This is a genomic window from Streptomyces sp. NPDC102462, from assembly GCF_044765425.1.
In the GTDB taxonomy this organism is placed as follows: Bacteria; Actinomycetota; Actinomycetes; order Streptomycetales; family Streptomycetaceae; genus Streptomyces.
This window is the reverse complement of the sequence record NZ_JBIWKB010000059.1, coordinates 1-55,462: the sequence shown is the minus strand read 5'-3', so window position 1 is coordinate 55,462 and position 55,462 is coordinate 1. Positions and strand designations below refer to the sequence as shown.

40 protein-coding genes and 1 pseudogene are annotated in these 55,462 nt (G+C 70.0%); 25 read left to right on the top strand and 16 right to left on the bottom strand.

The genetic code is table 11. The features are described 5' to 3' along the window. Window positions 1-3,051, top strand: a 3,051-nt coding sequence (locus ACIRFL_RS35200) for an acyltransferase domain-containing protein (RefSeq protein ID WP_404036949.1), incomplete at its 5' end; no start/stop codon positions are given. After that, on the top strand, window positions 3,014-4,234 hold the full coding sequence (fabV, locus tag ACIRFL_RS35195; protein ID WP_404036955.1) for an enoyl-[acyl-carrier-protein] reductase FabV: 1,221 nt from the start codon (window positions 3,014-3,016) through the stop codon (window positions 4,232-4,234). The genes ACIRFL_RS35200 and fabV, both read left to right, overlap by 38 nt. A gap of 150 nt (window positions 4,235-4,384) precedes the next feature. Here the strand turns inward: fabV and ACIRFL_RS35190 are convergent, their stop codons facing one another. Continuing rightward, window positions 4,385-5,224, bottom strand: a complete 840-nt coding sequence (locus ACIRFL_RS35190) for an NAD(P)H-binding protein (RefSeq protein ID WP_404036947.1) — start codon at window positions 5,222-5,224, stop codon at window positions 4,385-4,387. Window positions 5,225-5,526: 302 nt separating this feature from the next. On the opposite strand from ACIRFL_RS35190, the gene ACIRFL_RS35185 reads away from it, so the two are divergent. Further along, window positions 5,527-7,221 (top strand): ABC transporter ATP-binding protein, encoded by a 1,695-nt coding sequence (locus ACIRFL_RS35185; protein WP_404036944.1) that lies wholly within the window; start codon window positions 5,527-5,529, stop codon window positions 7,219-7,221. Further along, window positions 7,218-9,134 carry an ABC transporter ATP-binding protein gene (locus ACIRFL_RS35180; protein WP_404036941.1) on the top strand — a complete coding sequence of 639 codons (1,917 nt, stop codon included), beginning with the start codon at window positions 7,218-7,220 and terminating at the stop codon, window positions 9,132-9,134. The genes ACIRFL_RS35185 and ACIRFL_RS35180 overlap by 4 nt, the downstream gene beginning before the upstream one ends. Window positions 9,135-9,730: 596 nt before the next feature. Here the strand turns inward: ACIRFL_RS35180 and ACIRFL_RS35175 are convergent. Continuing rightward, window positions 9,731-10,015: a hypothetical protein gene (locus tag ACIRFL_RS35175; protein ID WP_404036938.1), complete on the bottom strand. Its 285-nt coding sequence runs from the start codon at window positions 10,013-10,015 to the stop codon at window positions 9,731-9,733. Window positions 10,016-11,909: 1,894 nt separating this feature from the next. Here ACIRFL_RS35175 and ACIRFL_RS35170 point away from each other — a divergent pair. Beyond that, window positions 11,910-12,788, top strand: a complete 879-nt coding sequence (locus ACIRFL_RS35170) for a 3-hydroxyacyl-CoA dehydrogenase family protein (protein ID WP_404036935.1) — start codon at window positions 11,910-11,912, stop codon at window positions 12,786-12,788. A gap of 271 nt (window positions 12,789-13,059) precedes the next feature. Here the strand turns inward: ACIRFL_RS35170 and ACIRFL_RS35165 are convergent. From ACIRFL_RS35165 to ACIRFL_RS35155, 3 genes and pseudogenes are all read right to left on the bottom strand, one after another. Beyond that, window positions 13,060-13,422, bottom strand: a pseudogene (locus ACIRFL_RS35165) (transposase); the annotation flags it as partial. 58 nt (window positions 13,423-13,480) lie between these two features. After that, complete coding sequence (locus ACIRFL_RS35160; protein ID WP_404036932.1) at window positions 13,481-14,314, bottom strand: MurR/RpiR family transcriptional regulator; 834 nt, start codon at window positions 14,312-14,314, stop codon at window positions 13,481-13,483. A 31-nt stretch (window positions 14,315-14,345) separates the two neighbouring features. Then, window positions 14,346-14,645: an antibiotic biosynthesis monooxygenase gene (locus ACIRFL_RS35155; protein WP_404036929.1), complete on the bottom strand. Its 300-nt coding sequence runs from the start codon at window positions 14,643-14,645 to the stop codon at window positions 14,346-14,348. A gap of 76 nt (window positions 14,646-14,721) precedes the next feature. Between ACIRFL_RS35155 and ACIRFL_RS35150 the strand changes: the two genes are divergently transcribed. Together ACIRFL_RS35150 and ACIRFL_RS35145 are read left to right on the top strand one after the other, a co-directional pair. Then, window positions 14,722-16,167 carry an MFS transporter gene (locus ACIRFL_RS35150; RefSeq protein WP_404036926.1) on the top strand — a complete coding sequence of 482 codons (1,446 nt, stop codon included), beginning with the start codon at window positions 14,722-14,724 and terminating at the stop codon, window positions 16,165-16,167. Further along, window positions 16,164-17,402 carry an amidohydrolase family protein gene (locus ACIRFL_RS35145; protein WP_404036923.1) on the top strand — a complete coding sequence of 413 codons (1,239 nt, stop codon included), beginning with the start codon at window positions 16,164-16,166 and terminating at the stop codon, window positions 17,400-17,402. The genes ACIRFL_RS35150 and ACIRFL_RS35145 overlap by 4 nt, the downstream gene beginning before the upstream one ends. Before the next feature lie 702 nt (window positions 17,403-18,104). Here the strand turns inward: ACIRFL_RS35145 and ACIRFL_RS35140 are convergent. Next, window positions 18,105-18,308: a hypothetical protein gene (locus tag ACIRFL_RS35140; protein ID WP_404036920.1), complete on the bottom strand. Its 204-nt coding sequence runs from the start codon at window positions 18,306-18,308 to the stop codon at window positions 18,105-18,107. A gap of 304 nt (window positions 18,309-18,612) precedes the next feature. Between ACIRFL_RS35140 and ACIRFL_RS35135 the strand changes: the two genes are divergently transcribed. The 13 genes from ACIRFL_RS35135 to ACIRFL_RS35075 all read left to right on the top strand — a co-directional run bounded on the left by ACIRFL_RS35135 (window position 18,613) and on the right by ACIRFL_RS35075 (window position 36,797). Next, window positions 18,613-18,741, top strand: a complete 129-nt coding sequence (locus ACIRFL_RS35135; RefSeq protein WP_404036918.1) for a hypothetical protein — start codon at window positions 18,613-18,615, stop codon at window positions 18,739-18,741. 12 nt (window positions 18,742-18,753) lie between these two features. Continuing rightward, window positions 18,754-19,128 carry a hypothetical protein gene (locus tag ACIRFL_RS35130; protein WP_404036915.1) on the top strand — a complete coding sequence of 125 codons (375 nt, stop codon included), beginning with the start codon at window positions 18,754-18,756 and terminating at the stop codon, window positions 19,126-19,128. 40 nt (window positions 19,129-19,168) lie between these two features. Continuing rightward, window positions 19,169-20,155: a LacI family DNA-binding transcriptional regulator gene (locus ACIRFL_RS35125; RefSeq protein ID WP_404036912.1), complete on the top strand. Its 987-nt coding sequence runs from the start codon at window positions 19,169-19,171 to the stop codon at window positions 20,153-20,155. Between the two features lie 1,142 nt (window positions 20,156-21,297). Beyond that, a complete protein-coding gene (locus ACIRFL_RS35120; protein WP_404036910.1) occupies window positions 21,298-22,830 on the top strand; it encodes an ABC transporter substrate-binding protein in 1,533 nt (510 codons plus the stop codon). After that, window positions 22,830-23,780, top strand: coding sequence for an ABC transporter permease (locus ACIRFL_RS35115; protein WP_404036907.1), 951 nt, complete (start codon window positions 22,830-22,832; stop codon window positions 23,778-23,780). The genes ACIRFL_RS35120 and ACIRFL_RS35115 overlap by 1 nt, the downstream gene beginning before the upstream one ends. Beyond that, a complete protein-coding gene (locus ACIRFL_RS35110) occupies window positions 23,777-25,672 on the top strand; it encodes a dipeptide/oligopeptide/nickel ABC transporter permease/ATP-binding protein (RefSeq protein ID WP_404036904.1) in 1,896 nt (631 codons plus the stop codon). Before ACIRFL_RS35115 ends, ACIRFL_RS35110 begins: the two co-directional genes overlap by 4 nt. Beyond that, a complete protein-coding gene (locus ACIRFL_RS35105; RefSeq protein ID WP_404036901.1) occupies window positions 25,669-26,694 on the top strand; it encodes an oligopeptide/dipeptide ABC transporter ATP-binding protein in 1,026 nt (341 codons plus the stop codon). The genes ACIRFL_RS35110 and ACIRFL_RS35105 overlap by 4 nt, the downstream gene beginning before the upstream one ends. Next, a complete protein-coding gene (locus ACIRFL_RS35100) occupies window positions 26,691-27,845 on the top strand; it encodes a serine hydrolase domain-containing protein (RefSeq protein ID WP_404036898.1) in 1,155 nt (384 codons plus the stop codon). Before ACIRFL_RS35105 ends, ACIRFL_RS35100 begins: the two co-directional genes overlap by 4 nt. 47 nt (window positions 27,846-27,892) lie before the next feature. After that, window positions 27,893-28,900, top strand: a complete 1,008-nt coding sequence (locus ACIRFL_RS35095; protein WP_404036895.1) for an alpha/beta hydrolase — start codon at window positions 27,893-27,895, stop codon at window positions 28,898-28,900. A gap of 111 nt (window positions 28,901-29,011) precedes the next feature. Then, window positions 29,012-29,995: an alpha/beta hydrolase gene (locus ACIRFL_RS35090; RefSeq protein WP_404036893.1), complete on the top strand. Its 984-nt coding sequence runs from the start codon at window positions 29,012-29,014 to the stop codon at window positions 29,993-29,995. Continuing rightward, window positions 29,992-32,652: a family 78 glycoside hydrolase catalytic domain gene (locus tag ACIRFL_RS35085; RefSeq protein ID WP_404036890.1), complete on the top strand. Its 2,661-nt coding sequence runs from the start codon at window positions 29,992-29,994 to the stop codon at window positions 32,650-32,652. Before ACIRFL_RS35090 ends, ACIRFL_RS35085 begins: the two co-directional genes overlap by 4 nt. Beyond that, complete coding sequence (locus ACIRFL_RS35080) at window positions 32,649-35,024, top strand: glycoside hydrolase family 3 C-terminal domain-containing protein (RefSeq protein WP_404036887.1); 2,376 nt, start codon at window positions 32,649-32,651, stop codon at window positions 35,022-35,024. The genes ACIRFL_RS35085 and ACIRFL_RS35080 overlap by 4 nt, the downstream gene beginning before the upstream one ends. Window positions 35,025-35,150: 126 nt before the next feature. Further along, the gene (locus ACIRFL_RS35075; protein WP_404036884.1) at window positions 35,151-36,797 is read left to right on the top strand and encodes a carboxylesterase/lipase family protein; all 1,647 of its coding nucleotides are present in this window, start codon (window positions 35,151-35,153) and stop codon (window positions 36,795-36,797) included. 93 nt (window positions 36,798-36,890) lie between these two features. On the opposite strand, the gene ACIRFL_RS35070 is transcribed toward ACIRFL_RS35075, so the two are convergent. Continuing rightward, window positions 36,891-37,373: a MarR family winged helix-turn-helix transcriptional regulator gene (locus tag ACIRFL_RS35070; RefSeq protein WP_404036881.1), complete on the bottom strand. Its 483-nt coding sequence runs from the start codon at window positions 37,371-37,373 to the stop codon at window positions 36,891-36,893. A gap of 135 nt (window positions 37,374-37,508) precedes the next feature. On the opposite strand from ACIRFL_RS35070, the gene ACIRFL_RS35065 reads away from it, so the two are divergent. Then, entirely contained in the window at window positions 37,509-38,276 is a 768-nt protein-coding gene (locus ACIRFL_RS35065; protein WP_404036879.1) for an SDR family NAD(P)-dependent oxidoreductase, read from the top strand. Between the two features lie 45 nt (window positions 38,277-38,321). Then, the gene (locus ACIRFL_RS35060) at window positions 38,322-38,891 is read left to right on the top strand and encodes a carboxymuconolactone decarboxylase family protein (RefSeq protein WP_404036877.1); all 570 of its coding nucleotides are present in this window, start codon (window positions 38,322-38,324) and stop codon (window positions 38,889-38,891) included. Window positions 38,892-38,957: 66 nt separating this feature from the next. On the opposite strand, the gene ACIRFL_RS35055 is transcribed toward ACIRFL_RS35060, so the two are convergent. Genes ACIRFL_RS35055 through ACIRFL_RS35045 form a run of 3 tightly spaced genes read right to left on the bottom strand, consistent with a single transcriptional unit; the run spans window position 38,958 to window position 42,612 of the window. Next, a complete protein-coding gene (locus ACIRFL_RS35055) occupies window positions 38,958-39,707 on the bottom strand; it encodes an SDR family NAD(P)-dependent oxidoreductase (protein ID WP_404036875.1) in 750 nt (249 codons plus the stop codon). 29 nt (window positions 39,708-39,736) lie between these two features. Next, window positions 39,737-41,269 (bottom strand): class I adenylate-forming enzyme family protein, encoded by a 1,533-nt coding sequence (locus ACIRFL_RS35050; protein ID WP_404036873.1) that lies wholly within the window; start codon window positions 41,267-41,269, stop codon window positions 39,737-39,739. Continuing rightward, window positions 41,266-42,612 carry an MFS transporter gene (locus tag ACIRFL_RS35045; protein WP_404036870.1) on the bottom strand — a complete coding sequence of 449 codons (1,347 nt, stop codon included), beginning with the start codon at window positions 42,610-42,612 and terminating at the stop codon, window positions 41,266-41,268. The genes ACIRFL_RS35050 and ACIRFL_RS35045 overlap by 4 nt, the downstream gene beginning before the upstream one ends. A 141-nt stretch (window positions 42,613-42,753) precedes the next feature. Between ACIRFL_RS35045 and ACIRFL_RS35040 the strand changes: the two genes are divergently transcribed. The 3 genes from ACIRFL_RS35040 (at window position 42,754) to ACIRFL_RS35030 (ending at window position 47,086) form a co-directional block, all read left to right on the top strand. Beyond that, complete coding sequence (locus ACIRFL_RS35040) at window positions 42,754-43,713, top strand: LysR family transcriptional regulator (protein WP_404036867.1); 960 nt, start codon at window positions 42,754-42,756, stop codon at window positions 43,711-43,713. A 257-nt stretch (window positions 43,714-43,970) separates the two neighbouring features. Further along, a complete protein-coding gene (locus tag ACIRFL_RS35035) occupies window positions 43,971-45,617 on the top strand; it encodes a tannase/feruloyl esterase family alpha/beta hydrolase (RefSeq protein WP_404036864.1) in 1,647 nt (548 codons plus the stop codon). Between the two features lie 113 nt (window positions 45,618-45,730). Continuing rightward, the gene (locus ACIRFL_RS35030; protein ID WP_404036861.1) at window positions 45,731-47,086 is read left to right on the top strand and encodes a hypothetical protein; all 1,356 of its coding nucleotides are present in this window, start codon (window positions 45,731-45,733) and stop codon (window positions 47,084-47,086) included. Between the two features lie 166 nt (window positions 47,087-47,252). Here ACIRFL_RS35030 and ACIRFL_RS35025 read toward each other — a convergent pair whose 3' ends face one another. The 6 genes from ACIRFL_RS35025 to ACIRFL_RS35000 form a co-directional block, all read right to left on the bottom strand. Continuing rightward, on the bottom strand, window positions 47,253-48,404 hold the full coding sequence (locus tag ACIRFL_RS35025; protein ID WP_404036858.1) for a serine hydrolase domain-containing protein: 1,152 nt from the start codon (window positions 48,402-48,404) through the stop codon (window positions 47,253-47,255). Window positions 48,405-48,466: 62 nt separating this feature from the next. Beyond that, window positions 48,467-50,194, bottom strand: coding sequence for an AMP-dependent synthetase/ligase (locus tag ACIRFL_RS35020; protein ID WP_404036952.1), 1,728 nt, complete (start codon window positions 50,192-50,194; stop codon window positions 48,467-48,469). A gap of 328 nt (window positions 50,195-50,522) precedes the next feature. Continuing rightward, complete coding sequence (locus ACIRFL_RS35015; RefSeq protein WP_404036855.1) at window positions 50,523-51,131, bottom strand: TetR/AcrR family transcriptional regulator; 609 nt, start codon at window positions 51,129-51,131, stop codon at window positions 50,523-50,525. Window positions 51,132-51,247: 116 nt separating this feature from the next. Next, window positions 51,248-52,444 carry a family 1 glycosylhydrolase gene (locus ACIRFL_RS35010; RefSeq protein ID WP_404036853.1) on the bottom strand — a complete coding sequence of 399 codons (1,197 nt, stop codon included), beginning with the start codon at window positions 52,442-52,444 and terminating at the stop codon, window positions 51,248-51,250. Further along, on the bottom strand, window positions 52,441-55,113 hold the full coding sequence (locus ACIRFL_RS35005) for a family 78 glycoside hydrolase catalytic domain (RefSeq protein WP_404036850.1): 2,673 nt from the start codon (window positions 55,111-55,113) through the stop codon (window positions 52,441-52,443). Before ACIRFL_RS35005 ends, ACIRFL_RS35010 begins: the two co-directional genes overlap by 4 nt. Before the next feature lie 45 nt (window positions 55,114-55,158). Further along, complete coding sequence (locus ACIRFL_RS35000; protein ID WP_404036847.1) at window positions 55,159-55,338, bottom strand: hypothetical protein; 180 nt, start codon at window positions 55,336-55,338, stop codon at window positions 55,159-55,161. Window positions 55,339-55,462: the final 124 nt, after the last annotated feature.

The following is a 55,462-nucleotide window of genomic DNA, read 5'->3' as shown; positions in this document are numbered from 1 at the left end:
GAGGCCGATGGTGTGCGCACCTGGCGCATCCCGGTCGACTACGCCTCCCACTCCCGGCACGTCGACGAGATCCGTGACCAGGTGCTGGATCTGCTCGAGCCGGTCCGGCCCAGGTCCGGTGAGGTCGCCTTCTACTCCACCGTCACCGGGCAGCGGGTCGACACCCTGGAACTGGATGCCGACTACTGGTTCCGTAATCTCCGGGGGACCGTCGAGTTCGAGGCCGTCGTCCGGTTGTTGCTGGCGGACGGTTTCGACACGTTCATCGAGTGCAGTGCGCACCCGGTGCTGGTCGCCGGTGTGCAGGAGACGATTGACAGTGCGGGGGTGTCCGCCCGCGGTTTCGGGACGCTGCGCCGGCACCAGGGCGGCTTGGACAGTTTCCTGCGGTCGGTGGGGGAGGCTTTCACCGCGGGGGCTGTCGACCGCTGGAGTCTGGCGGATCAGGGGGCTGGTGGTCATGTCACCCTGCCGACCTATCCCTTCCAGCGGACCCGGTACTGGCTGACTGCCGACCGTCGGCGTCGGGATGTCGGTGCGGTCGGGCTGACCGCGGCGGGGCATCCGCTGCTGGGTGCTGTCGTGGAGGGAGCGGCCAGCACGGTCTTCACCGGCCGGGTGTCGTCGGCCACTCATCCGTGGCTGGCTGATCACGAGGTCGCCGGCACCGTCGTGTTCCCCGGTGCCGCGTTCGTGGAGCTGGCGGTGCATGCCGCCGACCGGGTCGGCTGCGGCAGCATCCGTGAGCTGACCGTGCAGTGCCCGCTGGTTCTGCCCGAGCACGGTGCCGTTCGGTTGCGGGTGGAGGTGGGTGAGCCGGCCGGCGGTGATGGTGGGCGTGCGGTGCGGATCGACGCCCGCCCGGACACGGCCACTTCCGCGTCCTGGACGTGTCATGCGACGGGTGTGCTGGATGTCGAGGCGCCGTCTGCGGACTGGGATCTGACCGCCTGGCCTCCTGCCGGGGCGCGGCCGGTGGACGTCTCCTACGAGACCCTGGCCGGCCACGGCTACCACTACGGCCACGTGTTCCAGGGGTTGCAGCGGATGTGGCGTCACAACGACCACGTCTACGCCGAGGTCGCCCTCCCCACCGACCCGGACACCTACACCATCCACCCCGCCCTCCTCGACGCCACCCTCCACGCCGCGTGCACCGAGGGCCCCCGGATGGCGACGTCGTGGCGCGGAGTCGCCGTGCACGCGGTCGGCGCGTCCGCCCTGCGGGTGCGGATCGGCCCGGACCGCGCCGGCTCGGTGTCGATCACGCTGGCCGACACCGTGGGCGATGCGGTCGCCGAGTTCACGGTCGGTACCACGCCCGTCGATCCCGCCGAGCTGCAGGCCGCCAGAGTGGTGCAACTCGGCGCGCTCTACCGAGAGACGTGGGTCGACCACCTCGCGAAGTCGTCGCCGCGCAGGGCGAACTGGGCGGTCGTGGGCGAGGATCCGCTCCGCGCCGCCGTGGGACTGACGGCCGCGGGCGTGAACGCCCAGGCATACCCGGGACTGGACGCCCTGGTCGAAGCCGACGGGGAGGTGCGGGACTACGTGCTGCTCACCGTGCCGACGGGAGCGGAGGTCGCCGACACCGCGCGGGAGACACTGCGCCGGCTGAACGCCCTGTCGGCAACCGAGAAACTCGCCACGTCGACCGTGGTGTTCCTGACCACCGCCGCGGTGGCGGCCTTCGACCCTGCCGACGCCGACCTCGCCGGCGCCGCGGCGTGGGGGCTGATCCGGTCGGCGCAGGCGGAGCACCCCGGACGGTTCGTACTCGCCGACGTGGATGCCGACGAGGCTTCCTGGCGTGCGCTGCCGAGGGCCGTCATGTCCGGCGAGCCGCAGATGGCCCTGCGCGAGGGCCGGGTCAGGGTGCCACGGCTCGAACCGGGCGTACCGGCGGGTGTGACGGAGCGGTTCGCCGGCCACGAGGGCACCACGCTGATCACCGGCGGGACCACGCCCATGGGTGAGCGACTGGCGCGGCACCTGGTCGCCGTGCACGGAGTGCGGCATCTGGTGCTCACCGGTGACCTGGCCCCCGAGCCGGCCGCGGAACTCACCGCGCTGGGCGCCACCGTCACCACCGCGACGTGTGATCCGGCCGACCGCACGGCGATGCGGGAGCTGATCGACCGTCTGCCCGCGGAGCATCCGCTGATCATGGCCGTGCACATCCCGCAGGCGCCGCCGTACGACAAGGAGCCCTGTCCGGCACCGTCTGCGGCCCCGTCCCCGACCCCCGATGCGCTTGCCGAGGCGATGCGTGCGACGGTCGGTGCCGCGGAGATCCTCGACCAGGAGATCGGGGACGCCACCCTCGTGCTGTGCTCGTCGTTCGCCGGAACCGTCGGTGGCGCCGGAACCGCCGCCGCGGCCGCGTCGGCAGCCGCACTGGACGCGCTGGCCAGACGGCGCCGGGCGAGTGGCGCCCTCGCGGTGTCGCTGGCCTGGGGCCCCTGGGCGCCGGACGACGTACCGTCCCGTGGCGGGATCGCGGGCGTGGGCGTGCTGGGGGCGCGGGAAGCCGTCGCGCTGTTCGACACCGCCTGTCGCGCGAGCGAACCCGTGTGGATCCCAGCCAGGCTGGATCTGGCCGAGCTGGCCAGGCAGGCCGAAGCCGGGAACGCATTGCCGCCGGTGTTCAGGTCGCTGGTCAGGACCACCGGCAAACGTACGGCGGGCAAAGGCGCGGTCTCGGTGACCTCGCTGCGGCAACGGCTCGCGTCGATGGCGGAAGCCGAACGGGACCGGACACTGTCCGACCTGATCTCCACGCAGATCTCGGCGGTGCTCGGGCTGGAGTCGGCCGATGTGGTGCGGCCGAACCAGGTCCTTCTGGAATTCGGCTTCGACTCGCTGTCCATCCTTACCCTGCGGAACCGCCTGGACTCGGCGACCGGCGTGCGTCTGGACTCCGCGTCGATGCTGCAGCAGAAGACACCGGACGACTTGGTCCAGCACCTCAAGCAGGCACTGCTCGAGGGCCGATCCGGCAGAGGAGACGATGATGCACCCACCGCTCACACAGTCGAAACGCGTCGTTGACCCGACGGGACGTGGTTACCTGCTGCTGGAGTCGCATCCGGCCGGATGCTTCCGCAGCGTGGAGCTGATGCGGGCCGAGGTGCCGGCCCCGCAGAAGCCACCGGCGCGGCGGCCGACGGCACTGGTCATCGGGTCGAGCGCGGGCTACGGCCTGGCGAGCACGATCGCCGGGTTGGTGCGGTACGGCGTCGACGGCGCGGGCATCGGCCTCGAGCGGCCGGCCGGGCGCCGCAGCGCGAGCGCCGGGTGGTACCGCACCATCGCCACCCAGGCGATCGCCCGCGAGCTCGGGGCCGACTTCTCGTTCCGCAACGCCGACGCCTTCGCCGACACCACCAAGACCGAGACGCTGGACCTGCTGGCCGAGCGGTTCGGCGGCGTGGACTACCTGATCTACAGCGTGGCCGCGCCCCGGCGCACCGACCCACGGAGCGGCACCACCTACCAGTCGGTGCTCAAACCGCTCGGCGCGCCGCACACCACCCTGAACCTGGAGTTCGGCGACGACGGAGCCGCGTATGTGCGGGAGGCCACCGTGGCCCCGGCGACCGAGGCCGAAACCGCGGAGACCGTCAGGGTCATGGGCGGCGAGGACTGGTCCCGCTGGGTCACCGCGCTGGCCGATCGAGGGCTGCTGCGCAGCGGTTTCCGCACGGTCGCCCTCAGCTACATCGGCTCGCCGCTGACCTCGGCGATCTACCGCGGGGGCACGATCGGCGCGGCCAAGGCCGACCTGGAGTCCACCGCGTGCGCCCTGACCGAACGACTGGCCGCGGTGGACGGCCGCGCCTTCACCTCGGTGAACGGGGCCGTGGTCAGCCAGGCGTTGACCGCCATCCCGGGCATCCCGCTCTACGTCGGCCTGCTGCGTGGCGTACTCGGCGACCGCTTCCCGTCCCCCGTCGAGCAGTCGCTCGAGCTGTGGAACCAGCTGACCGCGCACCGGCCCGCCGTGGACCGCTCGGGCCGCATCCGTCTCGATGGCTGGGAGCTGTCCGAGCCGGTCCAGGCCGCCGTGGCCGAACGGTGGCGGTCGATCACCCCCGAGACCGTCACCGAACTGGCCGACACCGCCTGGTTCCGAGCCCAATACCGCGCCCTGTACGGCTTCGACGTCCCCGGCGTCGACTACACCGTCCCGGTCGAGACCGACCTGCCGTGGCCGGACTCGTCGACTCCGTGAAGCCGCCGCCGCGAGGTTCGGCAGGATCCGGACCCGGCTGGTGACAGCAGTCACCGGTACTTGTGAAGGCATTCGTGTCGGTGCCCGTTCTCATGGGCATCCCGCTTCTCCTCGGCTGACCACCGCGCGGCGGTCAGCCGAGGAGGACATTCAGCGGAAGTCGTCGGCGTGGTCGGCGGCCCACTGCGCGAACGTGTGCGCGGGCCTGCCGGTGATCCTGGAGACGATGACCGAGACCGGGGCCGGAACGCCGTCGGCTGCGGCCCCCATGCCCAGAAGCGCTTCGGCCACGTTCTGAGGAGCCTTCTTGGTGAATTCCTCCCGCGCCTGCTCGACAGAGACCTTCTCCACCCGGATCGGGCGCCCGAGGCCCTCACCTATGTGCTCCACCTGGCGCCGCAGCGTCAGCGACTCGGCCCCGTGGACGGTGTACGCCTGGTGGGAGTGGCCCGGCTCGGTCAGAGCGGTCACGGCGAGCGCGGCCATGTCCTTCTCATGGACGGGTGCGTTCTGCGCCTCGGGGTACGGGAGGCGCACGACGCCCTCCGCGCGGATCGATTCCCCCCAACACCACCGGGCGTTGGTGGCGAACATGCCCGGCCTGATGAACGTCCAGTCCAGCCCCGACCGCTCGATGGCCAGCTCGACCGTCCGGTGCATCCGGGCGATCGGGTTCCGTTCGGCGGTGGCCATCACGACCGACACCGACGACAGCAGGACCACCTTCCGCACGCCGGCGGATCGCGCCGCCGCCACGAAGCCCTCGATCTCCTCCGGTTTGGCGTACAGGAACACCTTGTCGGCACCGGCCAGCACCTCGGGCAGGGTCTCGGGGCGCTCCAGGTCGGCCGGGACGACCTCCAGCCCCGACGGGAAGCCGCCCGCCTCCGGGTTTCTGCTGGTCCCCCTGACCCTTTCGCCGGCGGCCATCAGGCCGGCAGCGACATTACGGCCGACATTGCCACGTGCGCCGAAGACAACGGTGAGCAAGGGTGAACCTCCTCGTGGTCGGTGGTGCGGGTGGTGCATGTACCGACCATAACTCAAACTGCGTACGGCGTACCTTCTTTTGCTATCCTGAATCCGTGGGGCCCACCCAGACCGTCGAACCCACCTTGTTCCAGGGGCAGTCGACGCTGCCGAGAGCAAGACGAGTGGGCCGCCCGCGAGGGCGCGCACAGAGGGGAATCCAGGTGAGCAAGACATATCCGCCGCCCAGCGTGGCAATCGACCCCGATCCGAGCCGTTCCTGGTTAAGGCGGGCGTGGCCGTTGGTCCGGGCGCACCGGTGGATGTTCGGCGCGGCTCTGGTGATGTCGGGGGCCAGCATGCTGGTGGCTGTACAGGTGCCGACCCTGATTCAGGACGCGGTGGACAACTCGATCGTGTCGCACACGGTGCCCCTGTCGCACTACATGTGGTGGCTGGTCGGGATGACGGTGGTCATGCTGGTCGTCGGCTACCTGTCCAAGCAGCTGCTGTTCCGCGCCGCGGCCAAGATCGAGTACGACCTGCGCAACATCGTCTACGAGCACCTGACCAGCCTGTCGTTCCCGTTCTACGACCGGATGCAGAGCGGACAGCTCATCTCCCGCGCCAACTCCGACATCCGTGCGGTGCAGATGTACCTGGCGTTCGCGCCGTACCTGCTGGTGCAGTGCGGCATCTCGCTGGTGTCGTTCGTGTACATGCTGGCGATCGACGTGCCGTTGGCCATCCTGGCCATGCTGCCGATGCCGCTGCTGTTCATGGCCAGCCGGCGCATGCAGCGTTCCCTGTTCCCAGTGTCCTGGCTGATCCAGGCCCGGCTGGCCGATGTCGCGACGGTGGTGGACGAGAACGTCAACGGCGTGCGCGTGGTCAAGTCGTTCGCGGCCGAACGGAGTCAACTCGCCCTGCTGCAGAAGGCCGCGAGGGGCGTCCGGTGGGCGAATGTGAAGGACGCCGATCTGCGCGCTCGGTGGACGCCCGTGGTGCAGAACCTGCCCCGGGTCGGCATGGCGATCGTGCTGCTGTACGGCGGATACCTGGTCATCCACGGTGAATTGGGCGTCGGCGCGATCCTGGCCTTCAACGCCTATCTCCTCATGCTCCAGGTGCCGTTCCAGGTGATCGGCAACCTGATCATGCTGGGGCAGCGGTCGTCGGCCGCGGCCAAGCGGCTGTACGAGGTGCTGGACGAGAAGCCGGAGATCGCGGACGCCCCCGACGCGCTGGAGATCACCGAGGCGCGCGGCGACGTCCGGTTCGACGACGTCACCTTCGGCTACGGTGACGGCCTCGACGTGCTGAAGGGGTTCACGCTGCGGCTCCGCCCCGGCGAGACGGTGGCGCTGGTCGGTCGGACCGGCAGCGGAAAGTCCACCGTGGCCAGGCTGCTGCCGCGTTTCTACGACGTGCGCGCCGGCTCCGTCTCGGTGGACGGGCACGATGTGCGGGAGCTGACCCTGCACAGCCTGCGGGACACCGTCGGCGTCGTACTGGACGAGCCGTTCCTGTTCTCGGCGTCGGTCCGCGACAACATTGCCTACGGGCGGCCGGACGCGGACATCACCGACATCGAGCGGGTGGCCCGGCTGGCCGGGGCGCACGGGTTCATCGTCGAACTGTCCGAGGGGTACGACACCGTCATCGGCGAACGCGGCTACACGCTGTCCGGCGGGCAGCGCCAGCGCATCGCGATCGCCCGGACGCTGCTGGTGAATCCGCCGGTGCTGGTACTCGACGACGCCACCAGCGCCATCGACGTCCAGGTGGAGCAGGAGATCCACGCCGGCCTGCGGACCCTGTTCGCCGGCCGGACGACGTTGATCATCGCTCACCGGCTGTCCACGATCAGCCTGGCCGACCGCGTGGTGCTGCTGGACGGCGGGCGGATCGTCGCGGACGGTACGCACAAGGAGCTGCTCGCCGGCACGCCGCTGTACGCGGAAGTGCTCGCGCAGGCGGACGAGAGCATCGAGGAGCTGGGGAGTGTGGGCCGATGACGTCTCCCGCAGGTGGTGGCGCCGCGTTCAACGGCGGCGGCAGGGCCACCGCACCGGGTCTGCCCTTCGCCGGCGTGCCGCCGGAGATGCAGGCGAGTGTCGACAAGTTGCTCAAGACCGAGCCGGAACATCCCGAGCCCGAGGTCGACTTCGAGCACGGCCGGCCCGATCCCGACGGCGCCAGGCTGAGTCTGCGGCGGCTGATCCGTCCGTACTGGTCGATGGTGCTGCTGGCCGGCGTGTTCGTGGCCCTGGAGGCGCTGACGCTGCAGGCCGGTCCGAAGCTGACCCAGATCGGGATCGACGACGGCATCACGGCGCGGGACTCCGGCACCTTGGTGCTGGTCGCGGTCGCGTACCTGGTCAGCCTGGTGGTCACCGGTGTCGCGCAGGCCGCGCGGGTCAAGGTGACCGGGCGGATCGCCGCGTGGGTGATGAACGACCTGCGGGTACGCGTCTTCACCCAGCTGCAGCGGCTGTCCCTGAACTTCTACACCGGCGAGAAGGCCGGCGTGATCATGACCCGGATGACTGGTGACATCGAGAATCTCCAGCAGTTGCTGCAGGACGGTCTGGCGCAGTTCGCCGTCCAGGGTCTGACCATGGTCGTCGTCACGGTGGTGCTGTTCACCTTCGACGTGCGGCTGGCGCTCATCACCATCGTGCTGGTCGTGCCCGTCCTGACCGCGCTGTCCGTGTGGTTCCACCGGGCGTCCGGCAAGGGCTACGTGCGGGTGCGGGACACCGTCGCCGACGTGATCGCCGACCTCTCCGAGAGTCTGCAGGGTGTCCGCAGCGTCACGGCGCACAACCGGCAGCGGCACAACACCGAGCACCACCGACAGGTCACCGGCAAGTACTACGACGCCAATGTCCGCACCGGCCGGATCAACTCCATCTACACGCCGAGCACCCAGGTCATCGGTGTCGCCGGACAGCTCGCGCTGCTGGCCATCGGCGCCGGCATGGTCACCGACGGGGACCTGACCATCGGGGAGCTGGTGGCGTTCCTGCTCTCCCTGGGCGCCTTCTTCCAGCCCATCCAGCAACTGGTGCAGCTGTACAACACGTACCAGCAGGGGCAGTCGTCGATCGTGAAGCTGAGGGATCTCGTGGGCACCCGGCCGGAGGTGGAGGAGGCCCCCGGTGCCGTCGACCTGCCGAAGGTAGAGGGTGAGATCGTCTTCGAGGACGTCACGTTCGGCTATGCTCCCGAGCGGTCGGTGATCTCCGATGTGTCGCTGGACATCCGGGCCGGTGAGACCGTGGCGTTCGTCGGCCCGACCGGTGCCGGCAAGTCCACCCTCGCCAAACTGGTGACCCGGTTCTACGACCCCACCTCCGGCCGGATCCTCATCGACGGGCGCGACCTCCGGGACGTGCGGATCGAGTCCCTCCGCCGGCAGATCGGCGTCGTGCCGCAAGAGCCCTTCCTGTTCGCCGGGCCGCTTCGGGACAACATCTGTTTCGCCGCCCCGGAAACCTCCGAAGACCGGATCCGGGAGGCGCTGCGGGTGGTCGGCCTGGTCGACGTGGTCGAGCGGCTGCCCGACGGCCTCGACACCGTCGTCCAGGAGCGGGGCCAGTCCCTCTCCTCCGGTGAACGGCAACTCGTCGCCCTGGCACGGGCCTTCCTGGCCCAACCCCGGGTGCTGATCCTGGACGAGGCCACGTCCAACCTGGACCTCCGGTCAGAGAACAAGATCGAGGAGGCCCTGGACGTACTGCTGGAGGGCCGCACCGCAATCCTGATCGCACACCGGCTCTCCACGGCCATGAAGGCCGACCGCATCGTCGTCGTCGACGAGGGTCGCATCGTCGAGGTCGGTGCGCACGACCAACTCCTCGCCGCAGACGGCAAGTACACGCAGATGTACGCCACCTGGACCAGCCAGGCGGCCGAGGCCCACTGAGGAACCCCGCGAGTTCCTCGCGGGTTCCTCCGTCCGGCTCGTGCCGGACGCGATCGGTGAGCTCGTGGTGCCGGTGCCGGTGCCGGCAACGGCGCGGGAGCTCCGGCATTGTCGTAACCGGAGCCGCGCGCCCCGGCCGGGCGGTGCCTGCTCGAACAGGGTCCGTCCGGCTGGACGATGTCCGTATCGGCCCGGAGGACGAACCGTCCCTGAGGGACGGCATGGTTCTGCGCAACCCGGCGTGCCGAGGCGCAGGACCGACGGAACGTGTTCCTCGGCTCCCTCGGACAGTAGCCGTCTGCAGGTCTGCCTCCGATCACTCGGGAGCAGACCTGTGTCCGCTCAAGGTTGTGCCTTCTCGTACGACGCCCGGGTGATGGCCAGCCAAGTCTCCTTCGGCTAGGCCGGAATCCGGTCCTCCTCCGTGTCGATCAGGAGTTCCCGCAGGATCCGGTGGTCGGCCAGGGCGTCGGAGGAGGCGATCGAGCTGAGGTACATGGTGAGCTGAGGGCTCTGGGTCTTCGTGGTCCGGGGTTCGACGAGCCAGCTGAAGAATTAGCGGATCATGCGGGCGGTGCGTTGGGTGTGGAGGTCGGTCACGTACGGGCCCGGGAGGTCGGGGGGCTGTGAGACCGGAAGTCGATCGCCAGGAGGCTGGTGAGGAGGTCGCGGGCCGACTCCTCCGCCTGGACGGCGGGTGGGAGGTGTTCGAGGACGATGTTCTGGGCGGCGTAGGGCAGAGGTTCCCGGAGGAGGGACAGGAGGTCCTCGTGGTGGGTCTGGGCCAGGCGTTCCTCGGCCTTGTACCGGAGGTCGGGGGCGCGTCCCGCACGGCTCATCGCGCAGGTCAGGTCCTCGGCCAGGGCTCGGGTCTGGGACATCTCCATACATGCCCGGCAGCCCCTGTGTCCCAAGAGTTTCGAGACCGTCGATCGTCCCGCGACCGGCTGGTCGAAGAACTTCGGCAACGCCTCTGCCCTCAGGGCGCGTTGGTGGTCCGGCGTCAGCCGGTGGGTGATCGCTCCCATCGCCGGGGCCGACGCGGAACTCATGCCGGCCCCCGTAGCGGGGCCCGTCGCGTGGCGGGTGATGGGCGCGTCCGCCCGTGGGGAGAACTCGGGGGGCGGGTTTGGCGGTGGTGCGTACTGGGGCGGGGTGCTCGGTGGCTCCGGGTATCCGTGGTGGACCCCCTGCCCTGACCGTCCGGAGTGTGTGTGCTGCCCTGGCTGCCTCGGTTCCACGGCCTGCCCCGTCCTCGTCTTCATCGACGAGGTCGAGGAGGTTCCGAAGACCCGGACGCGGTGGCGGACGGTGTGCTGGACGGCCAGACGCCGACGGCGGCGGCCACGGCGGCCCCCGTCAGCATCCCCACGTCGTCCACCGGGCGGGTTGCCAGTTCGTCGGCCAGGTGCACGGCCGAGAGCGGGGCGTCACCGTCATCCCGGACGGCACGCCGTGACTGCGCCGCGCGCGCGGCCTGACGGCGATACGGGCGACCACCCTGCGGGCGGCAGCCCGGCGGCCGGCGCCGGTGGGCCCGACCCCTCGCCGGGGGAACCGGGCCGGGTCTTCACCGCTGCCTCCGAGTCCGGAGGTCGAGGTCGCCATGTACGACGAGGCCGACGATCAGCCCCGCCGCACTCAGGACCAGTACCAGGGACCGTGTCCGCGGCCTGCCTCAGCACCTTCGCCGCGGCGCTCTCGGCGATCCGCAGGTCCCGGTCGGGGTCGGTCAGGGGCAGCAGCCGCCCCGACACCGTCGCGGTCACGGTGACCGGTATTGCCGCCTGGCACGACGCGGCATGAGCGGCGGCGCGGGCACAGGCCCGCGAACCGTTGCTTCTTCGACCGAGAGCATTCCGTACACCAGCGGGGGCCCACCCGCGCACCGAGCATGATCCTACGACCTGGGCTGACTGCGGGCTCACACCAGGATGGCGAGGTGGTCCGCGGCGCCCTCGCGCCATTCGATCAGGATGAGCGTCGCGTCGTCGCTGGTGCGGCCGCCCCGTTGCCGCTTCAGAGCGTGGGAGAGGGCGCGCACCACCGTTGCTGATCCGCAACCACCAGCTCGTGCGGCAACTGACAGGCCCGACCACCGTGCCGGTCGGCTTCGGCGGTGAAGAACCCCGGATCGCGGCATGTCATACGGGCTGCTGCCGGAGCAGCGGTGTACGTGGTGTGTTCGGCCTCTTGGCAGGTCGCTGACCGTGCGAGCGGGCTGATCCCCGTCTTGATCCAGCGCCTGCACAGGCAAGGGAGTCGGAAGGCATGACTCCGTTGTGGGGCCGGAGAATTGACCGCCTGCCGTGACGCTCGTTTGACGCTCTGGGCGCCGGCAAGCGGGACGGCGGACCGAAAAACGGGTTCTGACCTGGTCTTTTGCGTGCCCTGCTCAAGTCAACATCTTTTCGATGACGCATCATGTGGAGTGTGTCGCGATCCTTGAGCCTGTTGAAAAAGGCCGCTGACCTGCTGGTTTAGCGAGTGTGCGTTATGTGCGTTGTGTGCGTTACGGGCGATATCTTGACGCATGTTCGACGCAGGTGACGCACGTTTGACGCATGAACTGATGGGCCGTCAGTGTCTCTCTTGGTTTGCTGACGGCTCATCAGGTCCAATCTGGGAGTCTCCGGCTTCCCGTCGTTGGGGGCTGCGGGAGACCTCGGTTCGCGAGGACCTCAGAGGAGCGAGGTGCGGCGCAAGATCCGCGCTGCTGGGTGCCGGCGGCGAGGGCAGCTTCGGTGTCGAGGTGGTCTCGGTGAGCTGCTGAAGGTGGGCGTCTGCGAACGCGAGCCACTCCTCGAGCTTGGCTCTTCCCTGTCCGGGCGGCAGGGATGCGGCGCGGTTGCGTACTGCGGTGACGAATTCGGTGGGCTGGTACGCCTGTACGACCTGTCCGCCGACGTCCGGACCGCGGCCCTGGACTACGTCGCAGCGGAGCTGCCGGAGGTGGTCGCTTCCCGGCCCGGCGCCACCGAGGGCCGCGTGGTCGGCGTCGACACACTGGAAGCCGCGCTGGACGACGCGTGGCTGGTCATCGAGGCGGTGCCCGAGCGGCTCGACCTCAAGCGCACCCTGTTCGCCGATCTGGACCGGATCGCCCCGGCCGACACCATCCTGGCCAGCAACTCCCTCTCCTACGCCTCCCGGCTGTTCGTCGACCGGGTGGAGCACAAGGAGCGGGTGCTGAACATGCACTTCTACATGCCGCCGGCGCAGAACGCGGTCGACCTGATGAGCGACGGCGCCACCGACCCCGCCATCATCGAGCGGCTCAAGGCCGAGCTGCCGCGCTACGGAGTGCACCCCTTCGAGGCCCGCCGGGAAAGCACCGGCTTCATCTTCAACCGGGTCTGGGCCGCGATCAAGCGCGAGGCACTGTCGGTCGTGGCCGACGGGGTGACCACACCGGACGAATTCGACGCGATGTTCCAGGTGAACACCGGCGCAAAGGTCGGGGTATTCCGGATGATGGACCAGGTCGGCCTGGACGCCGTCCTCGACATCGAAAACCACTACGCCGCGGAGAATCCGCACCTGCCCGAGGGGCCCCGCCGACTGCTGCACGAGTACGTCGACACCGGCCGCCTCGGCGTGAAGACCGGCCGCGGCTTCTACGACGACTACGCCACCGCAGCCAGCGACGCCTGACGCACCGCCCGCATCACGTCGGGCCTCACTACTCGCACCCGTGACACCTCACCCGGCTTCGGTTGCGACGTAGCCGTGGGCGAGGTCACGACGCTCGACCGAACCGGCAGCGCGGCGAGTCAAGCGGTGAGTCATGAGAGGGATGGCGACCCAGGCGATGAGTGATCCGCTCACCTCGGGAAGCCGTTCGTGGTCACGGCAGCGGCGACGGGCCCTCATCGTCCATGACCAAGCCCTCAACCGCCCATCGGCGCAGTAGAACGACGAAGCCCTTGGCGTTCGGCGGGCGCCGTACCGTACGTTCACGTGTACGTCGACAGCCCTTCGTGATCACGCCGAAGACATTGGGGAGAAAGTGAACGCGACAGCGCTGGTAGGCGGCGCCGAGCATGACCTTGCGGATCGCGGCGACCGGTCCGGCGTGGTGGTCGGAGATGACCAGGCGGACCCCGCCCAGGCCGAGGGCCCGTAGTGAGCGCAGCAACTCGGACCAGAACGCTTCGGTCTCGTTGTCGCCGACCATGAGTCCCAAGACCTCGCGGTTGCCGTCCTCGGTGATGCCGGTGGCGATGACCACGGCCTGCGAGACGATCTGGTGGTTGACCCGCACCTTGCGGTACGTCGCATCCAGGTAGCGGAAGACGCGGTCGCTTCGCTCATTCTCATGTGAGCCTGTGCCGCATCGACCCCAGCTACGGCTGGTCGTCCATGAGGTCGAGGTCCTGCCAGATCTGTTGGATCTCGCCCGAGGTGCGGACCGCGTCGGTGTCGCTGAGTTCGCTGAGGATGGCCTGTACTCCGGCGACCATGGCGGTGAGCGAGGGGCCGGAGCCGACGCCCTCGATCGGGGTGACGACGACATGGTCGGCGTACTCGGCGAGGGGTGAGGAACGCAGGTCGGTGAAGACGCTGACGGTGGCGCCGCGTTCGCGGGCGAGCCGAGTCAGGCCGCGCAGACTGCGCGTCAGCCGCCAGATGTTGAAGGCGATCAGGCAGTCCCCCTCCCTCAGGTGGGAGACCTGCACGGCCTGCGTGGTGGCGGGGCCGAGCGCCAGCTGGATGTCGTGGCCCGCGATGGCACCGAGGTGGCCGAGAACGTGGGCGGGACCTGCCCCGCTGCCGGAGCTGACGACCAGGGTCCGGCGCGCGGACTTGATGGCTCTGGCCGTGGCGCGCAGCGCTTCGAGGTTCTCCGCGGTGGCGAGCGCGGCGACATTGACCGTGTCCTGTTGCAGCATCCGGGCGGCGCGGTCGTCGGGCCCGCCGGTCGGGTGCTCCCCCGCGGAGACGGAGGCCAGATAGACGGTGCGCAGTTCCTCGCGCAGGCCGGGCCACCCTTCGAAACCCAGTTGCTGGGCGGTACGGACCACGGTGGAGACGTTGACCCCCGACCGTTCGGCGATCTCCCGCGCCGAGGAGTAGCTGGCGAACTGCGGAGCCGTTGCGAGTACGCGGGCGACGCGCTCGGCCTGCGGGCCGAGCGCGGTGCGGGCAGTGTGGTCGGCCAGCCATGCCTCGACGGTCACTGAGTCTCTTCTCCTGATGCGGCGGGCGGCTTCACGTCGTGTCGCTGTGGTGGCCGACGTGGAACACGCGGGTACTGGCGGCGTCGGCGGAGTCGAAGAACGGCGCCATGCCCCGGGCGAACTCCTTGCGACGGGGCGAATTCTGCCAGTCGGCGCGCGCCTGGTCATCGGCCCACAGTGCGGTGACGACGACCTCCGCCCCGCCCTCCGGGACCAGGACCTGCGAGCTGAGCGCTCCGGATGCCTCCAGGATGCCCGCGGCGCGGTAGTGGGCGACCAATTCGTCGCGGCGGCCGGGCGCGGGGCGGAGAGTGAGCAACGTGAATTCCATGCATCAAGCATTGCACAGCACCACTCCACGCACTTAACGTTGCACCGCGCCTCGCCCTGCCTACGCTGGAGGCCCTGTGCCCACCTCTGAGACCCGCGCGGAGACATCCGCCGCGGCGCTGCTGCACAGACTCGACCGGCTCGAACCCGGCACACCGCACCGGCGGCTGATGTTCCGGGCCGGACTCGGCTACACCTTCGACTCCTTCGACGGCGCGCTGATGGGCTACGCCCTGTCCGCGCTGATCGTGGTCTGGAAGATCCCGTCCTCGACCGCCGGCTGGCTGCTCTCAGCGATCTTCTTCGGCTACCTGGTGGGGGCGCTGGCCGCGGGCCTGCTGGCCGACCGGTTCGGTCGGCGCCGCCTGATGATGACCGCCCTGCTTGTGTTCTGCCTGTTCAGTGCGCTCATGGCCACCGCGTCCTCGCCCACCGAACTGTTCGTCTGGCGGGCCCTGTCCGGCCTGGGCATCGGGGCGGAGACCGCGCTCATCACCCCGTACATCTCCGAGTTCCTGCCCCAGGCCCACCGGGGCCGATTCGTCGCCCGGACCGTCGGCTTCCTCGCCTTCGGGTACATCCTGGCGGGCATCATCGCCCCGCTCCTGATCTCCCCGCACCCGGAGACCGGTTGGCGCATCGCCGCGCTCCTCGCGGCGGCGCCGGTCCTTCTGCTGCTGTGGTGGCGGCGCAGCCTCCCCGAGTCACCCCGCTATCTGATCTCCCGCGGGCGCTTCGACGAAGCCGCCGCCGTGATCACGCAGTTCGAGCGTGAAGCGGCGCCCGCCGCCTCAGAGCCGGCGACACAGACCGCCCCGGAGCCGACCGAATCGCAAGGGACCAACTCCCTTTCCTCACAGGCGAGTTCCGCTCCCGGCCGACCGGCGCAGCCGCCGCGCCCCACGGGAAACCTGACCGCCCTGTTCAAGGGGCGGGCCGCACGCACCACCGCGGTGCTCTGGGTGCTGTGGTTCATCCTCACCGGCGTCCACTACGGCTTCGGGAGCTGGCTGCCGGCGATGCTCGTGCAGGCCAAGGGCTTCTCCATCACCAAGTCCTTCCTCTACGGCCTGGTGACCGCACTGGCGCAGATCCCCGGCTACTGGGTGGCCGGCTCCCTCATCGACCGCATCGAACGCAAGTGGCTCATCGCCTGCTACGCCGGCGGCGCCACGCTCTCCGCCCTGGGTGTCGCCCTCGTCGACGACCCGGTCGCCCTGCTGGTCTGCGCGGCGTTCATGGCCGCCTTCACCAACGGCTCAGCGGCCGTCTACTACGCCTACACCGCCGAGCTGTACCCGACCTCCGTCCGCGCCACCGGCATGGGGGCCGCGTCCGCGGTCGGCCGGGTCGGCGCGATCGCGGCCCCGATCGCCATCGGCTACCTCTACACCGCCGTCGGCTTCACGAACGTCTTTCTCGTACTGGTCGCAGCCCTGGCCGTGGCGGTGGTCGTCATCGCCGCCTTCGGGGAACGCACGGCCGGCCGCAGCCTGGAACAACTCGAAGGGACCCGCGCATGACCCACCCCACCCCTGCCCGCCTGCTCATCACCAACGCCCACCTGCTGCACCCCGAGACCGCGGAAGTCACCGACGCCTCCTGGCTGGAGGCTGCCGACGGCCGCATCACGGCCCACGGCACCGGACGCCCGCCGGCCGCGACCGAGGACGTACGCGTGCTGGACGCGCGCGGCGCGACTGTACTGCCCGGCCTCATCGACGCCCACGTCCACGCCCTCCTCACCAGCATCGACGCCACCGAACAGCGTTCCTGGTCGGCCGGGTACGCCACCGTCCGCGCGCTGAAGGAAGCCGAACGCATGCTCCGGCGCGGCTTCACCACCGTCCGCGACGTCGGCGGCGCCGACCACGGCATGGCCCGCGCGCTCACCGAGGGCCTCATGCCCGGGCCCCGCCTCATCCACGGCGGCAAGGCGCTCTCCCAGACCGGCGGCCACGGCGATCTGCGCCCCCTGTCCGAGGACGGGGCCCCGTGCTGCGGGCACCGGCCCGGGTTCGCGCGCATCGCCGACGGCGTCGACGCGGTGCGTGCCGCCCCTCGCGACGAATTCCGCAAGGGCGCCCACCACTTGAAGCTCCTGGTCTCGGGCGGCGTCGCCTCTCCGCACGACGAGGTGTCCGCCGTCCAGTACAGCGACGCCGAGATGGCCGCCGCCGTCGAGGAGGCCACCAACCACAACCGCTACGTCACCGTCCACGCCTACCACCCGCGCGGCATCAACCGCGCCCTGCGGGCAGGCGTGCGCTGTGTCGAACACGGCAACCTGCTCGACGACGAGACCATCCAACTCCTCCTGCAGGGCGACGCGTTCCTCGTCCCCACCCTCGTCACCTACGAGCAACTCGCCACGGCCGGTCGGCGAGCCGGTATGAGCGAGACGTCCCTGCGCAAGGTGGACGACGTCCGCGAAGCCGGGCTCGGCGCCCTGGAGAAGGCCCACCGGGCCGGCGTCAACCTCGTCTACGGCACCGATCTCCTCGGCCCCATGCACCCCCACCAGCTCGACGAGTTCACGCTCCGCGCCCAGGTCCAGCCACCCGCCGACCTGATCCGCTCCGCCACCAGCACCGCGGCCCGGCTGCTCGGCATGGAGGGCGCCATTGGAACGCTCGCCGTCGGCGCCCACGCCGACCTCCTCGTCACCGACGCAAACCCCCTGGACGACATCAGCACCCTGGTGACACCACGGCACCTGCCCAACCGAGTCATCAAGGCCGGGAGCCCGGTCACCTGACCCACCACCAGATCCCCTTCCTGCTCCCCCGGTATGAAGCCCTCGAACCGGACTGCGTCATGCACACCGACCGCAGTAGCGCCTACACCGGGACGGTGCTCAGAATTGGTGCAATCAAAGCGTGGACCTTTGCCCCGCTACGTGGATATTCGTGAACTACGCAACCAAGTTCAGGCCACCCGAGTTCATCGAACATCGTTCGAACTTGGCTGGGTTGGGCTGGGCTGGGTTGGCCAAGCTCGGAGTGAGAGTGACGACGCCGGTTGTTGTACCAAGCGAGCCAGGAGAACACCGGCATTCGCGCTGCGGGACGCGTACCAGCGTCTCGGGGCCGCATCTTGCCTGGCGCAAGCCGCGACGTTGTCGTCGCCCTCGGGGCGGACGGCCGGCGCCCCATCGCCGAACTCGCGGACCTCACGTCCATGTGAACATGTGGTCAGCCGCGACCTGGTGTCCTTCCGGTGCGAGGTGGCCCCGGTCACCAGCGGATGGCCCGTCTTCGCCACCCGGGCCCGGGTTCCGGCCGACGAGATGAGAAAGGGCGGCTCAGCCGCGGCCATCACTCGCTGAGTGCGCACGGCCGGGCGCCAGCGTGAGCCCCGTCAGCGTGGACCGAACCTCTGAGAGTGCGGTTCGCGCCGTGATGCCCGATTCGCGATGAGGTCTGGGTGAGGTGCCCTGCTTGGTGGGGTGGGCGGGTGGTCAGGGGCGGGGCTGGGTGAACAGGGGCTCGGGCTCGGTGAGGGTGCCGCGGGTGACAAGGCGTTTCAGCTTGGATCGGATGCCCTCGGTGTTTTTCGGCAGGATCGGCAGGTCGAGGACTTCGCAGATGTCGCGGGCCCGCATCGGGCCATCGGCGTCGGCGAGGGCGGCGAGGATCTGCTGGTAGGCGGGGTGTTCCGGCACCTCGGCGTGGGGTGGATCGTCGCCGGGTGCGGGTGCGGGTGCGGGTGCGGGTGCGGGTGCGGGTGCGGGTGCGGGTGCGGGGAGGTTGAGGAGGGTCTTGCGGGTGATCTGCAGGTTCTCGCTCTCGGTGTCGAACTCGCCGAGGCGGGCGGAGAGTTCGGCGATCTGGTCCCGGAGCCGTCCGGCCTGCTCGGCGACTTCGTTCTCGCGGGCCTCGATGCAGGCGAGTACGGCCTCGAAACTGGGGGATCTCGCTCACGCGTTCCTCCAGGAGGGGAGGGTGGCGCCGGTGAGGCGGCGGGTCATGACCGACGTCATCGCCCAGAACACCCGTGAGCGGGAGGAGGTGAGGCCGTGGTTTGGCGAGCTGCTGAAGGTGGGCGTCTTCGAACGCGCGCCACTCCTCGATCTCGGCCCTTTCCTGTCCGGGTGACAGGGATGTGGAGTGGTCGCGTACTGCGGTGACGAATTCGGTCAGGCGCTTGGCTTCGTGCCAGGCGTCTGTCTGCTTTTCGAGGCGCTCGACGCGGTCGGCGTGGGTGTATGCGGCGTGGGTTTTGTGCAGGGCTCTTTCCCGGTTCTGCCGTGCCGTCTCCTGGGCTTGTTCGTCTGCGTGTCGGCGTTGTTCCGCGGCTTCGCCGCGGAGGTCGACTTCCTGCGCGATTTCGGCGAGTTGGTCTTCCAGGGGCGGTCGGGTAGGTCGGTCCATTCGCTGCCGCGGTGCGGGGTGCCGCCCCGGAGGGTGAAACGCAGCCTGTGGGGTCATCGGGGCGACGTTTGTCTTGGTCTGCGCGGAGCGCCAGCCCTACATGTGCGCTGATACGATTCAGTGAAGCACCGGCCAAGCCAAGGGGGAGCCAATGGCTCGACAGGGACGAGTTACCTCCGTCGATGTGGCACGAGAGGCCGGCGTCTCGCAGACCACGGTCAGTTACGTACTCAACGACGTGACGCACCAGAAGATCTCCGAGGAGACCAGGCGCCGCGTATTCGAGGCGGTGGAGAAGCTCGGCTACACACCCTCCGCAGCAGCGCGGACGCTTCGCAGGGGGCGTAGCGACATCGTGCTCCTGCTGCTCGCGGACGTGCCGTTGGGATTCACGGCCATGGAGCTGGTCGAGCACCTGACGAGTGACCTCGAAGCGCATGGCCTGAGTGTCATCACGCGTATCGAGAACGGGCGCACCGTCAACTCCCTGTGGAGGGACCTCGCGCCGGCTGCGGTGGTGCTCTTCGCTCCTGTGGCCGACGAGCAGCGGGCGCGCATGCGAGCCGGTGGCACCCACGTGGTCAACGTCTGGCGTGACGGCTCGGGCGAGGAGGACAGCCTCACGCCTTCCCAGACCCGGATCGGACGGCTGCAAGTGGGCCACCTCGTTGCGGCCGGACATCGGCAGCTGGGGTATGCGGCTCCAGCGGATACGCGGCTTCAGGACTTCTACGAGCTGCGATTGCAGGGCGCGTCGGAGAGCTGCGTGGAGCAGGGCCTGGGCGTGCCAGTGGTCCGGGAAGTTCCCTTCGACACGGCGTCGGCAGCCGACGTGGTCAAGGAATGGCGCGCGGCGGGTGTCACAGGCGTCTGTGCGTACAACGATGAAGTGGCGTTCGCCCTCCTGGCCGGTATGCGTACCGCCGGGCTGTCCGCGCCCGCCGATCTGGCTGTCATCGGGGTCGACGACATTGCCCTGGCGCAGTTCGCGGATCCGCCGCTGACGACCGTCAGCCAGCACATGGACGTCATCGCGAACGACCTGGCGGACGCGGTGCTCAAGGGAATGCCGAATCCTCGTAGCTCTCCGGGGACGCGAGCGGAGACCGCCACGCTCGTGATCCGCTCCTCTGCCTGAACCGAGCGTGCCGGCGGTCAGGATCCCTGGACGTTGATCGGCGAGACGCGGTCTGTCTGTCTGTCTCCGGTGCAGGTCACCACGAGCATGCTGCCCCCGTCCTGGAAGGCCGGCGATGGAGCGGGCAGTGGTTGCGGGAGTACACCGGTGGCGAGGGCGCAGTCATGGCGAGAGTGACGAGATGCCGCCCAGGGGTCTCCACTGTGCCGCCCGAGCGGCGGACTCTCCCCTTCGAGGCCCTGGTGCAATCACCGGCGCCGGGCCCGACGGGTCTCCCGCTGTGACGAGGCGGCCGCCTCTCGGGACTGTGGCGCGACACCGGGGGCGTCGCACTTGGTGCGCCTGCGCGTGGATCTCCCTGTGATACGGGCAGAAGCGGCCCGGCGCCGACGGCGGCAGGCCCCGGGTGCAGCCCCCCGGACTTCGAAAGCTTCACGTCGGTCTCCGTCCGGCCGCATCGGCTTCATCGCCGTTCGCCCATCGGTCTGCGTGCGGCCGCAGGGCGAGTTGCGTGCCAGTGTGTGCGTGCATCAACGCACGCACAATGGCGTCTTCTGCAACCCCTGCCTGCAATTGTGTGCATGGCGGTGGGCTCTGCACGGCGGGGATCTGCTGGTACTTCTAGTCCCCAACCGGGACGTCGACGCCGACGGTGCGAGGGGTAGCTGCGAGGCGGTGGCGCGGGCGCGACGTGCGCCTGGCGGTGCGGTGGGCGCCTCGGAGATCGGCCCGACCTCACGTGTCCAACGCGTTACAGCCTGGGGCTCAAAACATTTCGGCCAACCTCTTGTGCTGCACATAGCGTGCAGCTACGTTCTGAAACGTATCACTACTACGTATCAGTAGATCGATAGCGGCGTGCGAGCTCACCCCTTCCGGCAGTCGGCGCCCGACTTTCCCGCACTCTCATCTGTCTCCAACCGGTTCACCTTCCGGAGGATCCCTTGCGACGTCTCATCAGCCCCGGCAACGGCGCCGAACCGCGATTGAAACGATCTATCCGGCCGCGTGAAGAGCCGGCCGCGCGTGGATCCCTGTCCCGCTCCGCGGCCGCCGACGTGGCTGTCGGAACACCGCAGGGCGAACCGGTGCAGCCGCCGTCGAACGCCGTCCACCCGCATCGATTCAGAGGAATGACTGCCATGCGTACAACTCGGCTCGCTGCCACGTTCGCGACCGCCGCGGCCCTGATCGCCACCGCCGGTTGCAGTGGAGGGTCAAAGGAGGCGGCGGGGCCGGCCGACGCCGGAAGCCTGACCTTCGGCACGCTCAACGGCGCGCTCATCTCGTTCAACCCCTGGCTGTCGCCGTCCGGTGACAACACGGGACTGATGATGAATCAGATGAGCTACGACGCGCTGACGCACGTGGAACCCGATGGTGAGATCACTCCGGGGCTCGCGACGTCGTGGAAGTACACCGACCCGAAGACGATGACGTTGAAGCTGCGCACCGATGCCAAGTTCGACGACGGCACGCCGGTGGACGCGGCAGCGGTGAAGGCGAACTTCGACTACGCGAAGACGGCCGTCCCTGCCGGTCAACGCACCCCCTACATAGCGGCGTTGACGACGACCGTGGTCGACAAGAGCACGCTCAAGGTCGTGTCCGCGATGCCGCAGCCCGACCTGCCGACGGACTTCGCGACCGGTGGCGGGTTCATCGTCAACCCGAAGGCGCTCAAGAACCCGTCGTCCCTGAAGGCGAAGCCGAGTGGCAGTGGCCCGTACACGCTGACCGCGTCCACCGCGGGGCAGCGGTACGACTTCACTCGCCGCAAGGACCACTGGGACCTCAAGCAATACCCGTACCGCGCACTGCACTTGAAGAACTTCAGCTCGCTGCAGGCCCAGGAGAACGCGCTCAAGACGGGCCAGATCCAGGGCGCAGTGGGGCAGCCGCAGCAGTTGGAGAGCGACCGCGCGGCCGGGCTCAACGTCCACCTCGCCAAGCCGACCACCATCGGCGGGATCTGGCTGAATGACCGCGCGGGCAAGGTCGTCCCGGCGCTGGGCAAGGTGAAGGTGCGCCAGGCGCTGAACTACGCCATCGACCGTGAAGCGATCCAGAAGGCGGTCTACCACGGGATCGGACAGCCCGGCGCACTGATCGTCCCCAAGGGACTCGACGGGCACAGCACCGCTGCCGAGGACACGTACTCCTACGACCCGGCCAAGGCCAAGAAGCTGCTCGCCGAAGCCGGTTATCCGAAGGGCTTCACGTTGCCGTTCCTCGGCACCGGGGCCGACGACCGGATCGGCCAGGCCGTCGCGGGATATCTCCGCAAGGTCGGCGTGAACATGCAGATCAAGGCGCACAGCGCCGACTACGCGAACGAACTGCGCTCCGGCAAGTGGGCCGCCACGGGCTTCGCGTGGACGATGACGCCCCCGGCCCAGGCGATGGGTGAGCTGCTGTCGCCGACCGGCGCCGGCAACTTCAACCGTTCGACCGACCCCGAGATCGAGAAGCTTCTGGCCCGGACCCGGACCACGGCCGGCGCTGCGCAGACGAAGGCGATGGAGGAGCTCGTCGAGGCGGTCAACGACAAGGCGTGGTTCCTCATCGCCGGCTACAACCCGAACGTGTACGTCACCGGGAAGAACGTCACCTGCGACATCGGGCAGCGCACGATCTGCCCGCTGTACACGTTCCGCCCCGCCGAGGGGCGCTGATGCGCACGACCGTCCGGTTGGCGCTCGGTCGGCTCTACCTGGCCGTTCCCATGCTCTTCATCGTGGCGACCGCCACGTTCTTCCTCGAGCAACTCGTGCCGGGTGATCCGGGAAGCTTCATCCTCGGTCACGACGCGACCGCGGAACAGGTCCACCAGTTCAACGCGTCGCTCGGACTGAACCGTCCACTGCTCGAACAGTACGGAACGTGGCTCGGCAACGCCGTACAAGGGGACTTCGGCGACTCCTGGATCAGCCGTACGTCGGTGGTGGACACTCTGGGGTCCGCCCTGCCGGCGACCCTGTCACTCGCCGTGCTGGCGCTCGTGGTGATCGTGGTGGCAGGCGTCGCGCTGGGCACGTGGGCGGCGCTGCACCCGGGCTGGATCGACCGCGCGTTCCAGGGGAGCGCGGGCCTCCTCATCGCGATCCCGAACTTCTGGCTCGGCGTGGGCCTGTTGCTTCTGTTCGCGGTGGACCTGTCGGTGTTCCCCGCCTCCGGGTACGCCCCGCTGAGTTCACCGGGGGAGTGGCTGCGGTCGCTCGTGCTGCCGGTCGCGGCTCTGTCCGTCGGCCCGGCCATCGCTCTGGGACTGCAGGTGCGCAGCGCCATGGTCGACGTCCTGGCCAAGGACTACGTCCGTTCGCTGCGCGCCGCCGGCCTGCCGCGCCACTCCGTGCTCTACAAGCATGCGTTGCGCAATTGCATGGGGCCGGTCATGACCCTCATCGGCTTCCAGGTGCTGGGTCTGCTCGCCGGCGCCGTCGTGATCGAGCAGCTCTTCAACCTGCCGGGCCTGGGCAGCGTGATGCTCGGCAGCGTGACCCAGCACGACGTACCGATGGTCCAGGGCGCCGTCCTGCTCTTCGCCGGTTTCGTCGTGGTGATCAATCTTCTGACCGATGTGGGAGCAGCGATGCTCAACCCGCGTGCGAGGGACCGAGCATGACCCCTTCCAAGTGGCGACCTCTCCTCACGTCGCCCGTAGTCGTCCTGTCGCTGGTGTGGCTCGTCGCCATCTGCGTCACCAGTGCGTTCTCCTCGACGCTCGCGCCCCAGGATCCGCTGGCGCAGGATCTGGCTGCCGTGGGGCAAGGCCCTTCAGGAGCACACCTGTTGGGCACCGACACCCTCGGTCGCGACGTGCTGTCGCGGCTGATGTTCGGCGCGAGCACGCTGCTGTGGGGCGCCGCCGAGGCCACGGCGGTGGCGCTGCTGGTCGGTGTGCCAGCCGGTCTTCTCGCCGGGTTCTCCGGTAGGAAGCTCGACCGCGTGCTGTCCTGGCTGGCCGATCTCAGTTTCTCCCTGCCGGGGTTCGTCGTCATCGTGGCGGTCGCGGTCATCTACCCGCAGAACACCGCCGTACTGATGGGAGTGCTCGGGCTCATCTCGGCCGGCGGCGTCCTGCGCTTCACCCGCAACCTGACCCGGGCGGTGAGACACGAACTGTTCGTCGACGCGGCGCAGTTGGCCGGTCTGCCGCGCCGGTGGATCCTCTCGCGTCACATCCTGCCCGTCATCGCGGCGCCGATCATGGTGCAGGCGGTGCTCGGCATGGCCGCGGGTGTGGTCGTGCTCGCTTCGCTGTCGTTTCTCGGCATCGGCAGCGATCCCGAACAGCCCAACTGGGGGCAGATGATCTTCGAGGCGAGTCAGCAGATCACCATTCAGCCCTGGCTGATGGTGCCCAGCGGCACCGCGCTGATCCTCACTGTCATGGCGCTGAACTTCCTGGGGACGTCGCTGCGTGACCTGGTGCCCGGATCGCGGTCCCGAGCCCGGGTGCGTCCGGTCCGGGCGGCCCGGACCGCGGACGCGCCGGCCGGCGACCCGGTCGACGGTGAACCGCTGCTCGCCGTACGCGACGTGACCGTCTCCTTTCCCGCCGCGGAACCGGAAAGTGTGCAGCCGGTCGTCGACCGTGTCAGCTTCGAGGTGCGTGCCGGGCAGACCGTCGGCCTCGTGGGGGAGTCCGGTTGCGGAAAGTCGATCAGCGTCCTTGCCGTCCCCGGTCTGGTGCCGAGCCCCGGAGCCGTCACCGGCGGCTCCGTCCGCTTCGGCGGGGAAGAGCTCATCGGACTGAACGAGCGCCAGCTGGCCCGCTTCCGCGGCAAGCGTATCGGGCTGATCTCCCAGGAGCCGATGGTCGCCCTGGACCCGTCGTTCACCGTCGGCAGCCAGCTACGGGAAGTCCTTCGGCGCACGGCCGGAGTATCGCGTGCGGACAGCCACGGCCGGTGCCTCGACCTCCTGGGGGAGGTCGGCATCGTCGACCCGGCCCGCACCGCCAAGAGCTATCCGCACCAGATCTCCGGCGGCATGGCCCAGCGCGCGGCCATCGCCATGGCGCTCGCCGGTGAACCGGAGCTGCTCATCGCCGACGAGCCGACGACCGCGCTCGACGTGACGGTGCAGGCGGAGATCCTCGACCTGTTGCGCGAGTTGAAGGACAAGCGCGGCATGGCGCTGCTCCTGGTCACCCATGACCTGGGTGTCGTGGCCGACAGCTGCGACCGGGTGGCGGTCATGTACGCCGGTCAGGTCGTCGAGGAGGGCGAGGTCGAGGAGGTCCTCAGTGCTCCCCAACACCCTTACACCAGGGGGCTGTTGGCGTCGACGCCCGAAGCGTCGGCGGGTACGGGACGGCTCGACGCCATCGCCGGCGTCGTTCCGCAGCCCAAGGACTGGCCCGAAGGGTGCCGCTTCGCCGACCGCTGCCCCCACGCCCAGGAGCAGTGCCGCGTGCGGCCGGTCGAGCTGGTGACGAAGGACGGGCCATGCGCCGCACGGTGCGTCCGGACCGCTGAACTGGCCGAACTGACACTGGAGACTCCCCGATGACCGCACTGCTCTCGGTCGAGGACCTGAAAGTGGCGTACCCCGGGCGCCCGCCGGCCGTGGACGGCGTGTCCCTGACCCTGGCCCGAGGGGAAACCCTCGGCCTGGTGGGCGAGTCCGGCTCGGGGAAGACGACCCTCGGCCGGGCGGTGCTGGGCCTCGTGCCGACGGCGGGCGGCCGGATCGCCTTCGACGGGACCGAGATCGGCGACCGGCCGGCAGCCGAACGCGGCCCGCTGGTCCAGCGCATCCAGACGGTCTTCCAGGACCCGAACAGCTCGCTCAACCCGTCCCGCACCGTGGGTGAGAGCGTCGTCGAGTCCCTCGTGGCGCGCGACCGTCTCAACAAAGCCGACCGTCGCGCGCGGGCGGCACAGCTGCTGCGACGGGTCGGCCTGCCCGAGTCCGCCGCGGACCGCTATCCATACGAGTTCTCCGGAGGGCAGCGCCAGCGCATCGCGATCGCCCGCGCTCTCGCGGTGGACCCGGAACTGATCGTCTGCGACGAGCCCACCAGCGCACTCGACCTCTCCACGCAGGCGCAGATGCTCAACCTCCTCGTCGACCTGCGCCGCGAACAGGGCCTGGCGTATCTGTTCATCAGCCACGACCTGGCAGTCGTCCGGCACGTGGCGGACCGCATCGCCGTCCTGTACCAGGGGCGGGTCATGGAAAGCGGTCCCGCCGACGTGGTGAGCAGCCGCCCCAAGCACCCCTATACGCAGGCGCTGCACACCGCCGCGCCCATCCCTGACGTCGCCGAGCAGCGCGCCCGCCGTGCGGCCCGCCGTGCCGCCCTGACCGCGCCCCGGGCCCTCAAAGAGCCCGCCGGGAGCGGCAGTTGTCCCTTCGCGGCCCGGTGCCCCAGCGCCGCGGACGTCTGCGTCAGCCGGCGCCCGCGGGAGGTCACGCACCAGGAGGTCCGGCTGGCCTGCCACCTCTACGACCCGGAATCGGGCCACCCCGACACGTCCCGGTACGCGCCCACCGCGCTATCGGCCACTCCTGAGGAGTCCCGTTCATGACGGTCGACCAGCGACGACTCACCGCCCTCCGCGACGAGGTACGGCAGGCCATCGACGCGGGGCACATCCCCGCGGCGCAGTTCGCGCTCGCCCAGCACGGTGAGGTGATCGCCTTCGAGTCGCTGGGGGACGCGACCGACGCCGACCGCTTCTGCCTCTTCTCCGCGACCAAGCCGATCGTGGCCTCCGTCGTGTGGCAGTTGCTCGGCGAAGGGAAACTCGATCTCTCCGCGCCGGTACGCGACCTGTGGCCCGAGTTCGCGGCCAACGGCAAGGAAACCGTCACCCTTGAGCAGGTGCTTCTCCACACCTGCGGATTCCCGACCGCCACGATCGACGCGGAGCACCTCGCCACCCGTGCGGGCCGTGCGCGCGCCATGGAGGCATGGGGCCTGGAGTGGGAACCGGGAAGCACGTTCGAGTACCACGCCACCTCGGCGCACTGGGTCCTGTCCGAACTGGTGGCCAGGGCGAGTGGCGAAGACCTCAATGAGGCTCTGCGGGCGCGGGTCCTTGAACCGTCCGGCCTCGACCGGGTCGAACTCGGCGTGCCCCTGGCCCGGCAGGCGGACGTCAAGAAGTGCGTCGTCACCGGCGAACACGCGGTACAGGCCCTGGAAGAGGTCACCGGTGCGCCGGTCGACAGCGCCGTCATGGAAGCGTCGTTCACCAGCACGCTGGGCTTCGCCAACGATCCCGGGACGCTGGCCCTGGGGGTCCCGGGAGCGAACGCCGTCTCCGACGCCGCCGGTCTGGCGATGTTCTACCAGCGTGTGCTGCACAACCCCGACGACGTCTGGCGCCCGGACATCCTGCGCGTCGCCACGAGCGAGATCCGCAACGCGCTGCCCAGCGGAATGGTGAAGAACGCGCACGCCAACCGCACCATCGGGATGTGCCTCGCAGGCAGCGACAGCCACGACATCGAGATTCCCTCGCGCGGCATCACCCTGTCCTTGCGGCTGTTCGGACTCACGGCCTCCGCCCGGACGTTCGGCCACGGCGGCTTCGGCGGCCAGGCCGGCTGGGCGGACCCGGAGACAGGTCTGTCGTTCGCGTTCCTCACGAACGGACTGGACCGCGACGCGGTGCGGGGCGCCCAGCGGGACTCGAAGATCTCGTCCCTGGCCGCGCTCTGCGTCAAGAACTGAACCGCGGCGACCGCGGCAACCGCAGAAGAGAGAGTTGAGCAGAGCACATGGATTCCACCTCCCCGCAGACCGCCGACCCGCAGACCGCCGACCCGCAGGCCGCCGCCCCGGCGGGCACCTCCCCGGACGGCGAGCAGAAGCCCGACCTCATGAAGGCGTTCGCCGCAGCGATGGCGGCGACCGACAGCGTCGATTCCGTACTGCGGGACGACGAGATACGTCTGTGGCCGGCCGCGGCACCCGGGTCGGAGGGCTGGACGCACCAGGAGAAGGCGTTCAAGGATCCGGCCGGTGGACACCGGATCCGCAACGTCGTGGTGCCGACCCTGACGGCGTACCTCCCCGACCCGGAGGTGGCGACAGGCGCCGCCGTCATCGTCGCTCCGGGCGGCGGCTTCATCATGCTGTCGATGGACAGCGAGGGAAGCGACGTCGCCGAATGGCTGCAAACGCGCGGTGTCGCGGCCTTCGTGCTGAAGTACCGACTCGCCGACAGCGGCCCGACACAGCCCGACTTCGTACGGCACTTCCTGTCCGCGTTCGCGCCCCTGCAAGGCGGCGACACGACTCCCGGGCGCACCATCGCCGACGTGACTCAAGGCGTGCCCGCGCTCGCGCTCGCCGACCTGATACGAGCGATCGGGGTGGTCCGCGAGCGGGCCGCCGAATGGAGTGTGGACCCGGGAAAGGTCGGCCTCGTCGGATTCTCCGCCGGAGGCTACCTCTCGGCGCGTGCCGCGCTCGCCGAACAGGACGCGCACCGCCCCGACTTCGTCGCCTGCGTCTACGGCGGCCTCGTCGACTCCACCGTCCCACGGGAGACACCGCCGCTCTTCACCGTCGTCACCGCGGACGACCCGCTCTGCTTCGACGACACGATGCAGATGATCGGCGCCTGGAAGCGGGCCGGACGGCCCGTCGAGGCGCACATCTACCCGGACGGAGGCCACGGATTCGGCCTCAACAAGACGGGCCGGGCCGTCGACGCGTGGCCCGAACGACTGCGGGACTGGCTCGGCGGCCTCGGTCATCTGACCGCGCCCGAGTCCCACTGACCGCGCCCCGGTCCCACTGAGCGCGGCCGCCGCGCCACACCCTGTGAACATCCCGCGATCAGACACTGCCCCGCGTGCTGTGTCGCGGCGCCGAAGAACCAAGGAGTTTTCATGCCCGTCCACGAGGCCGTATCGAGCAGGTTCCCTCTTCTCGACGGCATCACCTCGGCCGACGAGTTCTTCAACAACCCCGAACTGGCCGAGCGCCGCAGGGACTTCGACGCCTACCCGGAGTACGAGGTCCCCGAGGTCGGCGTCCGGACGGCTTCGGCGCCCGGCCCGCACGGAGAGGTGCCGGTGCGCGTCTACACGCCGGACGCCGCCGGGCCGGAGGCCGGTTCCCAGCCCGGACCCGGTCTGGTCTGGATGCACGGCGGAGCCTTCCTGGGCGGCTCCGTCGACATGCCTGAAGCCGACTGGGTGGCCCGGGAACTCGCCCTGCGCGCCCGGGCCGTCGTCGTCAGCGTCGACTACCGGCTGGCCGTCGGCGGGGTCACCTACCCCGTCCCGCACGACGACGTCGTCGCCGCCGTCCGATGGGTCCGCGACCACGGCCTGACGCTGGGCATCGACCCCGAACAGGTCTACGCGGGCGGTGCCAGCGCCGGCGCCAACCTCGCGACGGGCGCCGCCCTGAAGCTGCGGGACGAGGACCAGTGGCAGCCGCGCCACCTCGTCCTCGCCTATCCCGGAATGCACCCCGTGAACCCGCCGCCGTCGGCGGCGCTCGCCGCCCGGATGGCCGAGGTCCCGGCGCTGCTCCGGTTCCCCGCCGAGACGATCAGCGCCGTCATGGAGAACTACCTGGGCGGCCCGGTCAGCCGGGCCGACGGCTACGCGATGCCCTCGCGCGCCGAACTCGCCGAACTGTGCCCGACGCTGGTGCTCAACGCCGAGTACGACGACCTCCGCCCCTCCGGTGAGGCGTTCTGTGCGGCGCTGGCCCTGGCTGGCGTCGACGTCCACCAGATGAACGTGAAAGGGATGCTGCACGGCTTCCTCAATCTCCCCGCCACGATCGAACCGGTCGGCGCGGCACTGGACACCATCGCCGGAATTCTCCGCACGGACGTGAAGGGGCGGATCGCCGCATGAACCGGCCGACGCATCTGCGAGTCGAGCACCTCGACGACCCGCTCGGGCTCGGCGAGAGCGCCCCTCGCCTGTCCTGGCGCCTGCCGTCGCACACCACCGCCCAGCAGGCGTACCGCGTCCGCCTGGACACCGACGAGGACACCGGCTGGGTGAGCAGCGCCGACAGCGTCCTCGTGGCCTGGCCGTTCGCCCCTGTGGAGGCACAGCGCCGCGTGCGCTGGCAGGTCCGCGTACGCACCGACGCGGGGGAGTCGGCGTGGTCGGAGTGGGCCGCCTTCGAGACCGGGCTGCTGCACCCCGCCGACTGGACGGCGCGGTGGATCCGCCCGGCCGAGGGCATCGTGGCACCTGCCGGACAGCGCCCCGCCTACGAGCTGAACACCACTGTGCACATGGGGAAGCCGGTCAGCCGCGCGCGACTGAACGCGACCGCCCACGGCATCTACGAGGTCTTCCTCGGTAGCCACCGCGTCGGCGATCTTGAACTGACACCCGGCTTCACCCAGTACGGCCAACGCCTGCAGACACAGACGTACGACGTCACGGAGCTGCTGGCCGAGGGGCCGAACGACGTCAGTGTGCTGCTCAGCGACGGCTGGTTCCGCGGGCAGATCGGACTCGGCCGCGCCGTCGACCAGTGGGGCGAGCGCACGGCGTTCCTCGCCCAGCTGCACGTCGAGCATCCGGACGGGAGCACGTCGCTGTTCGGCACCGACACGTCGTGGCGCAGCCGCACCTCGCACGTCACCGCCGCCGACCTGGTCGAGGGGCAGAGCGAGGACCGCCGCCTCATCGGCCGAACAGGCGGATGGGAGAAAGTAGTTGAGGCGGAGATCGGGCACGGGCAGCTCGTCTCCATGGAGGCCCCGCCGCCGCGCCGCGTCCAGGAGATTCCCGCACGCAGCGTCAGCCGGCTCGACGACGGACGGTACGTCGCCGACCTCGGTCAGAACATCAACGGGTGGGTCCGCCTGAAGAACCTGGGGCCGGAGGGGACCCGCCTCACCCTGACCCACGGCGAGGCGCTCGACAGGTCCGGGGATGTGACGACCGACCACCTCGGCCCGGTGGGACCCGCCAGTCCGGTGCCGCTGCCGGCCGGCATGGTCGACCACGTCGTGTCCCGCGGCACGGACGGTGACGTCTTCGAACCGCGGCACACCACGCACGGATTCCAGTACGTCCGTATCGAAGGGCACCCGGGCCCGCTGACCACCGACGACGTGACGGGCATCGTCGTCCACACCGACATGAAGCCGACCGGCCTGTTCAGGTGCAGCGACGAACGCATCAACAAGCTGCACGAGGCGGCCGTGTGGAGCTTCCGCGACAACGCGTGCGACATCCCCACCGACTGCCCGCACCGAGAACGGGCCGGCTGGACCGGTGACTGGCAGCTCTTCGCGCCCACCGCCGCGTTCCTCTACGACGTCGCCGGGTTCTCCACCAAGTGGCTGCGCGATGTCGCCGCCGACCAGTGGAAGGACGGCACCATCACGAGCATCTCGCCGTCCGCGCCGACGGCGGAGGGGCCGGACAGCCCGGTCGCCTTCATCCACGGATCGGCGGGCTGGGGCGACGCGATCGTCATGGTCCCCTGGGCGATGTACCGCGCGTACGGGGACACCAAGCTCCTCGCCGACCTGTGGCCGAACATGACGCGCTGGCTCGACCGCGCCGAACACGCCGCCGCCGAGGGCCGGCACCCCGACCGCACGGGGCCCGTGCGGTCGCACGAGCGCTACCTGTGGGACACCGGCTTCCACTGGGGGGAGTGGCTCGAACCGGGAGCAGATCTGAGCGGGGACCTCGACGCGTTCGTGGCCCGCGACAAGTCCGTCGTCGCCACGGCGTACTTCGCACGGTCGGCCCAGCTGATGAGCCGCATCGCCGACGTACTCGACCGCCCCGCAGAGGCCGCCCGGTACGCCGACCTCGCCCAGGGGGCCCGCGGCGCCTGGCAGACCGAGTTCGTCGACGGCGACGGACTGGTCGTTCCGGCGAGCCAGGCCAACCTCGTGCGGGCACTGCGCTTCCGCCTGGTCGAGGAGAACCTGCGCGAGGGGGTGGCGAGGCAACTTGTCGACCTGGTCCGCGCCGCGGACACGCACCTGGGGACCGGCTTCCTCGCCACCCCCGACCTGCTGCCCGTGCTCGCCGACACCGGACACGCGGACCTGGCGTACGAACTGCTCTTCCAGGACTCCCCGCCGTCCTGGCTCTACATGATCGACCGCGGCGCCACCACGGTCTGGGAGCACTGGAACGGGCTCGCCGAGGACGGAACTCCGCACGCGTCGCTGAACCACTACTCCAAGGGCGCCGTCGTCAGCTTCCTGCACCACTACTGCGCGGGCATCCGCCCGGGCGACCAGCCCGGCTACCGCTCGTTCCGCATCGAGCCCGTACCCGGCGGCGGACTCACGGCGGCCTCCGCCGCACACGAGTCGCCCTACGGCCGCATCGAGTCGTCCTGGACCCTTCAGAACGACTCCCTTCACCTGTCGGTGTTCGTTCCGCCCGGGACCACGGCCGACGTCAGACTGCCGGGCCGGCCGCCGGAGCGTGTCGGTCCGGGCCGTCACCACTTCACCGCCGCATTCACCGGCGCATCCACGGCCGCCTCCACCGCCGCGACAAGGAGCACCACCGCATGACCGACCGTCGCCTGCGCGCCCTGGACCTGGCCGGCAAACTCCGCCTCATATCCGGCGCCGGGTTCTGGACCACGGCCGAACTCCCGGAGATCGGCCTGCGCGCACTCCACCTGTCCGACGGCCCGGTCGGCATCCGGGGCTGGACCGAGGACGAGCGCAACACCTCGGCCAACCTCCCGTCGCCCACCGCGCTCGCCGCGAGCTGGGACGAGGAACTCCTGGCCCGGGTAGGGGCGTTCCTCGCCGCCGAAGCGTCGGCCAAGGACGTCGACGTCGTCCTCGGCCCCACCATCAACCTGCACCGCGTTCCCCGCGGGGGACGGCACTTCGAGTGCTACTCCGAGGACCCACTGCTCACCGGGCGGCTCGCCGCCGCGTATGTGCGGGGCGTCCAGGCGGGCGGCGTCGCCGCCTGCCCCAAGCACTACGTCGCCAACGACTCGGAGACCGAGCGCATGACCCTCGACGCCCGGATCGACGAGCGCACCTTGCGCGAGCTGTATCTGGCCCCGTTCGAGCACGTCGTCACCGAGTCCCGCCCGTGGTCGATCATGGCGGCCTACAACGGGGTCAACGGCGCCCCGATGACCGAGAACCCGCTCCTCCAGGACCCGCTGCGCGGCGAGTGGGGCTTCGACGGCATGGTGATGTCCGACTGGGGAGCGCTGTACTCGACCGAGGAACCGGCCCGCGGGGGTCTGGACCTGGCGATGCCGGGTCCTTCGAAGCTGTGGGGCGAGCCCCTCGCCGAAGCCGTCCTGTCGGGAGCCGTGCCCGTCGAGGCGATCGACGAGAAGGTACGCCACCTGCTGCTGCTCGCCGAACGCGTGGGCGCACTGAAGGGTGTGCCGGGTGCCGCGCCGCGCCCGACGCCCCCCTCCCCGGCCGCGACGTCCGCGTTCGCCCGGGAGGCGAGCGCCGCCGGCATGGTGCTCCTGCGCAACGCCGACGACGTACTCCCGCTGGCCCCCGACACGACCGTGGCGCTGATCGGCCCGGCCACCCGCGACCCCCGGACCCAAGGGGGCGGCAGCGCCACGGTGTTCGCGCCCTACACGGTGACACCGGAACAGGGACTGCGCGCCACCTGGGGAGGGCGGGTCGCGCAGGCCGACGGAGTTCAGGTGCACGCGGATCTGCACCCGGTGCGCGAACCCGAGCTCGTGGAAGCGACGCTGAGCTGGTTCTCGGCGGACGGCACGCTGCTGGAGAAGGAACCGACCACCACCACGACCATCTTCCGCAGCGCCACGACGACGCCACCCGGCAGCGTCGCGTTCGAGCTCCGGGCCACCCTCCGCGCCTCGTGTTCCGGGGCGTGGCGGCTGGGCGGCTTCGGTACCGGCACCGTGGAGGTGACGGTCGACGACGGGCCGAGCGTGGCCGAAACGGTCCCCCTCGACCCGCATGACCTCCTCCGCTCCCTGTTCGCCCCGCGGGCAGTCAGCACCGTGGTCGACCTCGCGAGCGGCGAACAGGTCGCGGTCACCGTCCGCTACACATGGGACCCGCAACTCCCCCTGTCCCGCGCCGGATTGGGCCTGCGGCGGCCGGAGCTGCCGGAGGACGAGGAGTTCGCCCGGGCCGTCGAGCTGGCGCGGAAGGCCGACGTCGCCGTGGTGCTGGTCGGCACGACCGAGACCATCGAGAGCGAAGGCCACGACCGCGAGCATCTGCGCCTGCCGGGCCGGCAGGACGAGCTCGTGGCAGCCGTGGCCGCCGCGAATCCTCGTACCGTCGTCGTGGTCAACTCCGGCGGCCCGGTGCACATGCCGTGGCGTGCGGACGTGGCCGGCGTGCTGCTGGCCTGGTTCCCCGGCATGGAGTTCGGCAACGCCCTCGCGGACGTGCTCTCCGGCGCCGTCGAACCCGGTGGCCGGCTGCCGACGACCTGGCCGGCCGGGCCGCAGGCCGCGCCGGTCGACGAGGTGGACCCCACGGACGGCGCACTGCACTACGCCGAGGGTCTGCACATCGGGCACCGCGCCTACCTGAAGGACGGGCTCACCCCGGCCTACTGGTTCGGGGCGGGTACGGGCTACACCCAGTGGGAGCACGAGGAGTTCAGCGCCGAGGGCCGTACCGTGCGCGTCGGCGTCCGCAATGTCGGCGCCCGCCCCGGCAAGCACGTCGTCCAGCTCTATCTGTCGCGCCCCGACACGTCGGTGGAGCGGCCCGCCCGCTGGCTCGCCGGATTCGCCACCGTGCACGCGGCCCCCGGCGAGCGCGTCGACGTCACGATCCCCCTCGCGGAGCGCGCGTTCCAGCACTGGACGGACAGCGGCTGGAGGACCGAGCCCGGGGAGTTCACGCTGCACCTCGCCCGGTCGGCAGGGGACCCGCAGACCGACACGGTGCTCATCGCCCCCTGAACTGCCGCTCCCCGCAACGGACTTCACCAGCTTCCGTGCGGTCGCCGAGACATGCCCGGCGGCCGCACGGAGATCGAAAGGAACGCAAGAAGCCGAGAGTCACCCCGCACACCGAAGAGGAGCGTAATGATCAAGTCATTACTGGCACCACGCGACAGAGGACTGCCCCGCACAGCGGCGCGCCGGGCCATGGTCACCGTAAAGGTCGCGGTGGCCACCGCCACCATCGCCGCCGCCACCCTGTTCGCCACGACGGGAGCGAGCGCCGCACCGCAGACCGACCCGGCCGTCGTACAGACCGACAAGGGACTCGTGAAGGGCACGGTCGCCGACGATTACCGGTCCTTCTCCGGCATACCGTTCGCCGCGCCCCCGGTGGGGGAGCTGCGCTGGCAGCCGCCCCGGCCGGCCGCGTCCTGGTCCGGGACCCGGGACGCCACCAAGCCCGGAAGCACCTGCATGGTGAAGAGCCCGGTCGGGGTGACCGGCTCGGAGGACTGCCTCTACCTGAACGTCACCACGCCGAGGCCGAAGCCGGAAACCCCGTCGAAGAAGCCCGTGATGGTCTACATCCACGGTGGCGGATTCACCGGGGGAAGCGGCAGCGAGAACAACACCAGTACCCTCACCACGCGCGGCGACGTCGTGGCCGTCACCCTCAACTACCGCCTGGGCGCCTTTGGTTTCCTCGCCCACGCCGGCCTGGACACGACGGCGAGCACCTCGGGCAACTACGGGCTGCAGGATCAGCAGGCCGCCCTGAAGTGGGTGCAGCGCAACATCGCGGCGTTCGGTGGCGACCCGGACAACGTCACGGTCTTCGGTATCTCGGCCGGCGCCATGAGCACCTGCTACCAACTGGCGTCACCGGGCAGCAAGGGGCTCCTCGACAAGTCGATCGTCCAGAGCGGGTCGTGCACCGCTCAGCTCAACACCCTCGCGCAGGGCGAGCAGAACGGGGACAAGTTCGCCGCGAAGTCCGGATGCACCGGCTCGAACGCGGACATCGTCGGGTGCCTCCGCCAGAAGAACGCCTCCGACCTGGCCTCGACGGCCGGGGAGTCGGGCTTCGACTGGTTCCCGCTGGCCGGGACGACCGTGCTGCCGGAGCAGCCCGCCAAGGCGCTCGCCTCCCGCCGCAGTCCGCCCATCCCGACCATCTACGGAGGTACGCACTCGGAGACCAGCGTCTACATCGCGCTCGGCAACGACCTGGCGGGCAAGCCGGTCACGGCCGAGAGCTACGAGAAGTTCATCCGGGACACCTTCGGCAAGGACGCCGACGCGGTACTCGCGCAGTACCCCCTGTCGAAGTACCCGTCCGCGTTCACCGCGCTCTCGACGCTCTCGACGGACTGCATGCCCCGCGGCCTGCTCAGCTGGTGCTCCTACCTCAACAGCGCCCACCTGCTGAAGAGCACCGGCAACGCGCCGCTGTACCTGTACGAGTTCAACGACACCACGGTTCCGCCGCTCATCCCCGGTGTCGACCTCGGTGTCTACCACGGCTCGGACTCCGGGTACCTCTTCGTCGGCTCGTTCGGATCCCTCACGCCCGCGCAGAAGGTGCTGAGCAACCAGATGATCGACTACTGGACGCGCTTCGCCGCCACGGGCAACCCCAACGGTCCCGGTTCGCCGCACTGGCCCGCCTACCAGAAGTCCTCGGACGCCATGAACCTCGGCTCGGGCTCCGACGGGGTGCACACCGTCGACCTCGAAGCGGCACACCAGTACCGCTTCTGGAAGGAGCACCCGGTCCAGGGAAGCTGAACCACCAGTCAGCCGCCGCATGTGACGCACGCCCGACCTGACCCGGGGGTGCGCCGCATGCGGCGGCACATGTCTGTGTGGGGGCGGACCCCCTCAGGGATTCGGTTCGCCGCGGCCGTCGAGCGTCGCGCTGAACGCGGCCCAGCCGGACCCCGCCAGCGCCGCCATGAAGGCGCGCCACCCCTCGGCCGCGGCGGGGCCGGCCTCGCCCAGCGCCTCCTGGAACAGCTCGCGCTGACGAGCGTGCAGGGACCGCTCCAGCTCGGCGCCCTCCGCCGACAGATACAACTCCTTGCGGCGACGGTCCCGTTCACTCGGCCGCATCTCGATGAGACCGTGCGTGATGAGCCGGCGCAGGGGGGCGTTGATGGCCTGCTTGGTCAGGCCCATCGTGCCGCACAGTTCGCCGACGCTCAGCCCCGGCGAGCACGCGACGAAGACCAGGATGCGGTGGTGGGGGCGGCCCATGTCGTGGCGCGCGAGGGCGTCGTCGGCGGCGCTCGTGAAGGCCCGGTAGGCGAAGTAGAAGAGCGTGACGTCGCGGTCGAAGCGATCCGGTCGGTTTAGGTCAAGCACTTTGACATATTAACCGCGGCCTCTTACCGTGGCAATTAGGTCAAGGTCCTTTCCCTATTTGCGGGACTCCTGCCGGCGCGGTGCGCGGCGAGGTGCACGGGGCCTGCGGACCTTCGGAAAGAGGAGAAAGAACAGATGAGCAGCGAAGCCCCCACGACAGGTGTGCCCAAGTCCGTCCTCGTGACCGGCGCCGCGAGCGGCATCGGCCTGGCGATCGCCCAGCGGCTGACGGCCGAGGGCTGGGCGGTCGGGATGATCGACGTACAGGAGAAGGTCGCGGAGCAGGCCGCCGCCGTGGGTGCTGCGGCTTCCTACCGACTGGATCTGCGGGACACGGACGGCGTGCGCGCGGTGCTGAACCGGTTTGTCGAGCAGACAGGCGGACTCGGCGCGGTCGTCAACTGCGCGGGAACCGCGCACCGTGACTCCTTCGAGGACATGACCCGTGAAGCCTGGGACACGGATATCGCGACCAACCTGACCGGCCTGTTCTTCCTGTGCCAGGCGGCCGTCTTCCCCCACATGCGCGAGCAGGGGCACGGTCGCATCGTCAACGTGGCCTCGGTCTCCGGGAAGGTCGGGGGCGTCGGACCCGTGCACGCCGACGGGTCGGGCGGACGCTCGGGCGCCGCGTACGCCGCGTCCAAGGCCGGTGTCATCAACCTGACCCGGTGGATCGCCCGCGAGGCAGGCAAGTGGGGCATCACGGCCAACAGCGTCGCCCCGGGACCGATCGAGTCGGCGATGACGACACACGCGGAGTACGGCGTGGAGAACATCCCCGCAGGCCGCATGGGCAGGCCCGAGGAAGTCGCGGGCGCGGTCAGCTATCTGCTGGCGCCGGACGCCGGATTCGTCACCGGCACGGTGCTCCACGTCGACGGCGGCATGGTGATGGCCTGAGCCTCCCGCCGCACCGTCCCGTTCACGCCCCGGAAAGAAGTGCACATGTCTCATCCCACGCTCTACTCGACCGTTGACGTCCCCTTCCCGAACCTCGACGAACTCCCCGAGCGGGTGAGGGAGCGCTTCGACGACGTTCCCGTCAAGGTCAACCTCTTCCGCATGCTCGCCCACAGCCCGGGCACGTTTGTCGAGGTCATGGACCTCACGGACGCCGTCTTCAAGCGGCTCACGCTGGACCAGTACAGCGTTCAGCTTCTGGTGCTGTTCGTCGCGACCCAGGAGAACAACGCCTACGAGTGGGACCAGCACGTCTCCATAGCGGGGGCGGCCGGCGTGAAGGACGAGCAGATGCTGGCGATCGCGGAGGACCGCTGGGACGACCCCTCCCTGTTCTCCGACGGCGACCGTGTCCTGCTGCGCTTCGCGGCGGGAGTGCTCCGGCATGGCAAGGCACCCGCGGTGCTCTTCAAGAACAGCCTGAAGACCTTCGGCATCCAGGAGCTGGCGGACGCCCTGATCGTCATCGGCTTCTACCGGATGATCTCCGGCTTCATGCTCACGCTCGACATCCCGATCGACGCCCAGAGCGATGGCACCTGGATCACCAAGTAGTCGGCAGCACGGGCCGGATCGCCCCGGGGCCGAGGAAGACCTGGCTCGGCCCCGGGGCGACACGCCTTACGCCGGCACCCGTCCTCCGTCGACGTGGAGGCAGGTCCCGGTGGTGTAGTCGGAGCCGGGGGAGACGAGATACGACACCGCGCCGGCCACCTCGGCGGCCGTGCCGAAGCGGGGGATGGGCTGGTCGTCCACGCCGTATTCGCCGCCCGCCGCCATCGGGGAGGCGATCGGCCCCGGCGCGACCGCGTTGCACGTGATGCCCCAGTGGCCGACCTGCCGGGCGATCCAGCGGGTCAGGTTGATCGCCCCCGCCTTCGCCGACACGTACGCGGCCCCGGAGCGGCCGCCGCTTCCGTCCGCGTCGACCGGGCCGATGCCGCCCACCTTGCCGGAGACCGACGCGATGTTCACCAGCCGGCCCCAGCCCTGCTCGCGCATGTGCGGGAAGACGGCTGCTTGGCATGCGAAGGCCGTGGCGGTGAGGTTGGTGTCGAGGTCGCGGTGCCAGGCCTCGGGGCTGAGGTCCTCGAAGGACTCCCTGCCGCAGGTGCCCGCCGTGTTGACCAGGATGCCCAGCGATCCGTGGTCGCGGGCGGCCCCGTGGATCGCCGCGCGCAGGGCTTCCAGGTCACGCACGTCGACCTGGAGCGATTCCGCCGCCCGGATCTCCTTGGCCGTCCGGTGTACGTGATCGGCCACGTCGAGGAGGACGACGTCGTGGCCGTCCGAGATCAGGCGTTCGGCGATGGCCCGGCCGATGCCCTGTGCGGAACCGGTGACCAGGGCGGTCCGTGACATGGTCTCCATCGCGCTCTCCTTCTACGTCGGGTGGTGTGTCAGCGGGGGATGCGGAAGCGTCGGACCTTCCCGACGCTGGTGCGGGGGAGTTCGTCGAGGAAGTGCCATGCGCGGGGCCGGGCCGCCGGGGCGAGATGGTTGGCGGCCCACTGTGCGAGGTCGCTGCTGTGCGGAGGGTTGTCGGGGTCGCGGGCGACGACGTACGCGACGGGTACGACGTCGCGTACCGGATCGGGTTGCGCGATCACGGCGACCTCGAGGACCCCTGGCGCCTGGGCCACGGCGGCTTCGACCTCGGTGAGGCTGACGTTCTCGCCCGACACCTTGATGACGTCGTCGACGCGGCCGACGAACCTCAGGGCGCCGTCGGCGTCCGCGGACACCAGGTCGCCGGTCGCGAACCAGGTGCCGTCCGCGGTCGCCCGGAAGGCGCTCTGCGTCGTCCGCTCGTCGTCGAGGTAACCGGCGAACAGGTCCACGCCCGGGGTGCCGAGGACGGACAGTTCGCCCGGGACGCCCGGAGGAGCGATGCCCCGTCCGGCCGGGTCGGCGACGTGAACCCGGCGCCCGGGCAAGGGAGTTCCGATCACGTCATGCGTCGGTGGTTCGGCCGTGTCCGCGCAGACGATCGCGACCGTCTCGGTCATTCCGTAGAGCTGGCGTGGGCGCGTCCCGACGAGCCGCGCGAACTCCGCGTGGTGTTCGGCGCCCAGGCTCTGCGCGAACCAGACGTGCTCCAGTCGCAGCGGCGGCTCGTCGTGCGCGTGGCGGGCCAGGATCATGCGGATCGGCGCGGCGAAGAGGCTGGCATGAGTGGCGCCGAGCTCCCTGGCGTGCGGGATCCAGCCGGACGCGCTGAAGGTGGCGCTCAGCGCGACACTCGCGCCCACCGCGATCGCCGGGGCGATGCAGTAGTACTGCGCGTTGGCGTGGAACAGGGGCAGTGTGACGTGCCAACGGTGGCGCGGCTCCAGGTGTGCGGCGGCAGCCATCGTCGTGGCGACATGCGCGTAGTTCGCCTGGGTCAGCAGCACGCCCTTGGGCTCGGACGTGGTGCCGGAGGTGAACATCACCGCGAGCCGGTCGGCCGGGGTCACCTCGGGAGCGGTCGATGCGGTGACACCCCCGGCGAGCGGTCCGGACTCCGTGACGTCGCAGGCGTCCTCGGCGAGTTCGATCACGACGGGAACCGTGACGCCCGCGCCTTCCCGGTACGTGGCGGCCCGGTCGGCGGCGCACACCCCGACGACCGGGCGCACACGACGCACCTGAGAGGCCACATCGCGTGCCGCCGACGCCGGGTCCACGGGCACGATCCAGGCCCCGATCCGGGTCGCCGCCAGCCAAAGAGCAATGAAGGCAGGGCAGTTGCGCAGCGCGAGATGCACCGGCGAGCCCGCCTCTACCCCGGCGGCGCGCAGCGCGGAGGCCGTGCGGGCGACGACGGCGTCGAACTCTCCGTAAGACCACTGCGTCACTGTGCCCGACGCGGAGCGGAACAGGAGGAACGGGCGGCCGGCGTGCTCCAGCACCGCCGACTCCCACGTGGACTTGAAGGTGCCGGTGGTCATGCGTGAGCTTCCTTCTGCGCGGTGGTGAAGTGCTCGTCGAGCGCGGCCAGCGACGTGCCCCGTGTCTCGCGCGCGAAAGCCACCGCGACGAGCGTCAGGACGGCGGCCGCCGCGAGATACAGGGCGATCGGGGTCGAGCTGTCGAAGTCCTCCAGGAGGGCTACGGCGATGATCGGCGCGAGCGAACCGGCGAGGATCGACGTGACCTGGTAGCCCAGGGAGATCCCGGAGTAGCGGATCCGGGTGGGGAACATCTCCGCCATGATCGCGGGCTGGCCCGAGTACATCAGCGAGTGGAACAGCAGGCCGATCGTGATCGCCGCGAGGATGACCGCGTCATGCCCGCTGTCCATCATCGGGAAGGCGAAGAACCCCCAGGTGCCGCTGAGGACGGCCCCGACGGCGTAGACGGGCCGGCGGCCCACCCGGTCGGTGAGGGCGCCGACGAGCGGGATGGCGATGAAGTGCGCGAGGTGTGCGAGCAGCATCAGACGCAGGATCGTCGTCGTTCCGGTCTTCACGACGGTCGACAGGTAGGTGATCGAGAAGGTCACGACCAGGTAGTACATGAGGTTCTCGGCGAAGCGCAGACCCATCGCGGTCAGCACCGAGCGGGGAAAGCGCCGAAGCACCTCAAGCACTCCGTAGCCGGTCTTCGAGGTCTCCGCCAGCTTCGCCTGGGCGGCCTTGAAGACGGGTGCGTCCGTGACGCTCGTCCGCACGTAGTAGCCGATGAGGACGATGACGGCGGAGAGCCAGAACGCCACGCGCCAGCCCCAGGCGAGGAACGCGGAGTCCGACAGCGTCGAGGTGAGGATGAGCAGCACGATCGTGGCGAGCATGTTCCCGGCGGGCACGCCCGCCTGCGGCCAACTCGACCAGAATCCGCGGCGGTTGTCCGGGCTGTGCTCGGCCACGAGCAGCACCGCGCCGCCCCACTCACCGCCGACCGCGAAGCCCTGGAGGAAGCGCAGGGTGACGAGCAGGGCCGGTGCGGCGTAGCCGATGGAGTCGAAGCTCGGGATGCAGCCCATGGCGAAGGTGGCGACGCCCACCATGACGAGGCTGACCTGGAGCAGGGTCTTGCGCCCGTAACGGTCGCCGAAGTGACCGAACACCACGCCGCCCAGGGGGCGAGCCGCGAATCCGACGGCGTACGTGACGAACGCGGCGAGGATTCCGTCGAGCTCGCTGCCGCCGGAGGGGAAGAACAGCTTGCCGAACACCAGCGTCGCGGCTGTGCCGTAGAGGAAGAACTCGTACCACTCGACGACGGTCCCCGCCATGGAGGCGAAGACGATCCGGCGCAGTGCGGAACCGGAGGACGGTGCGGTTGAGGACATGGGACTTCCTTGTCCGTGTGTCGTGGAAGGGCCCCAGTCGCCCTGCGCCGGGGTGTGTTCACGAGTCTTCGGAGCGGCCGAAGTTACGTCAATGCACAGTTCATGGGTTGATCTGCAGGCCGCATCTGCAAATATGTGCAGATGCCGACGACGCGACCCAGTGCCGATGACCTGCTGATCCTGCTGGAGGTCGCCCGCAGCGGCCGTTTCAGTCGCGCCGCGGAAGCCCTGGGGATCAACCACGTGACGGTATCCCGTCGAATCGCCGCCCTGGAGCAGGCCGTTGGGGGAAAGCTGCTGCTCCGCTCCGCCTCCGGCTGGGAGCTGACCCCGCTCGGTGAGCGCGCTCTGGCGGCGGCCGAGCGGCTCGACCGGGTACTGCTGGAACTGGAAGCGGACCCGGACGCCGAGCCGGTCATCGAGGACGTCGTGCGGCTGTCGGCCGCCGACGCGTTCAGCACGTTCGTCGCCGCCCCGGCCGCGGCCCGGCTGCACCGGCGTCATCCCGGTCTCGCCGTCGAGATCGTCTCCGCGACCCGGCGGGCGGCGCAGCACCGGTCGGGACTGGACATCGAGGTCGTCGTCGGTGAGCCCCGGGTCGTCCGGGCGCAGGCGTTCCGGCTGGGCGGTTACGTGCTGGGCATGTTCGCGTCGCCCGAGTACCTGAGCCGGCACGGCGCGCCGGGTTCGATCGACGACCTGGACCGGCACAACCTCGTGTACTTCATCTCCTCCATGCTCCAGGTCGACGACCTCGACGTGGGTCGGCGCTATCTCCCCGAGATGCGGGACTCGGTGACCTCCACCAACGTGTTCGTTCATGTCGAGGCCACCAGGGCGGGCGGCGGCCTCGGACTTCTCCCGACGTTCCTGGCCGCGCGGCACGACGACTTGACCAGGGTCCTGAAGGACGAGATCTCCATCAGGATGGACTACTGGCTGGTCGCGCGAGCCGAGACGCTGCGGCGGCCCGCGGTGGCCGCGATGGTGCGCGAACTCCAGGTCACCATGCGGAAGATGGAGCAGATGTTCCTGGGAGCCGAGGCGTCGACCGAGTCACGTCCCCGGCCCGCCGGCGAGGTGCGGCCGTCACGTCACTGAGCCGCGAGGCCCGACGCTACGTGGACTGAACTTTTCTGCACTCCCGCGGCGCACAACTAGCCATTTCCCGCACGTTGCCCGTGCGTGAACGCACCGTCACAGTGGACCGACCGCCGACTCCTGCTCGCGACGGAGCATGCCCCTCATTGGCATGCACCTGCCCTGAGGCGTGTGTCCTGGGCTTGAGGGGCGCCCCCGATGCGCCCGTCCCGGCGAGTTCGGTACGCGGCTGAAGACCCCGACGCGTGGAGGACTGGGTGAAGAGAATCCTTGCAGCTTCCGGACTTGCGTTCACGCTGGTGGGAGGCGCACTGGCACCCTCCGTGCACGCCACCCCCAGGACCGCTTCCTGTGCGGAACTGGAGGGTGTGAAGATCCCCGCGGCCGCCATCGGCATGCCGACCACCGGCGCGGAGGTGACGAGCGCTCGGACGGTGGGCGCCTCCGGTGACGGACCCACCGCCATCGGGTCGTACTGCCAGGTCGACGCGGCGATACATCCAGTGGACCCGAGCGCTCCCGACATCGAGATGCGCGTCGCCCTGCCCGACCAGTGGAACAACAGGGCGATGATGTTCGGCGGGGGCGGCTACGACGGTGCGATCCCCGATGTCACCGGCAATGTGCCGTACGGGCCGGGCGACCGGCGCACACCCCTGGGCCGCGGCTACGCCACCTTCGCGAGCGACTCCGGGCACCAGGCGGCAGGGGGCTCGTCCCTCGACGGCTCGTTCGGCGTCAACGACGAGGCCGTGCGCAACTTCGCGGGCGACGCGCTCAAGAAGACCCGCGACACCGCCGTGTTCCTCCTCGGCAGACACTACGGAGTGGCGAAGCCCGCCCACAGCTACTTCGCCGGCGGCTCCAGCGGCGGCCGCGAAGCACTCGCTGTCGCCCAGCGCTGGCCCACCGACTTCGACGGGGTCATCTCCGCGTACCCCGCCTGGAACGCCGCCACCCTCGACCTGTTCTTCGGCTACGAAGCCCAAGTGATGTCCAAACCGGGCGCCTTCCCCGGCCCGGCCCAGCAGGCCCTGCTGTACCGCAGCGTCATCAGCGCCTGCGACGGCGGCGACGGCCTGCGGGACGGCGTCGTCTCCGACGAGGCAGGCTGCCACTTCGACCCGCGGACCCTGCGCTGCCCGGAAGACGTCGAGAGCGCGGACACCTGCCTGTCCGACGAACAGATCCGGGCCATCGAGGCGGTCTCGTCGCCGGTGCGCTGGAAGCGGCTCGCCAGCGGAGAAACCGGCTACCCGGGCATCCCCTATCTCTCCGGCGCCAACATGGCCACGCCCGTCCTGGGCCAGGGGACCCAGGCCCCGGCCAACCCCATGCCGGCGACCAGCGGCTACGGCGTCCAGTTCTGGGAGCAGTGGGTGAAGCACTTCGTCACGCGAGACCCGGCGTACAACTCGCTCGACGTCGACCCGGTCCATCCAGGCAAATGGCGGCAGCGCATCAGTGAACTGTCGGCTCTCCAGGACGTCAACGACCCCGACCTCAGCGCCTTCGCACGGGCCGGCGGCAAGCTGCTCCTCATTCACGGCACGGCGGACGAGATCGTCAGCTATCACTCAACTGTCGATTACTACAAGCGCGTTCGGAAGACGGTGGGCGGCAAGGCCACCGACCGCTTCGCCCGGCTGTATCTCGTCCCCGGCGCCAATCACGCCAACTTCCTGCCTGCCTACGCGGCGAGCTGGGACTCGGTGAGCGCCCTTGAGGACTGGACGGACCAGGGCAAGGCGCCCCGACACCCGGTGGTCACCGACGCCAACGCGGCCAACAAGGGGCGCACACGCCCCCTTTGCGCGTACCCCACGTGGCCGCACTATGCCGGAACCGGTGACCCGCAGTCCGCGGCGAGCTTCACCTGCCGGGAGAGCTCGGGACGACCGTAAGACCGCTAGACCGCTTCGGTGCGCCGTGCCAAGGCCCGCCCGGTCCGCAGTGGCACGGCACCGATGCCAAGTAGCCCCACCACCAGCTCCGTACAGCTTCCTGGAGGCCGAGAGTGCAGTCCCGAAGAGCCCGCGCGGGCGCGATCGCCGCTTGCTCCACCCTGGTGGCGCTGTCCCTCGCCGGACCGGCCGCCGCGGCGGGGGGCGACCCCGACGGGGCGCAGCCGTTGCCCGGTTACACGGTGGACAACCCGCCGCTCGCCCCCCTGACCGTCGACGGCCGGCCGACGCGCGTGATCCAGGGCATCCACGAGCACGCCGCCTTCGACCTCGAAGTACCGCCCAACTGGAACGGCAAGCTGGTGATCTGGGCCCACGGATTCACCGGCGCCGGGACTGTGCTCAGGGTCGATCCGCCGTCCTTCGGGCTGCGGGAGACCTTCGTCAAGGAGGGCTACGCCTGGGCGGCATCCAGCTACACCCGCAACGGCTACGACGCCGGCGTGGGAGTCAGCAGCTCCCACGACCTCGCCGAACACGCGGCAGCACTCCTGGGCCACCACCCGAGCCGCACCTACATAGCGGGCGTCTCGATGGGCGGCCACGTGATCGGGCGTTCCCTCGAGCAGTACCCCCACTACTACGACGGGGCCCTGCCGATGTGCGGGCAGCTGGGAGACAACCGCCTCTTCGACTACTACCTCGACGTCAACCTCGTCGCCCAGGCACTGTCCGGCGTGCGCGCCTACCCGGCTCCGGCCGACTACGGGACCACCGACCTGCCGCAGATCATGACCAAACTCGGCCTCGCGGGCCTTCAGCCGGGCCAGACGCCGGACAACGAACTCGGCCGCGAACTCCAGCAGATCACCGTCCAGCTCTCCGGCGGCCCCCGGCCAGGAGCCGACCCCTCCTTCGCCTCGTACAGCACCGCGTTGCTGTCGTTCGCGCCCGGCGGCCCGTCCGTGGCGCAGAACCTGCACACCCGCTACACGCCGACCACTCCGGTGGACGTCAACCCGATCATCGAACGGGTGGGGCCCGCCAGCTTCAAGGAGCGGCGGAGCATGGCTCTGAACTCCGTCCCGCGGATCGTCGGCAAGCCACGGGTGCCGGTGCTGTCGCTGCACGACGCGGGTGACCTGTTCGTGCCGCTGTCCATGGAGCAGATCTACGCGAAGGAGGTCGCCCGAAACGGCCAGTCGGACCTCCTCGTGCAGCGGGCGATCCGGGGGAGCGACCACTGCGACTTCACGCCCGCGGAGGCGGGGAAGGCGTGGAAGGACCTGCAGACGTGGGTGGAAGCCGGAGGTGCGAAGGCGCCCGCCTCCGCACGTCCTGAGGGGGATGACATCACCGACCCGAAGGCCGTCACGGACCCGTCCTTCGGCTGCCGCTTCACCGACCCGACCGCGAGCCGGAACCCGGCCCGCAGGTTCTTCCCGGCCTGTCCGGTCAACGCCGGCTGACCGGGTCTGGAGCGGCAGTTGGCCGCCGACCCCGTACCTCGGGTCGGCGGCCAACTCGCCACAGCGACGGCCTACTTCACCGAACTCGCCGGAGGCCGGCGGGGGCTCGGGACCGCGGCATCGGCTGCCGTAGAAGGACAGCTCAGGCCCATGGGGGAATTACCGCTCAGGCCCACTGTGCCGCGAGTCCTTCGATGGCGTCGTGCCGCCGTCGGTCGGCCACAGCGTCACGGTCCATGCCGTTGGTCAGCAGGCAGAACGACAGACCTGACTCCGGATCCGCCCAGGCGGCCTGGCCACCGGCCCCGCCGTGCCCGAAGGCGTGCTCCGACACGTGGGGGCCGAAGGGGCGCAGCGATGCGCTGATGCCGAGAGAGGGGATCTCCAGGGCGACACCGTCCCCGGGACCCGTCACGGTCAGGCCGATCGTGCGGTTGGCGGGGGCTCCCATCAGTATCTCGTCGGGGAGGGTGTTGCGGATGCGGCGTGTGGCGTCCTGGAGAACGTCGGGTTGCCACACCTGCGACGAGTTCCAGAGCAGCTCTTGGTAGAAGATCGCCACGTCGGCGGCGTTGGAGAAGGCGTTGGCGCCGGGCACACCGAGCGCGATCAGCTCCGGATCGTTGGCGACGGTCAGGACGGCCGACTCGCTCGCGTCCAGGGCCTGTTCGTCGACAGGGCGTCCGAGCAGGGCCTCGAGTACGTCCACGGCGTGCTTGCCCGTCGCGGAGACCCGCTTCAGGTCCCCCTGCCGCTCCTTGGGGACGCCCAGTTCGAGGCGCTTCAGGCCCAGTGGATCCAGCACCCGTGTGCGTACCGCCTGCCTGTGGTCCTGGCCCGTCAGCCGCTGGATCAGCTCCGCCAGGACCCAGTGTGCCGAGTACCCGTGGTACGCGTAACGGGTTCCGGGCTGCCACTCCAACCGCCAGTCCGCCATCAGCGCGGCGCGCTCGTCGCGGGTGGTGGCCGTCGTGGCATCGAGGGTGGCGTTGGGGAACCCGCAGGTGTGCAGCAGCACCTGTTCGAGGGTGATCACGTCCTTGCCGTGCGCGCCGAACTCCGGCCACACCTTGGCCACCCGGGTCTCCAGGGTGATCAGCCCTTCGCCGAGCAGCTGCCATACGACAGAGGCCACGATCGGCTTGGTCGCCGAGAACATGCAGAACCGGTCGGAGTCACGGGCCCGACCGAACGACTCGAAGGCCAGCAACTCCCCGTTGCGGGCCACGGCGAACTGCGCCGCGGGCCAGACACCGTCGTCGACGGCCCGTTGCGCATGGTCGCGTATCGCCTGGTGTGTGCGGCTGGTCGAGGACATGGGAGTGCGTCTCCTTCACAGAGAATTACGGGGAGGGGAGGCGGCGGGCGCGGAAATCCGCTTCAGCCCGCGTCGTACATCGCGGAGATCTCGCTCTCGTAGCCGCGGGCGACGACGGCTCGCCTTACCTTGAGGCTCGGCGTCAACTCGCCGTGTTCGGCGTCAAGTTCACGCGGAAGCAAGGTGAACCTCTTGATGGTCTGCCAGCGTTGGAGGTTCGCGTTCACGGTGTGGACGTAGCTGTCGACAAGGCCGCGCGTACGGGGGTCGCCCACCACGGTCGCGTAGTCACCCGGCAGGCCGTGCCGCTCGGCCCACGGCAGAAGCACGGAGGCGTCCAGGGAGATCAGGGCCGTGCAGTAGGCGCGCCGGTCGCCGATGACGACGACGTTGCCGATGAACGGGCAGTGTGCCTTGAGCAGGCCCTCGATCTCGCTGGGCGCCACGTACTTGCCGCCGGACGTCTTGAGCAGGTCCTTCTTGCGGTCGGTGATCCGCAGGTGCCCGTCGTCGTCGAGCGCGCCGATGTCGCCGGTACGCAACCACCCGTCGGCGTCGAGGACTTCGGCGGTCTGCGCGGGCAGGTTGTGGTAGCCGCGCATGACGCTCGGCCCGCGCAGCAGGATCTCGCCGTCCTCGGCGATCCGGATCTCGGTCCCCGGGTAGGGCAGGCCGACGGTCCCGGCCCGCACGTCGTCCGGGCGGTTGATCGTCGATCCGGCCGCGCTCTCCGTGAGGCCGTACCCCTCCAGGACCGGCACGCCGGCGTCGAGGAAGAAGGAGGTGATGTCCGGTGCGAGGGGCGCGCTTCCGGAGACGGCGAACCGCAGCCGACCCCCGAAGGCCGCACGGGCCGCGCCATGGCCCTGCGCGTTGACGCCCCCTGTCAGGGCGAGGATGCCGCCGTAGATCTTCTCGAATATCCGCGGTACGGCCGCCGTCACCGTGGGCCGGACGGTGCGCAGGTTTTCGGCGACCTTGTCAACGCGGCCGTCGACGGCCATCACATGGCCGGTGGCGATCTGTCCGCACAGAAGCGTCTTCCCGAAGACGTGCGACAGCGGAAGCCAGAGGAACTGCACGTCGTCGGGGCGCAGCAGACCGGCGATGACGGGGGCCGCGCTCTGGTACGACCAGCAGTCGTGTACCAGCCGAACTCCCTTGGGGCGTCCGGTCGTTCCTGAGGTGTAGATGAGGGTGGCCAGCTGGTCGCGGTTCAGTTGGCCGACGGTCTTCTCGATGGCGTCGGGATGCGCGGCGAGGTGGCCCCGGCCGTGCTCCTCCAGCTCGGACAGAGTCAGTACGGTGAACGGCCCGGTGGGGCCGGGGGCTTGGCCGTCGGGCTCGTCGAACAGTACGACGGTGGTCAGTTCGGGGAGCCGGTCCTGTTCGGCGACGACCTTGCGCAGTTGCTCGGCGTCCTCGGCGAACAGGACCCGGCTGCCGGAGTCGGCGAGGACGAACGCGGTCTCGTCGGCGTTGGTGTTGGGGTAGACCGTGGTGGTGGCCAGGCCCGAGCACATCACCGCAAGGTCGGCGAGGATCCACTCGATGCGCGTACTCGAGGCGATGGCGACACGATCGGCCGGAGCGAGGCCCAGGGACAGCAGCCCGGCGGCCATCGCCCGGACGCGCCGGTCGGACTGACTCCACGTCAGTTCCCCCCACTCCGGCCCGCCTTGGAGAGGGAACCGGTACGCGACGGCATCCGGGCTGGCCCGTACGCGATCGAGGAACAGGTGCGCGACCGTGGGCGGACGTGTAGCGAAAGACAAGGGGCTCGGCGGCAGTTTGGCCGGGGGTGTGTCTGCGTTCGGCACGGTTGCTCTCCTTGGGGCCGGGAGGGGAGGAGCGCGCGACTGGCGTGAAGGCCGCCAAGTCGGTGAAGCGGCAACCGAACCCGGTGGAGGGTGAGCCTCGTGCGGTACGGGCTGCGCGGTGCGCGTCGTGCGCGAAAATCTAGGAGCAGCTAGATTTTATTGCCGCGAGCCCTGCCGTCAATATCTGAGCACGGTTAGATTTTCTGTGGCCTCCGCGGATTCGCACCTCGGCTCATTGCACCGGCAGGACCTCCACCTGCCGGCGCGCACGTGCTGACGCAAGGCTGCGCCGGCCCCCTCATGCAGGGGATGAAGGTGCCAGCAGGTCGGAGACGAAGGCCCGCACGGTCTCCCGCAGGTCCACTTCCTCGGGGTCGAGCAGCCATTGCAGCTGCACCCCGTCCAGGACGCTCAGCAGCAGCGTGGCCAGGGCGCGCGGGGGCACCGACGACCTGATCTCGCCGTGGGCGGCAGCAGCGCTCAGCGCGTCGGTCAACAGCTCCCGGGCCTTGCGGTACCGGTCGCGGAAGTGCTCGTGAGCCGGGTGATCGGCCGAGGTCGCCTCCGCCGAGAGGACGCAGTGCAGTTCGGCGAGGCCGGGGTGTCCGATGTTCTCGGAGAGGATCGCCATCACGTGGTCGGTGAGTTCGGCGTGGGACGGCGACGGCGGCAGCGCGGTCTCCGCCGTGACGGCCGGCCGGTCCCGTTCTTCGAGAACGGCCCGGAGGAGCGAATCCTTGTCGGGGAAGTAGTAGGACAGGCCGGCGGCGGTCATGCCGAGCTTGTCGGCGACGTCCTTGAAGGTCGCCCCCCGGTAGCCGGCGCCCCCGAAGAGTTCGGCCGCGGCCTCGACCGCGGCCGCCCTCACCCGAGTGCTCTTCGCGTACGGTCCTCGTGCGTTCGCCACGGCCGAACAGTCTCCATCCACATGGTCGTTACCGGTGCCGGGTGTAAATCTTACTCGGGTAAGAATTTGTTTGCTCCCAGACACCTGTAGCGGCCCCGAACATGGCCGAGCAGGTATCAGGCCGCGGCGTCACCCCGGCGGAAACCGTCGCGCGCGAGCGTGCCGAGCCACCGCAGACTCGGCTTCGGCGTGCGGACGAACGTCGAACGGTCGACCCCGATCAGGCCGAACGTCGGTCCCCAGTGCCCCCATTCGAAGTTGTCGAGAGCGGACCAGTGCAGATAGCCGCGCACGTCGATGCCGTCGTCCACCGCCGCGAACAGGGCGTGCAGCGCTTCGGACGTGTACTGGATCCGGCGTTCGTCGTCCCGGGTCGCGATGCCGTTCTCCGTGACGACGATCGGAACCCCGCCCGTCACGGCGGCCGCGTTGCGGATCGCGATGCCGAGCGCGTCGGGACGGTAGGCCCACCCCGTGAGCGTGTTGTCCGGGTGCGCGGGGTGGGGGACGACCCCGTTCTCGTCGACGCTCTGGCTCGTGTACGCCTGGACGCCGACGAAGTCGTCGCCCCGGGCGTGCTCCAGATAGAAGTCCTCCCAGACGTACTTCACCTCGGCGAACTTCGCCTCGCTGCCCGGGGCCGCGGTGAGGGCCTGGCAGGCGACGGTCCAGCCCGTCTTCGCGTCGGTCCGGGTACGCAGGATGTCCCGGGCGGCGGCGTGGGCCTCGGCCAGGACGGCGCCGATGGCGGGGTCAGGGGTGGGCAGCCGGCCGCCGACCGGCGCGGCGACGGTCATCGATGTCGCCTCACCCGACACGAGCTTGTCGACCATGCGCGTCGCCAGGCTCAGGATGTTGGGCTCGTTGATGGTGCATACCCACGGAACGTTCCCCAGGATGGTGCTCGCCTGCTCCACGTAACGGGCGAAGCGTTCGACGGCCTTCGGCCCGCGCCAGCCGCCCTCGCGGACGAACCACAGCGGATTGGTGAAGTGGTGCAGCGTGACGACGGGCGTGAGCCCGAGGCCGAGCGCTGTGTCGATCATGCGCCGGTAGTGGGCCAGTGCGGAGCGGGAGAACTCGCCGGGTGCGGGTTCGATCCGGGCCCATTCGAGCCCGAAGCGATACGAGTTGAGGCCCGCGTCGGCGAGCAGGCGCATGTCCTCGGGGTAGCGGTGGTAACTGTCGACGGCGTCGCCACTGCGTGCCATGGCGCTGTGTTCCTGGTTCTCGATCCACCACCAGTCGCTGTTGGTGTTGTTTCCCTCGGTCTGGTGGCCCGAAGAGGCGGCGCCCCACAGGAAGTTGGTCATCGGATCGGCTCTTTCGATATCTGGTGGGCGGACGTGGCCGCACAGGCGAACAGATGGCGGCCCACACCCCGGTGGTGGATCTCACCGTTCGGCAGGACGATCTCGGCGGTGGTGGTCGGCGGGACGGTGACGGCGAGCTCGAAGCGGGTGCCGTCGAGCCGCCAGTCGACGTCGATCTCACCGCGCGGGGTGAGGCGTCGGAAGCGCGCCGCGGTGAGGGGGCCGGGGCGGGGGTGGACGGAGAAGCGCTCCCAGCCCACCGACGACGGCTGTTGTCGCAGCCCCGCCACGTACCCGTGGAGGAACTGGATCACCGCGCCTTTGCTGTAGTGGTTGAGGGAGGCGTGGGCTTCGCCGTCGTCGTCGACGCCGTTCCACTCCTCCCACACGGTGGTCGCGCCCCGATCGAGCATGCCCAGCCACGAGGGGATGCCCCGGCGCAGCAGGAGGGTGTACGCCACGTCCGCGTGGCCGGAGTCGGCGAGGACGGGCAGCAGGAGCCCGCTGGTGAGGAAGCCGGTGGCGAGCCGGTCGTCGTTGTCGTGGACGAGCTCGACGAGCCGGGCCGCGGCCGCCTCGCGCAGTGCCCCAGGGATGAGGCCGAACGACAGCCCGCGTACGTACCCGGCCTGCGAGTCCGCGGTGGTACGCCCGTCGGGGCGCAGGTACTCGGTGCGCCAGGCTTCGCGTACTCGCTCGGCCAGTACGCCGAAGTGCTCAGCGTCCTCGGGGCGTTCGAGGACGGAGGCGATGGCGCCGAGCCGGGTCAGGGTGCGGCACAGATAGGCGGTGGCGACTTCGCCCTGGTCGTGGGCCATCACCTCGGCCAGGGTGGGCGGCGGGGTGCCGGGAGGGCGCGGCTCGCACCACTCGCCGAAGTGGAACGGGCCGTCCCAGATGTACTGCTCGTGCGGCGCCGGCCCCGCACTGCGGGAGACGCGGGACGGATGGCGGATCTCGCGGGCACACCGCAGGGCGTACTCGGCCCAGGAGCGCATGCTCTCCCAGCTCTCCGCCAGGACCGTGGCGTCGCCGTACTCGGTGTACAGCGCCCACGGCACGTCGACGACGGCGTCGCCCCAGGCCGCCGAGCCACCGGCCGCGCGGCCGGGATGGTCCGGCCGTGCCTTCATCCGCTCGGAGTCGGGCGAGAACATGGCGGGCACCCCGTCGGCGTGCTGGTCGTCCCGCACGGACCGCAGCCACTTGCGGCCGAACCCTGAGATGTCGTAGAGGTCTGCGGCGACGGGTGCGAACAGGCCGAAGTCCCCGGTCCAGGCGGAGCGTTCGCGTGTCGGGCAGTCGGTGGGGACGTCGACGATGTTGCCGCGGAAACTCCAGTCGGCAGCCAGGTGGAGCCGTTCGAGGTCGGGATCGCTGCACGTGAACCAGCCGCGCCGCTCCAGGTCGGAGTGGACCGCCACCACGGTGATGTCGTTGGCGCGCAGGCTGCGGCCGGGGTGGGTGACGCGGACGTAGCGGAAGCCGTGGACCGTGTGCCGGGGCTCGAACTCCCCGGCCCCGCCGTCGGAGACGACCTCGTCGATCTGGTGGAACACCAGCTTCTCGCCGTCGAAGGCGACCATGTCGAGGTGCTCGGTCGTCACGTCCCCGTCCGTCGCCAGATGCTCCGCGAATTCCAGGGTGGTGCGCGCGCCGCGCTCGCCCAGGTTCCGCAGGCGCAGCCGGCCGGAGATGTTCCGGCCCGCGTCCACGATCGACACCCCCTCCCGCAGCGCGGTGACCGAGAGGGGCCGCCACTCGTCCACGCGGCGCACCGGTGGCGCAGGCGACCAGCTCGGGACCGGTGCCGTGACCGCGTCCACCCGGACCGGTTCGGCCGGCGCTTCGGCGTTCCGGATACGCAGGTCGGTCGCCTGGCCGCGCATCAGGTCGGCGCGGGTGACACGCGAAGGCCGGACGCTCCAACCGGCGCCGGTCGCGGCCGCCACGGTGGTGACGCCCCGATCGTCCTCGGCCTCCAACTGGGCGCGTACGGCGAGGGTTTCACCCCAGACGTTCTGGAGCTGCCTGCCGCCGTTGCGGCCGCGGAACCAGCCGTCGGAGACGGTGAAGACGATCGTGTTGGTGCCTGGACGCAGGAGTTCCGCGACGTCGTACGCCTGGGCGTGGAGCGTCGCGTCGTAACTCGTGAAGCCGGGGGCCAGTTCGATGTCACCGACACGGCGACCGTTCACCGCCACCTCGTACATGCCCAACGCCGTCGCGTACAGACGAGCTTGCGAGGGCGCATCGGCGAGTGCGAAGGAAGTGCGCAGGTCCCACGCGCCACGGTCGACGGTCCTGGCATCCGGGTCGGGCGGCGAGATCCAGCGTCCCGTCCAGTCCTGCTCCTCCCAGAGGGCGGAGCGCACCGACAACGGCGCCGACCAGGGAGACCAGACGTCGCCGGCTGCCACCCGCACGCGGAGCGAGAGATGCGTCCGGCTCGGTATCGGCGACCACGGCCAGGGTGCGAGCGGTGCGGAACCGGCAGCCCGATGACGCCGCGGGGCACCCGCGTTCCCGCGTGCCTCGATCTCGTACGCCGTCTGCTCCGCCACGCCGGCAGGCGGGAGCCAGCTGACCGTCGGAGCAGGGGCGGCGAGTGTTCCCATGCCGGCCTGCTCGCCTGCGGACAGCCGCGTGGGCGGAAGGATGTGCTGCATGGCGGTGCTTCTCCTTGCGTACGGATCGTCGGTGGGCGGCTGCTGTCAGCTGACGCTGCGGACGCGTCCCACGAGCAGACCGCCGAGAATCGCGATCACGCCCGCGGACAGATAGAGGAGGGGGTAGCCGCCCAGAGCCGTCATGCCGCCGACGGCGATGACGGCGGGCGCGATCATCGGCCCGACGGAGCGCGGAAGCTGGTCGGCGATCACGACCAGCGACATGAACTTCGAAACGTCCTTGTCGCCGCCCGGAAGGACATCCCAATCGTGTTGTCAAGCCGCAGCCGTGACGGTAGGTGAAGCGTGATAGCACGCTCCGTCACGGATCATGGCCCACAGGACGTTG

What these genes read in the sequence shown, in the direction of transcription:
- fabV (WP_404036955.1), top strand. Translation starts at nt 3,014, where the DNA reads ATGCACCCACCGCTCACACAGTCGAAACGCGTCGTTGACCCGACGGGA.
- ACIRFL_RS35185 (WP_404036944.1), top strand. Translation starts at nt 5,527, where the DNA reads ATGTTCGGCGCGGCTCTGGTGATGTCGGGGGCCAGCATGCTGGTGGCT.
- ACIRFL_RS35180 (WP_404036941.1), top strand. Translation starts at nt 7,218, where the DNA reads ATGACGTCTCCCGCAGGTGGTGGCGCCGCGTTCAACGGCGGCGGCAGG.
- ACIRFL_RS35175 (WP_404036938.1), bottom strand. Translation starts at nt 10,015, where the DNA reads ATGTCCCAGACCCGAGCCCTGGCCGAGGACCTGACCTGCGCGATGAGC.
- ACIRFL_RS35155 (WP_404036929.1), bottom strand. Translation starts at nt 14,645, where the DNA reads ATGGAATTCACGTTGCTCACTCTCCGCCCCGCGCCCGGCCGCCGCGAC.
- ACIRFL_RS35145 (WP_404036923.1), top strand. Translation starts at nt 16,164, where the DNA reads ATGACCCACCCCACCCCTGCCCGCCTGCTCATCACCAACGCCCACCTG.
- ACIRFL_RS35135 (WP_404036918.1), top strand. Translation starts at nt 18,613, where the DNA reads ATGACCGACGTCATCGCCCAGAACACCCGTGAGCGGGAGGAGGTGAGG.
- ACIRFL_RS35125 (WP_404036912.1), top strand. Translation starts at nt 19,169, where the DNA reads ATGGCTCGACAGGGACGAGTTACCTCCGTCGATGTGGCACGAGAGGCC.
- ACIRFL_RS35120 (WP_404036910.1), top strand. Translation starts at nt 21,298, where the DNA reads ATGCGTACAACTCGGCTCGCTGCCACGTTCGCGACCGCCGCGGCCCTG.
- ACIRFL_RS35115 (WP_404036907.1), top strand. Translation starts at nt 22,830, where the DNA reads ATGCGCACGACCGTCCGGTTGGCGCTCGGTCGGCTCTACCTGGCCGTT.
- ACIRFL_RS35110 (WP_404036904.1), top strand. Translation starts at nt 23,777, where the DNA reads ATGACCCCTTCCAAGTGGCGACCTCTCCTCACGTCGCCCGTAGTCGTC.
- ACIRFL_RS35105 (WP_404036901.1), top strand. Translation starts at nt 25,669, where the DNA reads ATGACCGCACTGCTCTCGGTCGAGGACCTGAAAGTGGCGTACCCCGGG.
- ACIRFL_RS35100 (WP_404036898.1), top strand. Translation starts at nt 26,691, where the DNA reads ATGACGGTCGACCAGCGACGACTCACCGCCCTCCGCGACGAGGTACGG.
- ACIRFL_RS35095 (WP_404036895.1), top strand. Translation starts at nt 27,893, where the DNA reads ATGGATTCCACCTCCCCGCAGACCGCCGACCCGCAGACCGCCGACCCG.
- ACIRFL_RS35090 (WP_404036893.1), top strand. Translation starts at nt 29,012, where the DNA reads ATGCCCGTCCACGAGGCCGTATCGAGCAGGTTCCCTCTTCTCGACGGC.
- ACIRFL_RS35085 (WP_404036890.1), top strand. Translation starts at nt 29,992, where the DNA reads ATGAACCGGCCGACGCATCTGCGAGTCGAGCACCTCGACGACCCGCTC.
- ACIRFL_RS35080 (WP_404036887.1), top strand. Translation starts at nt 32,649, where the DNA reads ATGACCGACCGTCGCCTGCGCGCCCTGGACCTGGCCGGCAAACTCCGC.
- ACIRFL_RS35075 (WP_404036884.1), top strand. Translation starts at nt 35,151, where the DNA reads ATGATCAAGTCATTACTGGCACCACGCGACAGAGGACTGCCCCGCACA.
- ACIRFL_RS35065 (WP_404036879.1), top strand. Translation starts at nt 37,509, where the DNA reads ATGAGCAGCGAAGCCCCCACGACAGGTGTGCCCAAGTCCGTCCTCGTG.
- ACIRFL_RS35060 (WP_404036877.1), top strand. Translation starts at nt 38,322, where the DNA reads ATGTCTCATCCCACGCTCTACTCGACCGTTGACGTCCCCTTCCCGAAC.
- ACIRFL_RS35055 (WP_404036875.1), bottom strand. Translation starts at nt 39,707, where the DNA reads ATGGAGACCATGTCACGGACCGCCCTGGTCACCGGTTCCGCACAGGGC.
- ACIRFL_RS35050 (WP_404036873.1), bottom strand. Translation starts at nt 41,269, where the DNA reads ATGACCACCGGCACCTTCAAGTCCACGTGGGAGTCGGCGGTGCTGGAG.
- ACIRFL_RS35045 (WP_404036870.1), bottom strand. Translation starts at nt 42,612, where the DNA reads ATGTCCTCAACCGCACCGTCCTCCGGTTCCGCACTGCGCCGGATCGTC.
- ACIRFL_RS35040 (WP_404036867.1), top strand. Translation starts at nt 42,754, where the DNA reads ATGCCGACGACGCGACCCAGTGCCGATGACCTGCTGATCCTGCTGGAG.
- ACIRFL_RS35025 (WP_404036858.1), bottom strand. Translation starts at nt 48,404, where the DNA reads ATGTCCTCGACCAGCCGCACACACCAGGCGATACGCGACCATGCGCAA.
- ACIRFL_RS35010 (WP_404036853.1), bottom strand. Translation starts at nt 52,444, where the DNA reads ATGACCAACTTCCTGTGGGGCGCCGCCTCTTCGGGCCACCAGACCGAG.
- ACIRFL_RS35005 (WP_404036850.1), bottom strand. Translation starts at nt 55,113, where the DNA reads ATGCAGCACATCCTTCCGCCCACGCGGCTGTCCGCAGGCGAGCAGGCC.
- ACIRFL_RS35000 (WP_404036847.1), bottom strand. Translation starts at nt 55,338, where the DNA reads ATGTCGCTGGTCGTGATCGCCGACCAGCTTCCGCGCTCCGTCGGGCCG.